50 protein-coding genes and 3 pseudogenes (1 of these 53 running past the window's edge) are annotated in these 56020 nt (G+C 70.9%); 29 read left to right on the forward strand and 24 right to left on the reverse strand.

All coding sequences use genetic code 11. From position 1 onward, the window contains the following. The first annotated feature begins 248 nt into the window (after positions 1 to 248). The 4 genes from ACH4K4_RS00100 to ACH4K4_RS00115 all read left to right on the forward strand — a co-directional run bounded on the left by ACH4K4_RS00100 (position 249) and on the right by ACH4K4_RS00115 (position 5220). Complete coding sequence (locus ACH4K4_RS00100) at positions 249 to 1016, forward strand: thioesterase II family protein (RefSeq protein WP_398163696.1); 768 nt, start codon at positions 249 to 251, stop codon at positions 1014 to 1016. A 626-nt stretch (positions 1017 to 1642) separates the two neighbouring features. Further along, on the forward strand, positions 1643 to 2101 hold the full coding sequence (locus tag ACH4K4_RS00105; RefSeq protein ID WP_398163697.1) for a hypothetical protein: 459 nt from the start codon (positions 1643 to 1645) through the stop codon (positions 2099 to 2101). A gap of 465 nt (positions 2102 to 2566) precedes the next feature. Beyond that, positions 2567 to 3802 (forward strand): hypothetical protein, encoded by a 1236-nt coding sequence (locus tag ACH4K4_RS00110; protein ID WP_398163698.1) that lies wholly within the window; start codon positions 2567 to 2569, stop codon positions 3800 to 3802. Positions 3803 to 4965: 1163 nt separating this feature from the next. After that, positions 4966 to 5220: a hypothetical protein gene (locus ACH4K4_RS00115; RefSeq protein WP_398163699.1), complete on the forward strand. Its 255-nt coding sequence runs from the start codon at positions 4966 to 4968 to the stop codon at positions 5218 to 5220. 104 nt (positions 5221 to 5324) lie between these two features. On the opposite strand, the gene ACH4K4_RS00120 is transcribed toward ACH4K4_RS00115, so the two are convergent. Next, entirely contained in the window at positions 5325 to 6038 is a 714-nt protein-coding gene (locus ACH4K4_RS00120) for a tectonin domain-containing protein (RefSeq protein WP_398163700.1), read from the reverse strand. Between the two features lie 370 nt (positions 6039 to 6408). Here ACH4K4_RS00120 and ACH4K4_RS00125 point away from each other — a divergent pair. Continuing rightward, positions 6409 to 6519 (forward strand): annotated as a pseudogene (locus tag ACH4K4_RS00125) (S8 family serine peptidase); the annotation flags it as partial. A gap of 245 nt (positions 6520 to 6764) precedes the next feature. On the opposite strand, the gene ACH4K4_RS00130 reads toward ACH4K4_RS00125, so the two are convergent. Continuing rightward, positions 6765 to 7187 (reverse strand): hypothetical protein, encoded by a 423-nt coding sequence (locus tag ACH4K4_RS00130; protein ID WP_398163701.1) that lies wholly within the window; start codon positions 7185 to 7187, stop codon positions 6765 to 6767. Between the two features lie 346 nt (positions 7188 to 7533). Between ACH4K4_RS00130 and ACH4K4_RS00135 the strand changes: the two genes are divergently transcribed. Beyond that, on the forward strand, positions 7534 to 8376 hold the full coding sequence (locus ACH4K4_RS00135; RefSeq protein WP_398163702.1) for a GNAT family N-acetyltransferase: 843 nt from the start codon (positions 7534 to 7536) through the stop codon (positions 8374 to 8376). Positions 8377 to 8641: 265 nt separating this feature from the next. On the opposite strand, the gene ACH4K4_RS00140 is transcribed toward ACH4K4_RS00135, so the two are convergent. Both ACH4K4_RS00140 and ACH4K4_RS00145 read right to left on the reverse strand, forming a co-directional pair. Continuing rightward, a complete protein-coding gene (locus tag ACH4K4_RS00140) occupies positions 8642 to 8773 on the reverse strand; it encodes a hypothetical protein (protein ID WP_398163703.1) in 132 nt (43 codons plus the stop codon). 74 nt (positions 8774 to 8847) lie between these two features. After that, positions 8848 to 10155 (reverse strand): PAS domain S-box protein, encoded by a 1308-nt coding sequence (locus ACH4K4_RS00145; protein ID WP_398163704.1) that lies wholly within the window; start codon positions 10153 to 10155, stop codon positions 8848 to 8850. Between the two features lie 402 nt (positions 10156 to 10557). On the opposite strand from ACH4K4_RS00145, the gene ACH4K4_RS00150 reads away from it, so the two are divergent. The 3 genes from ACH4K4_RS00150 to ACH4K4_RS00160 are packed head-to-tail and all read left to right on the forward strand — an operon-like array spanning position 10558 to position 15496. Further along, a complete protein-coding gene (locus ACH4K4_RS00150; RefSeq protein ID WP_398163705.1) occupies positions 10558 to 12021 on the forward strand; it encodes an acetyl-CoA carboxylase biotin carboxylase subunit family protein in 1464 nt (487 codons plus the stop codon). Beyond that, positions 12018 to 14030 carry a PEP/pyruvate-binding domain-containing protein gene (locus tag ACH4K4_RS00155; protein ID WP_398163706.1) on the forward strand — a complete coding sequence of 671 codons (2013 nt, stop codon included), beginning with the start codon at positions 12018 to 12020 and terminating at the stop codon, positions 14028 to 14030. The genes ACH4K4_RS00150 and ACH4K4_RS00155 overlap by 4 nt, the downstream gene beginning before the upstream one ends. Continuing rightward, positions 14027 to 15496 (forward strand): MFS transporter, encoded by a 1470-nt coding sequence (locus tag ACH4K4_RS00160; RefSeq protein WP_398163707.1) that lies wholly within the window; start codon positions 14027 to 14029, stop codon positions 15494 to 15496. Before ACH4K4_RS00155 ends, ACH4K4_RS00160 begins: the two co-directional genes overlap by 4 nt. Here ACH4K4_RS00160 and ACH4K4_RS00165 read toward each other — a convergent pair. From ACH4K4_RS00165 to ACH4K4_RS00195, 7 genes and pseudogenes are all read right to left on the reverse strand, one after another. After that, the gene (locus tag ACH4K4_RS00165; RefSeq protein ID WP_398163708.1) at positions 15439 to 16083 is read right to left on the reverse strand and encodes a hypothetical protein; all 645 of its coding nucleotides are present in this window, start codon (positions 16081 to 16083) and stop codon (positions 15439 to 15441) included. The genes ACH4K4_RS00160 and ACH4K4_RS00165 overlap by 58 nt on opposite strands. Before the next feature lie 235 nt (positions 16084 to 16318). After that, a pseudogene (locus ACH4K4_RS00170) lies at positions 16319 to 16411 on the reverse strand (YjbQ family protein); the annotation flags it as partial. 188 nt (positions 16412 to 16599) lie between these two features. Continuing rightward, positions 16600 to 16733: pseudogene (locus ACH4K4_RS00175) on the reverse strand (IS5/IS1182 family transposase); the annotation flags it as partial. A gap of 42 nt (positions 16734 to 16775) precedes the next feature. Further along, entirely contained in the window at positions 16776 to 16973 is a 198-nt protein-coding gene (locus ACH4K4_RS00180; RefSeq protein WP_398163709.1) for a hypothetical protein, read from the reverse strand. A 107-nt stretch (positions 16974 to 17080) separates the two neighbouring features. Then, entirely contained in the window at positions 17081 to 18157 is a 1077-nt protein-coding gene (locus tag ACH4K4_RS00185) for a hypothetical protein (protein ID WP_398163710.1), read from the reverse strand. Then, a complete protein-coding gene (locus ACH4K4_RS00190) occupies positions 18157 to 20367 on the reverse strand; it encodes a hypothetical protein (RefSeq protein ID WP_398163711.1) in 2211 nt (736 codons plus the stop codon). The genes ACH4K4_RS00185 and ACH4K4_RS00190 overlap by 1 nt, the downstream gene beginning before the upstream one ends. Positions 20368 to 20382: 15 nt before the next feature. After that, the gene (locus ACH4K4_RS00195) at positions 20383 to 20781 is read right to left on the reverse strand and encodes a hypothetical protein (protein WP_398163712.1); all 399 of its coding nucleotides are present in this window, start codon (positions 20779 to 20781) and stop codon (positions 20383 to 20385) included. A 1073-nt stretch (positions 20782 to 21854) separates the two neighbouring features. Here ACH4K4_RS00195 and ACH4K4_RS00200 point away from each other — a divergent pair. Both ACH4K4_RS00200 and ACH4K4_RS00205 read left to right on the forward strand, forming a co-directional pair. After that, positions 21855 to 22667 (forward strand): SDR family NAD(P)-dependent oxidoreductase, encoded by an 813-nt coding sequence (locus tag ACH4K4_RS00200; RefSeq protein ID WP_398163713.1) that lies wholly within the window; start codon positions 21855 to 21857, stop codon positions 22665 to 22667. Positions 22668 to 23314: 647 nt separating this feature from the next. Continuing rightward, positions 23315 to 23587, forward strand: coding sequence for a GNAT family N-acetyltransferase (locus ACH4K4_RS00205; RefSeq protein ID WP_398163714.1), 273 nt, complete (start codon positions 23315 to 23317; stop codon positions 23585 to 23587). Between the two features lie 134 nt (positions 23588 to 23721). Here the strand turns inward: ACH4K4_RS00205 and ACH4K4_RS00210 are convergent, their stop codons facing one another. From ACH4K4_RS00210 to ACH4K4_RS00230, 5 genes are all read right to left on the reverse strand, one after another. Further along, on the reverse strand, positions 23722 to 24957 hold the full coding sequence (locus tag ACH4K4_RS00210) for a serine hydrolase domain-containing protein (RefSeq protein ID WP_398163715.1): 1236 nt from the start codon (positions 24955 to 24957) through the stop codon (positions 23722 to 23724). A gap of 353 nt (positions 24958 to 25310) precedes the next feature. Further along, positions 25311 to 25700 (reverse strand): DUF1048 domain-containing protein, encoded by a 390-nt coding sequence (locus tag ACH4K4_RS00215; RefSeq protein WP_398163716.1) that lies wholly within the window; start codon positions 25698 to 25700, stop codon positions 25311 to 25313. A 2-nt stretch (positions 25701 to 25702) separates the two neighbouring features. Then, positions 25703 to 26032 carry a PadR family transcriptional regulator gene (locus ACH4K4_RS00220; RefSeq protein ID WP_398163717.1) on the reverse strand — a complete coding sequence of 110 codons (330 nt, stop codon included), beginning with the start codon at positions 26030 to 26032 and terminating at the stop codon, positions 25703 to 25705. A 473-nt stretch (positions 26033 to 26505) separates the two neighbouring features. Further along, entirely contained in the window at positions 26506 to 27282 is a 777-nt protein-coding gene (locus ACH4K4_RS00225) for a MerR family transcriptional regulator (protein ID WP_398163718.1), read from the reverse strand. 4 nt (positions 27283 to 27286) lie between these two features. Continuing rightward, positions 27287 to 27439: a hypothetical protein gene (locus ACH4K4_RS00230; RefSeq protein ID WP_398163719.1), complete on the reverse strand. Its 153-nt coding sequence runs from the start codon at positions 27437 to 27439 to the stop codon at positions 27287 to 27289. Positions 27440 to 27800: 361 nt separating this feature from the next. Here ACH4K4_RS00230 and ACH4K4_RS00235 point away from each other — a divergent pair, with 361 nt between their 5' ends. From ACH4K4_RS00235 to ACH4K4_RS00250, 4 genes are all read left to right on the forward strand, one after another. Continuing rightward, positions 27801 to 28964 carry a serine hydrolase domain-containing protein gene (locus ACH4K4_RS00235; RefSeq protein ID WP_398163720.1) on the forward strand — a complete coding sequence of 388 codons (1164 nt, stop codon included), beginning with the start codon at positions 27801 to 27803 and terminating at the stop codon, positions 28962 to 28964. A gap of 151 nt (positions 28965 to 29115) precedes the next feature. After that, entirely contained in the window at positions 29116 to 29373 is a 258-nt protein-coding gene (locus ACH4K4_RS00240) for a helix-turn-helix domain-containing protein (protein WP_398163721.1), read from the forward strand. A 312-nt stretch (positions 29374 to 29685) separates the two neighbouring features. Further along, on the forward strand, positions 29686 to 30405 hold the full coding sequence (locus ACH4K4_RS00245) for a TetR/AcrR family transcriptional regulator (RefSeq protein WP_398163722.1): 720 nt from the start codon (positions 29686 to 29688) through the stop codon (positions 30403 to 30405). A 226-nt stretch (positions 30406 to 30631) separates the two neighbouring features. Beyond that, positions 30632 to 32008, forward strand: coding sequence for an FAD-dependent oxidoreductase (locus ACH4K4_RS00250; protein WP_398163723.1), 1377 nt, complete (start codon positions 30632 to 30634; stop codon positions 32006 to 32008). Between the two features lie 67 nt (positions 32009 to 32075). Here ACH4K4_RS00250 and ACH4K4_RS00255 read toward each other — a convergent pair whose 3' ends face one another. Next, positions 32076 to 32444 (reverse strand): ArsR/SmtB family transcription factor, encoded by a 369-nt coding sequence (locus tag ACH4K4_RS00255; protein WP_398163724.1) that lies wholly within the window; start codon positions 32442 to 32444, stop codon positions 32076 to 32078. Between the two features lie 315 nt (positions 32445 to 32759). On the opposite strand from ACH4K4_RS00255, the gene ACH4K4_RS00260 reads away from it, so the two are divergent. Then, complete coding sequence (locus ACH4K4_RS00260) at positions 32760 to 33575, forward strand: hypothetical protein (protein ID WP_398163725.1); 816 nt, start codon at positions 32760 to 32762, stop codon at positions 33573 to 33575. A gap of 52 nt (positions 33576 to 33627) precedes the next feature. Here the strand turns inward: ACH4K4_RS00260 and ACH4K4_RS00265 are convergent, their stop codons facing one another. Continuing rightward, entirely contained in the window at positions 33628 to 34527 is a 900-nt protein-coding gene (locus ACH4K4_RS00265; protein ID WP_398163726.1) for an aminoglycoside phosphotransferase family protein, read from the reverse strand. A 72-nt stretch (positions 34528 to 34599) separates the two neighbouring features. On the opposite strand from ACH4K4_RS00265, the gene ACH4K4_RS00270 reads away from it, so the two are divergent. Next, on the forward strand, positions 34600 to 34932 hold the full coding sequence (locus tag ACH4K4_RS00270) for a DUF6233 domain-containing protein (protein ID WP_398163727.1): 333 nt from the start codon (positions 34600 to 34602) through the stop codon (positions 34930 to 34932). A gap of 47 nt (positions 34933 to 34979) precedes the next feature. Here ACH4K4_RS00270 and ACH4K4_RS00275 read toward each other — a convergent pair whose 3' ends face one another. Both ACH4K4_RS00275 and ACH4K4_RS00280 read right to left on the reverse strand, forming a co-directional pair. Next, a complete protein-coding gene (locus ACH4K4_RS00275) occupies positions 34980 to 36359 on the reverse strand; it encodes a cytochrome P450 (protein ID WP_398163728.1) in 1380 nt (459 codons plus the stop codon). A 42-nt stretch (positions 36360 to 36401) separates the two neighbouring features. Continuing rightward, positions 36402 to 37226, reverse strand: a complete 825-nt coding sequence (locus ACH4K4_RS00280) for an SDR family oxidoreductase (protein WP_398163729.1) — start codon at positions 37224 to 37226, stop codon at positions 36402 to 36404. Positions 37227 to 37337: 111 nt separating this feature from the next. Here ACH4K4_RS00280 and ACH4K4_RS00285 point away from each other — a divergent pair, with 111 nt between their 5' ends. From ACH4K4_RS00285 to ACH4K4_RS00310, 6 genes are all read left to right on the forward strand, one after another. Next, entirely contained in the window at positions 37338 to 37700 is a 363-nt protein-coding gene (locus ACH4K4_RS00285) for a hypothetical protein (RefSeq protein ID WP_398163730.1), read from the forward strand. Between the two features lie 70 nt (positions 37701 to 37770). Then, positions 37771 to 38058, forward strand: coding sequence for a hypothetical protein (locus ACH4K4_RS00290; RefSeq protein WP_398163731.1), 288 nt, complete (start codon positions 37771 to 37773; stop codon positions 38056 to 38058). Positions 38059 to 38239: 181 nt separating this feature from the next. Beyond that, on the forward strand, positions 38240 to 39952 hold the full coding sequence (ctaD, locus tag ACH4K4_RS00295; protein ID WP_398163732.1) for a cytochrome c oxidase subunit I: 1713 nt from the start codon (positions 38240 to 38242) through the stop codon (positions 39950 to 39952). Next, a complete protein-coding gene (locus ACH4K4_RS00300; RefSeq protein WP_398163733.1) occupies positions 39949 to 40353 on the forward strand; it encodes a cytochrome c oxidase subunit 4 in 405 nt (134 codons plus the stop codon). Before ctaD ends, ACH4K4_RS00300 begins: the two co-directional genes overlap by 4 nt. Positions 40354 to 40429: 76 nt before the next feature. Beyond that, a complete protein-coding gene (locus ACH4K4_RS00305; RefSeq protein ID WP_398163734.1) occupies positions 40430 to 40873 on the forward strand; it encodes a hypothetical protein in 444 nt (147 codons plus the stop codon). Next, a complete protein-coding gene (locus ACH4K4_RS00310; RefSeq protein WP_398163735.1) occupies positions 40870 to 41523 on the forward strand; it encodes a hypothetical protein in 654 nt (217 codons plus the stop codon). The genes ACH4K4_RS00305 and ACH4K4_RS00310 overlap by 4 nt, the downstream gene beginning before the upstream one ends. A 12-nt stretch (positions 41524 to 41535) precedes the next feature. Here ACH4K4_RS00310 and ACH4K4_RS00315 read toward each other — a convergent pair whose 3' ends face one another. The 3 genes from ACH4K4_RS00315 to ACH4K4_RS00325 form a co-directional block, all read right to left on the reverse strand. Next, complete coding sequence (locus ACH4K4_RS00315) at positions 41536 to 43149, reverse strand: cytochrome bc complex cytochrome b subunit (protein WP_398163736.1); 1614 nt, start codon at positions 43147 to 43149, stop codon at positions 41536 to 41538. A 39-nt stretch (positions 43150 to 43188) separates the two neighbouring features. Beyond that, a complete protein-coding gene (locus ACH4K4_RS00320; RefSeq protein WP_398163737.1) occupies positions 43189 to 43554 on the reverse strand; it encodes a DUF6479 family protein in 366 nt (121 codons plus the stop codon). Between the two features lie 182 nt (positions 43555 to 43736). After that, positions 43737 to 44153, reverse strand: coding sequence for a CBS domain-containing protein (locus tag ACH4K4_RS00325; protein ID WP_398163738.1), 417 nt, complete (start codon positions 44151 to 44153; stop codon positions 43737 to 43739). A gap of 149 nt (positions 44154 to 44302) precedes the next feature. Between ACH4K4_RS00325 and ACH4K4_RS00330 the strand changes: the two genes are divergently transcribed. Beyond that, a complete protein-coding gene (locus ACH4K4_RS00330) occupies positions 44303 to 46684 on the forward strand; it encodes a GMC oxidoreductase (RefSeq protein ID WP_398163739.1) in 2382 nt (793 codons plus the stop codon). Positions 46685 to 46709: 25 nt separating this feature from the next. Here the strand turns inward: ACH4K4_RS00330 and ACH4K4_RS00335 are convergent, their stop codons facing one another. Further along, on the reverse strand, positions 46710 to 47822 hold the full coding sequence (locus tag ACH4K4_RS00335; RefSeq protein WP_398163740.1) for an alpha/beta hydrolase: 1113 nt from the start codon (positions 47820 to 47822) through the stop codon (positions 46710 to 46712). Positions 47823 to 47950: 128 nt separating this feature from the next. On the opposite strand from ACH4K4_RS00335, the gene ACH4K4_RS00340 reads away from it, so the two are divergent. The 5 genes from ACH4K4_RS00340 to ACH4K4_RS00360 form a co-directional block, all read left to right on the forward strand. Then, complete coding sequence (locus tag ACH4K4_RS00340; RefSeq protein ID WP_398163741.1) at positions 47951 to 50944, forward strand: helix-turn-helix transcriptional regulator; 2994 nt, start codon at positions 47951 to 47953, stop codon at positions 50942 to 50944. A gap of 124 nt (positions 50945 to 51068) precedes the next feature. Then, positions 51069 to 53009 carry a multicopper oxidase family protein gene (locus ACH4K4_RS00345; RefSeq protein WP_398163742.1) on the forward strand — a complete coding sequence of 647 codons (1941 nt, stop codon included), beginning with the start codon at positions 51069 to 51071 and terminating at the stop codon, positions 53007 to 53009. A 56-nt stretch (positions 53010 to 53065) separates the two neighbouring features. Next, positions 53066 to 54241 (forward strand): 3-deoxy-7-phosphoheptulonate synthase, encoded by a 1176-nt coding sequence (locus ACH4K4_RS00350; protein ID WP_398163743.1) that lies wholly within the window; start codon positions 53066 to 53068, stop codon positions 54239 to 54241. A gap of 3 nt (positions 54242 to 54244) precedes the next feature. After that, a complete protein-coding gene (locus ACH4K4_RS00355) occupies positions 54245 to 55720 on the forward strand; it encodes a 3-deoxy-7-phosphoheptulonate synthase (protein WP_398163744.1) in 1476 nt (491 codons plus the stop codon). 67 nt (positions 55721 to 55787) lie between these two features. After that, positions 55788 to 56020 carry the beginning of a class I adenylate-forming enzyme family protein gene (locus ACH4K4_RS00360; protein WP_398163745.1) on the forward strand. 1105 nt of this gene lie beyond the right edge of the window, so the window shows 233 of its 1338 coding nt (coding positions 1-233); the start codon lies at positions 55788 to 55790; its stop codon lies off the right edge, out of view.

Genomic DNA, 56020 nt, shown 5'->3' on the forward strand with positions numbered 1-56020 from the left:
GCACCAGGCGGCCACGTGCCCTCCTGAAGACATCTATCATCACAGGGGCGTTCCGGTCACTGTTCAACTGCGGCCCGCTGACAGTTGAGCGCACATCGGCGGTCTGGCGAAACATAATGGCGCCGCAATGTCCATGAGTATGAGTAAACCCGGACAAGACCGTGATCCGGTGTCCTTGCAGATGTTACGGCGCTTCGCTAGGTTCGGATTTCATTCAATGAGCCGGTGTGACGACTTTCTGGAGTGGCATGTCTCAGCCTTCGCCCGGAGACGAACTGTGGTGTCGACGTTTCCACCCCGCCAAGAACCCGGCCGCTCGGCTGCTGTGCCTCCCGCACGCAGGCGGGTCGGCCTCTTTCTTCCTCCCGGTGGCTGCGGCGCTGAGCCCGGATGTCGACGTCCTGGCCATTCAGTACCCCGGTAGGCAGGACCGGCGCGCGGAACAGCCCATCGACGACCTGTCGGTACTCGCCGACCACGTTCATGGGATCGTCCGGCGCCAGCCGGAGCTGCCCCTCACGCTTCTCGGGCACAGTCTGGGAGCCGCGCTCGCCTTCGAGGTGACTCGCCGTCTCGAAGCCGAAGGGCACAGCCCCGTGCGGCTGTTCGCTTCCGGGCGCCGCGCACCCTCGACGTACCGGGAGGAGACCGCGCACCGCAGTGACGCGACGATCATGGCCGAGGTACGCCGCTTGAGCGGCACCGCGTCGGCCCTGCTCGACGACGAGGAGATGATGCGGGCCGCGCTGCCCGCGCTCCGCGCCGATTACAAGGCGGCCGAGACATACCGCAGTGAACCCGGCGCCACCGTGAACTGCCCGATCACCGTGCTGACCGGCGACAGCGACCCCAAGACGACGCTGGACGAGGCCAAGGCATGGGGCGAGGACACGACCGGTTCGCTCGATCTGCGGGTGTTCACCGGTGCGCACTTCTTCATCAGCGACCAGTGGAAAGCGGTCATACAGGTCCTGGAGCAGCACTTCCAGGCCGAGGGCGCTCACACCGCCGGCTGACGGGCGCCACCCGGACGCTCTTACGGGAAGCAGCCTCCCACGCCCACGCTCCGGACCGAACGCGTCCCGGCATCGATGGACGGCAACGTTCACCACGCCACAACGACGACGCCCGAACGTCTGCCGGACACGGCTGCGATCGTGCACACGATACGAAAGCCCCGCCCCGGCAGCCGCGATGCCAGGGGCGGGGCGATGTCACGGGTGACTGCCCAAGCCGTGTCACCAAGCAAGAGCATGGCTTCGCGGCGTCGCGTGCGGTACGGGCGGCTGACGTCGCCGCGTTGGCCGTACCCTGCGCGGCCGCCTTGTTCACGGCCTCAACGGCGGCGTTCGCAGTCTTGGTGGCCTCATCGGCATACGTGGTGGGCTTGTTCGCGTAATCGACGGCCTGGCCCGCGTACTTGGGGGCCGACTCGGCGGCCTCGGCGGACTTTCCCGCGTGGCCGGCCGCACTGTTCGGGCCTGATGTGCTCTCGGTGCCTGCCCGCACCAAGAGAGCCCTACACCAAGACCCACGCCCAGGTCGCGATGGAAGAATCGGCCTGGATGCGCCGCAACTTCCTCGCTTCCACCCAGCACAAGACCGCGCAGTTCGACTACGACTCCACACCCACATCGCCGTCATGCAAGGCTCGATCGCCGGTGCCGCAAAGATCGCACCCAAGGCGAAGGAAACCGCCGAACGTGCGCAGGAGGCAGCGGCATACGCCCGCGCCGACGCCACCAAGCCGTTGGAGTGGGCCGCGCAGGCCAAGAAGTCGGCCATCACAGCCGAGGACTACCGGAAGCAGGCAGACGCGAACGCGGACGCTGCCGAGCAGTCGGCCAAGGACACCAGGACAGCGGCAGAAGCCGCGACCCGGGCACATCAGATCACTGTGGCCAAGCGCACGGCCGAGCTGACGGAAGCGGCCAAGCAAGCGGCGGAACAGGCGCGTAAGGCCAAGGAGTCCGGGAAGAACCCCGCCGACACTCCGGAGAACGACAAGACCGACGGGCTTGATGTGACATCAAGCTGGCGCGGAGCCGGCCGACATCACCAGCGGCGCCGGCACCCTTGCCGGGCTCCTCTCTGCCGGTAGCGGGTTCCTCTCGGTGTGGCCGCCCTAACCGGCTTCGTGCCCGTCGGGAGCACCCTCCGCAACGCCCACACCGCACACCATGCACACCCGCAAAACCGCAGGTCAGGCCCCCTTAACCGCCTTCTCCAGAATCATCACGCACTCCACATGATGCGTAACGGGAAACAGATCACGGCTCCCCTCCCCTGACAGCCGCACCCCAGTCCCTCGTTTCAAAGGACGGCCTCCCAGGACGGCCCCCCACTTTTGGTGGCGTACGGGTTCACCGGGAATCGAACCGGACCGGAATCGGTCTGCGCCGAGGGGGCGGAATAGGCCCCTCCGTGATCATTTGTGGCCAGTTACAGCCTCACGCCACCACCCCTGTGGCCGCTACATTCACCCCCGACCGGACACGGACACGACCAGGGGAAACAGGCAACGATGCGTCCCATAGGACCCGCCAGCGGCATCGGCAGATCACTCATGGCGGTGACCGCTACGGCGGCCGCCTGGGCGGTCACCGCCATGGGCCTTGCCGCCTCACCGGCTGCCGCAACGCCCACCATCACGACGACGCCCCGGCCCGGCGACACCTGTACGGCAGCCGACCTCGGCACACGCCACCCGTACATCAAGAGCACCGAAGTGTCCCCGACGATCACCCACTTCAAGGGCTGGTACGTCACCGAGGGCACAACCGGCACCCAGACCGTCACCACCACCACCCAGACGACCATTACGGTCTCCGTCGGCCTCAACGGCAATGTCGAGGGCGGTTTCGCCGTCGAGACCCTCGGCGAGGTCGGCGCAAGCCTGGGCCTGAACGTAAAGGTCGACTACACCTCCACCAGCACCGAGTCGAACGCGGTCACGTGGAACTTCAACCAGCCCGGCTACTACGGTGCCTACAAGGGCACCAAGAAGGTGACCGGTACGTACGGAAGTCTCAACTGCAACCGCGTCCAACAGGACGGTGGCAGTTGGGCGTTGAAGTGGATCGAGGGGCCCGACGGCGGCAACTTCACTACCTACACCACCCTTGAGGAAGGCGCGGTGCGCTGCCAGGACCAGGTGCCCGCAGGCAGCATCATGGCCAAGGCACAGACCCTCCTCGACTGCGGCTCGGCCGCCGCGAAGGCCGAGCACCCGGCGGGCGCGGTGGCGCCGACGGCGAAGCAGCTGCGGGACCGCCTCGTGCAGCGCCCGGCTCTCACCAGCGGCACGTCCGCCGAACAGCCCAAGGCCACCGGGCGTAGCGCGCGGGCCGCTCTCGACTGCCAGGCCGGCGCCTACAAGATCGCCGTACCCGGCAAGCCCCTGTCCTGGGGCGCACCGCTCCTGGCGTCCGACGGTGTCCGCCTGCGGCCCTCGTCGATCTTCAGCGCCCACCTGGACAACTGGCGCCTGTGCAACGTGACGGAGCGCAACGGGGTCCTTGAGGCGTCCCTGTGGAACTGGGGCAACGGCGGGTGCGCGACCATCGCCTCGCAGAACGCATCCACCGAACGGGCGGTCCTGCAAACGGCCCCCTGCGCGGAGGACGACCTCCAGCGGTTCTACATCTACCGCGACGTACCCGGCAGCTCGAAGATCGGTGTACAGAACAAGTACACCGGCTCCATGATGGGCCACGACCGGTACGCGGACGGGGAGTTCATACGCCAGTACTCCAGCGGCAGGCAGGACGGTACGGGTACGTACACTCTGATCGGAGTCTGACAACCCACACCTCGTGAGCGGCCCCGCACGTGAACCCCGACCTCCCGGTTTCGTGCGGGGCCCTCCGCATCCCTACTGCGAGCCTGGCCTTCAGGACCTGAGGGTGTGGCTCGGTCGTCATGGTGTCGGGTGTTTTGGATGCGCGGCACGTTCGCGGGTGGTCCCCGCGGGTGCGGGACTGTTCCCACACCCGGAACGTTCCCCCTTTCCCGCTGTGGGCGGGAGTCCACTGCATGGCGGCTACGGTCTACATGTGTGCTTGCGCCCTGACCGGGTGGCCCGTCGAACTCTGGCCGCATCGCGTGGCGTTGAAAGGAACATGCATTACCAGACCGCCCCAAGCACCTGTGGCCCGTGTTCACAACAGGCTTGGCTCTGCTGTTTCTTACCTCTCTTGTGCGCGGTGTGTGCTGGGTGCTCGCCTCGGATCACATGCGAAGCGGGCGCCACGACAGCGATAGCAACACGCCTGGCGAAGACCGCCGATGCCGCGGCGATCGCTCCACCGCTGACCGCCTCCGCGCCACCCGGCGTCGGCTGGATTCCATACGGCGCCGAAAAGTACCCCTCGGCGGCGGAGCGAGGAGCCAGCCCGCGGCCCAGCGGAGCGCACGGGAGCGCCGCACCGTCAACGGCTGAGCTGGTCAGGCCTGCAGGTGGCGTCGGCGGCCGGTATCCAGGGCGTGCCAGCGGGTTCGGACGGCGGCTTCGCTGTCGAGCCACTGGATGACGGAGCTGGTCGAGTGTGACTGGTCGCCTATGGCGGCGGCGATGTGAACGTAGTAGCCGAAGTGCCGTTCGCGGTGGCTTCACGCAGCCGGTCGAGTCACCCGGAGTGTCGTGCTCTTCGGCAGCGGTGCGGGCGGCTTCGAAGGCGGTGATGGCGCGGTCGATACACGCCAGGGGAAAGCAGCGCCGCAGGAGGAATCCCGGGAACGGGTCCTGCGACGCTGTCGTCGTTCGCCGTCCCGCCCGCGCTGAGTGGCCGGTGCTCATGTCGCTTGCCCACCGGCCACACAACACTGGAAAGGAAGACAAGAGATGGAAGAGGCTGTACCGCCTGGCGACCTGGCTGCTGACGGCCACGGACTGGCGGTCTGACCGGCTGCCGACCGTCTGCCCCTCTGGTCCTATGATCGACGCCGGTACGTAGACTCCGGCCAATGGCCATAGGATTTGCGATCTCGTATGTGCTGATCGGTGTGCTCGTCCTGTTCGACATCGGCGGGTTCATCACCCGGCGTTGCGAGCGGGTGCAGCGCACAGCGGCGGAGCGCCACCGCGACATGATGGCCCGCCACGGTCACCTGCAGACCACCTACGTGGCGGGCCCTCTCGCCCAGCCGGCGTTCCTCCGCGCTCTGGGAGTACCGCTGATCGCTCTGGGCGGCCTGTTGTTGCTGCTGCACCTTGGCTGACCACGCCGCGCGCAACCAGTACGTCCTGAGCACGAGCAAAACCTTCCGACCTGTTCAACATCACCGCTAGCGGTCCTGGCCAGAGGCAGGAATGACGGGGGAGGTTAGCTGGGCTGGTCGCCGGTGTAGCGGTAGATCTCGCCGGCGGTGTTGAGGTGCCACGCGGTGCCGTCGGCGCCGGCGGCGATGTCGGTGGCGGTGCCGGGGATCTTGATCCACGGGTTGCCGCCGCTGGCGTCGTTGTTGGTGTACCGGTAGATGCTGCCGGCGGGGTCGACGCCCCACACGTTGGTCCGGGAGCCCACCGCGATGCGCTTGAGGCTGCCGGAGACGCCCACCCACGCGTTCGCGCTGTTCTGGTCCCCGGTGTAGCGGAAGACCTGGTTACCGCTGTTGACGCCCCACACGGTGCCGTCGGCCGCGGCACCGATGTCACTCAGGCCCCCGGGGACCTTGGTCCAGGGGCTGGTGTCATAGTTGGTGTACCGGTAGATGGCACCGGCGGAGTCCACTCCCCATACATTCGTCCGGGAGCCCGCGTCTATGCGGACCAGGCTGCCGGAGATGCCCTTCCACGGGTTCGCGCTGTCCTGGTCGCCGGTGTAGCGGAAGATGTGGTTGCCGCTGTTCACGCCCCATACGGTGCCGTCGGAGCCAGCACCGATGTCACTCAGCCCGCCGGGGACGTTTTGCCAAGGGTTGGCGTCGTAGTTGGTGTGCCGGTAGATGGCGCTCGCCGCGTTCACGCCCCACACCGTCGTCCGGGACCCCGCCGAGATCGCGGTCAGACCGCCCGCAACCTTCACCCAGTCCGCCATGCCGAACCACCCTTCGTTGAACCCACTTGGGCTGCCATCCTCGTCCGGGAAGAGAACGGGCGGAACAGGCGAATATTCGTTCTAGTGTCAAACGAGACAGCGCATCCGTGTTTCATCCGTCCCGCCTTGGCAGGGGCCGGAGGGGAGCGGCTCGGCCGCGAGCATTTCGGCTCGAAACGACGTCCTACCCGAAGGGGATCGACACGAGAGCCGTTCCGTGCCTCCTCCCCCCGGACCGTTCCGTGCCTCCCCCTGGGATGGGAGAAGGGCAAGCGCGGACAGCCGAAGCGCTACTGGCCGTGCTGTTCCGCTGCTCTCACGCCGCGTGACGGGCAGTCGAGGAAGGGGACGGCTTGACTCCTCCCGGCAGGCGCCGGGAACCTCCGATGCCACCGCCTACGTCAGCAGCGCCGCCACCCTGCTGCGCGCGAAGTACCCCGAACTGACCGCCGGGCAGATCGCCAACCGGCTGGTGAAGACGTTCCTGAGCGAACTGATCATGGCGGCCGTCGGTGGCACCCCCCCCCGGGCGGCATGGCCGTCCTGGCCCTCGTCATCGTCCTGGTCGTCCGCAAGAGCAACCGCCGCAACGGCCCGCCCCCCGGCGGCCCGGGCGCCGACACACAGCCATCCGCATCCGCAGCAGGTGTCCTCACGGCGTTGATGTCCACGGTGTAGTCGGTCTCGAAGCCGGACCATGACGGCGGGACGGAACACGCCGGGCCGTCAGTCGCCGGTGCAGCGCCGCATGCATCCGCTGTGCGAGGTGAGGCTAGTGATCTGCCAGCCCCGGGTTTTCCACTCCGCGCCCAGCCGTTCGACCTCCGCCAGGTACGCGTCACGGGAGCGGTAGGACGGGCGCCAGACATAGGTGGGCTCATCCCGCGTCTCCCCGAAGTCCTCGAAGCCGAAGTCGTCGACGCAGCGCGTGCTGCCCTTGGTCTCAGCGGCCCCCACGCTCTCGGCCTGCGTCAGCTGCTCGGCAACGTCGGTGCCCGCCCGGCGGGTCTGGGCGTCGCGTAGGTGGTACGTCGCGGCAGGGTATACGGGACCACCAGCCAGCAGAGGCAAGATGCGGCCGCCATCGGCTCCTTCCAGGACTCCGAGATGGCCGACGTCAATGGCGATGTCGAGCACAACAGCAGCCATCGGCGCCTCGCCACCGCAGTGGGGCGCTACCACTACGAGCCACTTGCGCCACTTGCACATGCGACTTCGGCTTCATTGCGGGGCTGGCGATGTTGGCCACCGGCCTGCTTCGCTGCGTTCAGGCGCGGGCCGGCGGGAGGAAGCGCCGAGGCGACGACGGGACCGTCAGTGATGTGCTGGGCAGCTTGTGCTCCGTGCTGCGAGGAGGCCTCGATGGCGCCGAAGTCCAAGGTCGAGCTGTACGCGGCGATCCGCCGGGTCTGCCGTGCCGGGATAACTCCGTTGCTTGATCCGGGAGCGATTCGGCAGCATGGCGCCCATGCAACGCCATACCCACACCGGCCCTATGACGCTGCGCGCCATGCAAGGTCTGGCCAGGCGAGTATTCCCGACGACCGGCTACCGTCACATCGGCGACCTCGCCTGGAACTGGTGCCTGGCCCTCGACCGGGCCGACCAGCACCCCACAGCGATCTGGATCCATAACAACCAGACCCTGGCCTGGGGCTGGCTCGAACTGCCCGACACCCTCATGCTCCAGGTCGACCCAAGCTGCCCCCAACTGGCCGACGAAGTACTCGACTGGGCCGAGCAGGCAGCCCACGGAGCGTTAAGCGTCGAGGTCGCTGAGACGGAACCGCATCTGGCCACTACGCTGGAGCGGCGCGGCTACACCCGCGCCCCCGACGGTCCTTTCATGGCCGCGATGCACCGAGCGCTCACCCACCTGCCGGACATGCCGCCCCTGCCGGATGGCTACCTGATCAGGGCCCAACAGGACCACAACGATGTCGCTGGACGTGCGGCAGCACACCGCGCCGCGTTCGGCTCGACCCGGATCACGACCGAGCGCCATGCCCGCATGAGGAGCACGTGGCCCTACCGCCCTGAGCTCGACCTCATCGTCGTCTCTCCCGCCGGTGACGTCGTCGCCTACTGCCAAGGCTGGTACGACGAGGCCAATAGCATCGGCGAATTCGAACCGGTCGGCACCCATCCCGGGCATCGCCGCCTGGGCCTGGCCCGCGCGGTCTGCACCGCCGTACTCCACGCCTTCGCCGACGTCGGCGGGCACCGTGCCACCGTCTACTGTCGCGGAGATGCCGCCTACCCTGTCCCAAAGCAGCTCTACGAGTCCATGGGCTTCACCCCCTTCACTCGGACCCACACCTACACCGCAAAGGCGTAAGCCGCGCCATAGGCCAGCACTTCGCGGCGTTTCCGTAAGTCACCGACATTCCCGCTTGGACAGCAGCGTCTTGGGCAGTTCCTCGCTGCGCATGGCCCGGTCGATAACCAGCAGATTAAAGAGACCTGGAACGTTAAGCGCAAGGCGAACGTAGGCGCCGTCACGGCCTGTCCAGCGTGTAACGCCGGACCGCACGGCACGGCAGGTGTACTCGGGAGGGGAATGGCGGCCCCAGGCGGCGAATGATCGGCAGTGTCAGGGCGCGTCAGGGATGGGGCTTCCCCGGCGCTCCTGCGGCGCGCTCGGTGAGGTGAAGCGTTCCCGCGTCCGGCACGTCCGGCAGCCCGCTGTTCGGCGAGGCCGTGCCGCCCACCCCTTTCTCGGAGCTGATCGCCATGTCTCCTGCCGCTCCGTCCAGTCGCCGCTGCCTCCCGGCGGCCGGGTCCCGGCCATGGGCGCGACCCGCGCATCTCAGCGTGAGCTGAGCGGGTCGCGGGTCGCGGCCGGGCGCGGCGGCCAGGCGCGGGGGACGAGGATGCCGAGGACGTAGGCACGGGCGACGAGGGCGGGCCTGGTCTCGGCGCCCAGCAGGTCCCGGAGCCGGCTGAGGTGGTAGTCGACCGCCTGCCGGGAGAGCTTCAGCGAGGTGGCGATCTCGACATTGGTGCTGCCGCCGGCGAGGAGGGACAGTATGCGGACCTGCGCGGCGGTGAGCGGCGGGTGGGCCTCGTGGGCGATGCTCTGGTCGGTGACGACGGCCCACACGTGCGCGACACGGCCGACGGGCCCGCTCACCGTGGACAGGTGGAGCTGCGCGCGGCGCTGGCGCCCCTCGGTGTCCAGGAGTACGGCGGAGGTCTCCGCCCGCCTGATGCGGCGGGTGATCAGCCCCTCCCAGGCGCGACGCAGGGGGCGGAGGTCGGGCGTGGCGGCGAGCAGGGTGTGCGCACGGCGGCCGACGAGGTCGGACAGGCGTGTCCGGAACAGTTCGGCGGCGGCCGTACCCGCCTGTTCGATACGGCCGCCGACCGAGAGCAGCGCGCAGGGCAGACCGCTGTAATCCCGCAGCGCGCGCAGTTTCTCCTCGGCCTCCTGGCGCTGGCTCGTCGCGCGGACGTGTTCGGTGATGTCGACATAGATCCCGGCCACACAGGTCCGGCCGTTCTCCTGGACCGGGAAGCGGTGGCCGGCCGCCTGCCCCGTGCTGCCGTCCGAACGGTGATAGCGCAGGTGGTGGCGGACCGGCTTGCCGCGGCTGAGGATCTCCTGGTCCAGGGCCCGGAACTGGGCGGCGTCGGAGGGGGTGTCGAGGTCCTCGATACGGCTGCCGACGACCCGCTCCGGTGTGGTGCCGTAAAGATGCGCGTAGGCGTGATTGGCCCATAAGTAGCGGCCGTCACGGTCTCGGAGGAAGGCCGCGGCCGGCGCGAAGTCGGCGAAGTCCGCGAAAGCGGCGTACGGCCGGCCGCCCGTGGGCTGCGTATCGGCCTCCATCGCGAACCCGCGCGTCCAGCCCCGGCTTCCGTCCTGAGGCCATCTCACGTTGAAGGTCCGGCCGTCGAACTGGACCAGGGGATGGCTGTCTTCGAGTGCCTCTCCCGGAGCGGACAGCTCTTGGCGCGCGTGGTCCAGGAAGCGCTGCGCGGTGGGCAGGTCGGCGAAGGCCCCGCCGCCCCGCTCCTTGACGCGCCCCTGCTCGTCGGCCTCCCACCAGGACACGGGGAGGTGCTCCAGCAGTGCTCTGAGACCGGAATCGTCCACGACGGCCTTTCCGTCCATGTTCCCACCGGGCGGCGGGAAGTGACATGGCGATGCCTATCCCGTGCGGTGTCCAGCCATGCTCGGTTATCGGCCGACTGCGATACGTGAGCGCTTCGCCGGGGCAGCTTGCCATAGGTGATCCACAACCTTCGTCCGCACTCCAACGATGTCCACGACTTTGGCATTTGCCTGATTGGCACCCGCCTCCGGTGGCACTTCCGGCACCCGCCTTCTGATTCCCTTGTGTGTGTCACCGGCTACCCGCCGTGTTCTACGCGGGTTGCGTCACCATGTCCCGATCTCGGTCGACGGGCGGCGCCAGGCCGGGCAGCGGGGCCGGGCCACGGCCCGACGCCCCGGACGGACGCCCGACGCCCCGGACGGACGAGCGAACAGACAAGTGATGGGAGACGAATTTCAGTGAGCACGGTGCTGTTGGTGCACGCCAAGGGTGGTCCGCCACTCGGCCATGTCCTGTCCCGGACAGCCGCGAGGGCGGACGTGCACCTGCTGGCGCTCAGCGCGCTTCCGCCGTCGGTCGCCGCCTCCGCGGAGCGTCTGTGCGCCTCGGTCGTGCTGCCCACCGACGCGGAGCGGTCCGACCTGGTCTCGTTGATCGTCTCGCGAGCCGAAGCCGTCGGCGCGGACGCGGTTCTCACCTTCTCCGAGTACGCGGTCGTGGCCGTCGCCGAGGCGTGTGAGGTGCTCGGTCTCGCCGGGGCGGGAGACGCCGCCGCACTTGCCCGCGACAAGCGGATGATGCGGCACACCTGGCATCGGCACGGCCTGCCGCAGCCCGCGTTCCGCCCCGTCACCACACAGGCGGACCTGCACGAGGCCGTCGCCGCCCTGACCGCTCCCCTGCTGCTGAAGGCGGCCTGGAGCGCCGGTTCCACCGCCCATCAGATCATCGGCTCCCCGCAGGAGGCCGACGCCGCCTGGCAGCGCTCGCGCGCAACCATGGACCAGTCCGCCCGGTTGGGCTTCGCCGAGCTCCATGTGGCCGATGCAGCGGGGCACTTCGTGGTCGAGGAGATCGTGACCGGCGACACCGCGGGCTGGTTCGACGAGTCCGGCTGGGGCGACTACGTCAGCGTCGAAGGCGTGGTGACCGGCGGCGTCTTCCGACCGGTCTGCGTCAGCGGCCGGATGCCGACGGTGCAGCCGTTCACCGAGCGCGCCGGCATCACCCCCGCGTCGCTTCCCGCGGATCTCCAGGACCGCGTCGTCGCCCTCGCCCGGGAGGCCGTCGATGCCCTCGGCCTGCGCGACTGCGGCACCCACACCGAGATCAAGCTCGGCGCCGACGGGCGCATGTGGCTGATCGAGACGGCCGCCCGGTTCGGCGGCGCGATGACCGTCCCGCAGATCGAGGAGGTGTTCGGGCTCGACGTCGTCGGCATGCTCGTGGACCATCTTCTGGGCCGTCCGGTCGCCTGGCCCGAGCGGGTCCTCGGCCCGGAGCAGGCACGGGGCGCCGCGGGTTCCCTCGTCGTCCTCGCGCTGGACGGCCGCGGCGCGGCCTGGCGGGACCGCAGGCTGTGGGACTTCCCCGTGGTGCAGGAGGCCGTCGCGCTGAGCGAGGGCAGCACGCTCTCGGTGGTCCCGGAGAGTTCCCTGCCCGACGGCAGCACCGTGCCGGTCTACGACCCCGCCGGCGGCGCCAACACGATGGCGGCCCTGTGCCTGCTCTCCGCCGCCGACGCGCGCACCGTGCTCCGTGACTTCACGGCTCTGGTGGACGCGCTGCCCGATGTGCTGCCGCCCGCCGCGCCGCGGTCCGGGTCTCCGGCCGCCCGGCCCCCGTCCACGGCCGCACCGTCAGCGTCCCCCGCCCGCCCGGGCGTCCGGCCGACCGTACCGTCCGAGGGAGTCGCCGTATGACCACCGCTCCGCTCCCCGTCAGCGTCGCGGATCCCGCGACCGACCGCACGGTCATCGGTGAGAACCTCTCACTGCCGCTCTTCCGTACGCTGTCCGGAGTCCTGGCAGGCCACCCGTACCTGAAGGTCGTCGTCGACCGCGCCGAAGCCACCTGGCACCTGCTCGACACGGCCGCCCACCCCTTCCACGTGAACTACATCGCCACCCGTGTCCTCGGCATGGACCTCTCCGAACTCGATGCCCGACTGGACGAATTCAACGCGTCCGTCTACATGGACCCCGAGCGCCGCTTCCTGCTCGGGGTGCTGTCCCTGCACACCGACGAGGACCGGGAGGGCCGCGAGCGCACCTTCCTCGTGCTGGAGACGACCGAGGCCGACACCATGCACGGGGAGTTGCTGGAGTTCTTCTACGCCTTCGTCCGGGAGCGCGTCGACGGCAGGCTGCCGCTCCTGCTCAAGCCCGCCAACCACGGTCAGGAGGAGGCACTGGCCTCGGTCAGTGAGCAGCGGGTGCCGCGCATCCTCGGTCACGAACTCTTCGGCTCCAGGGTCCGCATGCCGCTCAACGCCGGGGAAGCCACCGGCCGGCTGCGCTGCTTCAAGACCGTGGCGGAGTACGAGGCGGCGGCCGGCGGGCTCGGCTGGTCGGACATCGTCGCCATGCCCTGCCTGCCGGACGGCGTGCAGCGGGTGGCCGGTTTCATCAACACCGCGCCCATCACCCCGCTGTCCCACACCAACGTCCTGGCCTCCGGATGGGGCATCCCCAACGCGATCGTCCGCGACCTGGACCAGCTCGTCGAGAAGGACGACTTGGACGGGGCCTGGGTCCGCTACCGGGTCCGCGAGGACGAGATCACCCTGGAGCGGCTGGAACAGGCCCCCGAACTGCGGGCCCCGGCCTGGCACCAGCAGCGCATCCGCCTGGAACCACCGCTCCTGGAGGACGCGCCCGTACTCTCCCTGCACCGGCTGCGCAGCGCCGACCGGGACCGCTACGGCACCAAGGCGGCCAACCTCGGAGAGCTGCACCACGTGCTCGACAGCCGCACGGCCGACCTCACCGCGTTCTACGGCCGCCCCCGCCCACCCCGTAAGAACCTGTACGGGCATCTCGCGGCCCGGCTCGGCCTGGGCGCACCCTCCGCCGCCGAACTCCGTGCGGCCGCGGCCTCCTTCGTGGCCGCCACCGTCGCGGCCCCCGAGGGCGTGGCCCTGCCGTTCTCCCTCCTGGACCGCTTCCTCACCTCCTCCCCCGCGCTCCAGCAGGGCATCGGCAAGCTGAAGATGGCGCTCGAACTCGACGCCATGAGCGTCCTCGATTCGCTCTGCCTGCAGATCCAGCACCTGATCCGGCATGCCACGATGCCCGACTCCGTCACCGGGGAGATCACCCGCTCCTTCCCCGCCCCGCTCGCCGCGGGCGGCCGTCTCGTGGTGCGCTCCTCCTCCAACGCCGAGGACCTGCCGGGCTTCTCCGCGGCAGGGGTCTACGACTCGGTCACCACCGTCCGCGGCACCGGCGAACTCCTCGACGCCGTACGGCAGGTGTGGGCCTCCCTGCTCTCGCCGCGCAGTGTGCGGCTGCGCCATCAGGTGGGCATATCCCTGGACGACACCTACATGGGCGTGATCATCCAGGAGTACGTCCCCGCCGCGCTCGGCGGCGTCCTGGTGACCTGCGATCCCACCCGGCGCGAGGACTTCCGCAACGTCTACCTCAACTGTTCGCCAGGCTCGCCCGAACAGGTCGTCGAGGGAGAGGTGCTGCCGCAGCAGTACCTCTACAACACCGTCGAGGGCGGCGGGCGCACCGTCGCCCTCGGTTCCTGGAGCGAGGGCCTGCCCGCCGCCACACGGGCCCGGCTCGCCGACCTGTCTCTGACCGGCCGGCTGCTCCAGTCCCACTTCAGCGCCCCCGAGGTGGACGACCCGCTGGACATCGAGTGGCTGCTGACCGACCAGGGCGACTTCCGCCTGGTCCAGATCCGCCCCTACGCGCTGTGAGGCCCCGCCTTCCGCGCTCCGCGGCGCGGCCCGCGGCCACGCCCCTGACCGGCACCGCCCGCCGCATTATCCGCCTCAACTACGGCTTCCAGCTGCTGTTCAACCTGCTGTGGTGGATGCCGGTGTTCTACGCCTACCAGAAGGACGCCGGACTCTCCGACGGGCAGATCTTCGGTATCCAGAGCATCTACTACGTGGCCTTCTGCCTCTTCGAGATACCGACCGGGCTGATCGCCGACCGTATCGGTACCCGCAACTGCCTGCGGGCCGGCGCCGTCGTGATGACGGCCGCGAACCTCGCCCCGGTGATCAGTTCCTCGTACACCGGCTTCCTCGTACACTTCCTCGCCATCGCCGCCGGCCGCTCCCTCACCTCGGGCGCGGCCAGCGCCTACCTGTACGACGGGCTGCGCGCCGAGGGATGCGAGGAGCACTACCTCAAGGCGGAGGGGACCGCCCGGGCACTCGGACTCGCCGCGAAGATCCTGTGCTGGCCCCTGGTCGGGCCGCTGATGGTCCTCGTCCACCCGGCCCCGTATCTCCTGAGCGCCCTGAGCGCGGCGGGTTCCCTGATCTGCGTCATCGCCCTGCCCCGAACAGCAACACCCGCCAAGGCTCGCGCTACGACCTCGCCGGGCCGGACCGATAAGCCCCGAGCACCACGAGGCGGGCGCGGCACCTCGCTGGGCGAAGCGAAGGCAGCGCTGCGCTGCGTCGTCTCCTCGCCGTGGCTGGCGCTGGTCATGGTGCAGGGCGTGGCCGTGTTCACCCTGTCCAGGATCTGCCAGGTCAACCTCTTCCAGCCGATCCTGCTCGACCACGGCATCGGCGAGTCCGCGCACGGCGGGGTACTCGCCGCCATGACGGTGGCGGAGGCCGTGGGCTCGGCACGGCCCCAGTGGCTGGGCCGCCGCCTGACACCGGTGGCCTGGGTCTCCGTCCTCAGCCTCGTCCTCGCGGGCACCCTGGCGGGCATCACCCTCGGCGGGCCCTGGGCGGTCGTCGCTCTCCTCTGCGTGTTCGCCGCCGCGGCCGGCTTCGCCTATCCCATCCAGCGCAAGCTGGTCAACGACGCCGTACCTGCCGGCGCCCCACGGGCCACGCTGCTGTCGGTCGAGTCGATCGTGGACCGCGGGGTGTGCGCGCTGGCGGCCGTCGCCGTGGGCGCCTACCTCTCCGCAGGCCACCTGGACGCCCTGCTCTGGCACAGCGCCCTGGCGACCGCGGTGCTGCTCGGCGCTTTCCAACTGGTCCTGCGGAGCACGAGGACGCGGCGCGGTGCGGAGGAGACGACGGAGGGGGCTGCCACTGGGCAGCCGGCGAACCAGCCGGTCCCGGACGCGCCAGAGGATCCGGGCCCCGCGTCGACGACATCCGGGGCGCCGGGCGCAGACGCACACGCAACTGTTCAGACGCGCCCACGGGAGCCGTACGCCAGGCACTCGATCACTCGGACCGGGAGGTAGGCGGGACGGAAGGGCCGTCCGACCCGATAGGCCACGTAACCGAGCGAAGCCGCCACGTACGTCTCCTTGGCGGTCTCCCCCTCGTAGACGAGGCGACAGCCGCGCGCCGCGGCCTTGGCACGCTTCCAGAGAACGGGCGCCGGCTTACGCTCCGCCTCGGTGCGCGGAGTGAGAATCCGGTCGCCGAAATCCTCCCAGGCGAACGGGACGGGGCCCTTCCACGCGCCGTCGACCTCCTTCTTCAGGGCGGCAGCGCGCTCGGCATCCGTCTTGCCCCACGAGGACGGCACGTTGGTGATCAGCCCGACCTTGATGTGCCGCTCCCGCAACGTGCGCAGGTACGCGGCCGCACCCGGCAGGTAGCTGATGCCGGAGTCCGCGGCCGTGTGCACCAGAGTCTCGCCCAGATCGAAGTAGACGATGGCACAGCCGCGCGCCGAAGGCGTCCGCGCCCCGACCGGAACGCCGTGCGACGCGTCCGCCGGCACGGCCGCGCTCATCGTGGTACCCAGCATGACCGACGCCACCACGGCGGCCGGCAACACGAGACCGATACGGAAGAAGCCACGGAAGGAGTTTCTCTGCATGGCGTTCGGCGCCTCTCTCTTCGACGCGCCGCACAAACGCGCCCCACGTCAGGTGCGTGACAACAGACGCACGAAGCACCCCTAAGGCCCCTCGCACCCCCGGAAGAGACCCTCTCCCCCGTCATCGCTGCTTCCCGCCATACCCCTGAACAGCACACGCCACTCGCCGACACACCACCGAACACGTCGGCCGCCTCCTCACGGGGGGGGCGGCCACACTCAGAACGGTCTCGGGTCAACCCAGGAAGCTGAGCCGCACCTGGCGACTGGGGTTGCCGCCGTTCGCGTCCACCAGGCAGACGGACTGCCAAGTGCCAGCGCCAACTCTTCGCTCACGAGGAGCGGCCCAGGGGCCCCTCACGCGGTTGACACGGAGCGTACCCGCTTAGGGCCTGACGCCTCATCAGGAAACTTAGCCTCGAGTCAGCATCAGTACGGACCGGAGGTGGCCAGAGGCAATCGAACTTGCACACCCGCCCCGGCCTGCCCGTCACCCCCGCGCAGGCCGGACGATCCCCACGGTCGGCCGCGCCGCACCTCGGCGGCGCCTTCGCGGCGCAGTGCGGTCACCAACTTGCCAAAACAGCGCAGGCTCAGCTCGGTGAACGGGCTATCCAGGACGGCTCCGACGCCGTGATCACACCAACCACGACGAGATCCTCACGCGGTTTCTGCCGGCACTGGCGCGCTGATCACTTGCTGGACAGGCGGAGATCCTCCCCGGACCAGGTCTCGCACCGGACACGGCCGGAGTCGAAGGCGATCTCCAGCGCGAGTCGGCCGGTGTCCGGGCCCGCTTCTTCACGTACCGCCAGGACCGTCTCGCCGAGGTGGTCCGCGAACGGAGTCTCGCTGTGAACCGGTCCAACCCAGCCCCATGCAGCGGGCACTCGTTCAATGGTTTCGACTCCGCCCAACGACCGTACTGTCAACGAAAGCCCCAGCTCACGCGCTTATACGGGACAAGTCTTCCATGGGCATTTCTCGCAAAGAAGCGTCAGGGCAGATCGACTGGACGCGACGCGCAACCGTGTGAGCGCGCCGATCGTTTGGCGAAGTGCGCGAGCGCCGTGCGTTGGGCTGTGGGATCCGGCTTGGTGAAGGTTTCGGAGGTGCGCAGCGTCTCCGCGGTGTATAAGGCGGTGCCACCTTGCTTTGGGCAGGGCGTCGAGAGCCAGTACAGGCCGTTTGAGTTGCCTGCCGGTGCGGTAAAAGTGTCTCCGCGGACGGAGACGTCCACGCGTCCGTTCTGGACGAAGGGGCCGTAGTAGGCAGCCAGCCGATATGACGGCTCGCCCTTCTCGTCCAGGACGAAGCAGTCTTCGATGGGAGCGAGCGGATCGGTGACGCTCTCAAGCACCGGTGCGTTGATGCCCGCACACGTCCCGGTGGCTTTCCCTGCCGGAGTATACGATTCCAGTGGCGGGACGTCCGGGACTCGATCGATCTCCCGTCCAGGCGGCGCGTTGCATCCGGCCTGCTCGGCGGCCTTTACGGCCGTGTGCGTGGCGATTCGCGCGAAGCGGGCCCGTCTCTCATCGTTCGCCTCTGTGCCCGCACTCCGAGGCTGGGCCTGCAGGTTGACAACAAGGTCTTCCGCCGCCCTGCCACCGCACGACATGACGATGGTTGCCCTGGCATCTGGCGTGGAGAAGTTACCGAACACGCCTCGCCAGCCGTTGGCAATGGGCGACACGAATGCCGTGGCGGAATAGCTCTCATTGCGTCCGAGGTCGGTCAGCAATTGCTGACTTGGCCTGCCCTGCCCGAGGGTCACCCTGAGCCAGGCATGATCTTTCTTCTCATCAGGCGCGTAGATGACGCACTTCCGGTCGGTGCGGTCGTCACTCGCCCAGGCGCGGTCAGAGGTTAGCCTGCCGTCCACGCCCAGATATTCCTTCAGCTCCTCTTGCGCGACGATGCCCCCGCACGCCCGCGAGACCGCTCTCCCGTCCTGCCACCTGCCGTAAGTACCGGTGACATAGACAGCGCCGGCCGCCACAAAAAGAACAGCCAGTGACACCGCCATCACGCGAAATGCCTTTCCCCGCATCAGATTCACCGGGGCGCGCATCAGTGTTCCCCCCGGAGAACGCCAAGGGCGGAGGCCCGGGAGGTGGCGTAACTCTGCTCGGATTCCTGCTTGACCTGACGGATGGCGTTGCTCTCGGAGTCCTGGCCGCGCACGGCGGCCCACCGGTCGATGAGGTCGTATGTGCCGTCGACACCGGCGGCGTTCTTCTCCGCACCGTCGTTGGCCGCTTTCGCGTCGGCTGCGGCCTTGACGTCTTTCGACCAGTCATACGTGGTCTGGTCGAGCAGACGCTGAGCGGTGTCGCCCACGACGGGAATCGCGGTCAACGGGATCCCGGCGCCGTGGTAGACATATTTCGCGGTGTCGTCTGCCCACTGCTTCCTGCCGTCCCGGTCATCGAGTATGACATCGGAGCCGATGGCGTTATAGGCGCCGAGAACATTGCCCGCATCGCGCGCCGGAGTTTCCCAGTCCGCGTGCGCGCCGCCCGGCTGGGCAGGTGACTTGCCCATTTGTTCGGCCGCGTAGAAACGCTCGGCCTCATAAATCTGCGCGTAGTTCTTGGGGTCGTCGGACACTCCGCGCAGGACGCGCAGCACGCTGCTCTCGGGGACGCCGATGTGGTACTTGCTTTCCCCTTCCTTGTGCCAGGCGTCCGGCCGCCCTTCTGCCGTCGTCCCGTAGTACTTCTCGTGGCCTCCGGCGATGATGTTGTGGGTGTCCTCGGTGTAGTCCGACAGGGCGCGGGCCAGGGGCTGCTGCATGTTGTGGGGGATCTTGTCGCCGCCGTTGCCGCTGTCCAGGCGCTCGATGGTGTCGTGCATGATGCGGGCCTGGCCCTCGGTGTGCCCGCCGTACCTGGTCTGTTCGTGCCCGGGCTGGGCTCCGGTGGTGGCGGCTTCCAGGACGTTGCCGAGGCCGGTGCGGGAGTTGCTCGCGTCGATCTGCTTGGTGTCCAGCACGTCGCCTCGGCCGGTGGTCTCCATGACCTCCAGGTTGGGCCAGTCACGCTTGTCGAGCAGGTACTCCAGCCGGTTCTTGTCGCCATCGTGCTTCGGGTCGAGGTAGCGGGTGGCGGTGTCCGGGTCCTTGCTCATGACGCCCAGCATGTCGTCGACCGGGTCCTTGACCGCGACCGCCTCCACGTCGGCTCCGACGTTGACCTGGTCGTGCTCGTCCCAGATGCCCGGGTGCTTCCTCTCCGCCGCGATGATGTCGCCGGTCAGTCCGGTGGTCATGTGCGCGGGGTAGCCGCTGCCGTCGCCGTGCTTGAGCAGGCCGGTCAGCGCCTGGTAGCCGAGGGTGTGCCGGTTGTCGGCGGCGTCACCGATCTGCTCGGTGCCCAGGGCACGCAGGCCCTTGCGCCACCGCTCGGAGAAGTCCTGGTCCTGGTGGGCGGCGCCGATGCCGTTGGCCAGCGAGCGTTCGATGGTGGCGTACTGCTTGCGGTGGACCTGGTAGACGTCTTCGTCACCGTGGATCCGGTCCAGCTCGTCGGCGAGCTGCAAGGTCTTCTTCGGGCCGAGGCGGTTGAGCAGCATCCGGTTGAACTCGGGGTCGTGCTGGTTGTGGTCCATGACCCGTTCGAGCTCGTTGAGGTCGTGCTGCGACAGCTTCCCGCCCTGGTCGAGCTTGCCCAACAGGTCCGTAGCCCGGGCGGCCTCGTCCGCGTCGATGCTGGTCACTGCCTTGCCGTTGAAGTCCCCGTCTTCCTTGCCGACGTTGTGGCGCAGCGCGATGGCGGCGGCCCGGTCGGTCTCGGCGGCGTCGGTCAGGACTTTCTCGATGCGGGCCTTGAGGGCTTCGATCTTGCGGTTCTGTGCGGCGACGGCTTCTTGGAAGTCCGGGTCGTGCTGTGCGCCCGGGTCCTTCGAAAGATCCTGACGTGCGGTGATCTCGCCCTTGGCGCTGACGTACAGGCCCTCGCGCTTGGCGTCCTCCTCCGCGAGGCGGTGCAGATCGTCCTGGTGCTTCTTCAGCTCGGTGTAGGCGTCGTGCAGGACGCCGCGGATGCCCTTGGCCTCCTGCAGGGCGTAGCTGAACTCCTGGTCGACGGCGGCAACCCGGGCCTGGGCGATGGCCGAGGTGCCGTCGAAGCTGATCCACCCGGCCTTGGTGAAGGGTGTGACGACCTCATTGGTGCACGCCTCGTCCATCGTCGTGAGTTTGCGGATGAGGATGTCCCACTGGTCGGCGGCCCAGGAAAGGCTGGAGACGGGGACGTTGTAGAGCTGCTCGTACGTGATCACGTCAGGGTGCCTGTCTCAGCCTAAGGGGGAGCGAGCCTTGGACACGGCGGCCAGGGTCTCGGAGTTGGCCGTCTCGGTCGTCGTGTAGTTCTCGGCCGTGGTGGTGCACTGCTCGTGCAGGTCACGGCACGTGCGGACCAGGGCTGCGGTCTGCTTCGCCCAGCGTTCCTTCGCCTCGAGCATGGCCCCGCCCAGGTCCCCGCCCCACGAGTCGCCGATCAGATCCTGACCGCCGATCTGCAGGGCGCCGTCGGCCAGACCTGCCTTGGAGTTCAGTTCACCCGCCAGTTCCAGTGCTCCCGCGCCGGCCTTCTTCAGCGAGCCCGGGTCGTCGATCGAGGTCTCACCGAACAGTCCCGAACGGGTCGTCGCCCCGGGCCCCGGCCCGGTGCCCTGCGCAGCCGCAGTGGTCATGAACGGGTCCGTACTCATCACGCCTCCCCCAAGTCCGCGCCACGGCGGGCAAGGTTCGAACACCTGATTGCCGCGCATTGGCCTTCCGCACCTTACGGAGCGGAGAGGTACGTTCTGGTTGCCTCACAGGGGCTCTAACGGATCACTTACGCCACAGTTCACCTCGCCTCGTATGCGTGCGCCAGCAGGCATACAACCCTCCTGCGACCGGCACGACACCGAAGCTGAGATCCTCGCGCCATCGTGAACAGCAGACGCACAGTGACAAGAGGTAGCAAGCCAGTTCAAGGCTCTCCTCGGCCTACCTGGTCTCGACGGGGATGCGAGTTCCCACCCGCCGGATTGTTCAGGGCAGCCACATATTCCGGGGCTTCGTCCGGCAGGAGATCCCCCCGGCCGGCGCCCGCAGTGAGGTCGATGCCGAGTCCCGAAGAGGCGTTACGGTCCGGTCCGCGGCTCCTGGGGTGGCAATGTCGCGCGATGAGTCATCCACTCAACCAGTTCAGTGCAAGGTTGGTGGCCGGGCACATGCATCGCTCGCAGGAACCAGGAACTGCGTTTGGGCATCGGCCGTACGTACCAGGCCGCAGTGGCAGCCAGCATGCGCCCGGCCGATGACCAGCTGTTTAAGGGCACCTGGCACGTTGAGCACAAGGCGAGCGACGCAGGGCGCCGTCACGGCTTGTCCAGCGTGTGGTGCCGGAACGGACGGCAGGTGTACTCGGGCGGGGTAATGGTGGCACCAGGTGATGGGCGCCCGGCGGTGTCAGGGCGACGTCAGAGATGGGGCGAGGCGCTTGCCGTGAGTCGCGCGCGCCCCTTGGATGGTGTGCGTGAACAGCCATCTGCGCCATGACGACCGGCCGCCGCATACGGCGTCGCCGAGTCCTGCGCGCTGCTCACGTCCGGTGCGGTAGCCGCACCGGTACTTCCTTAGCGGCCGCTTTGGTCCGGCCGTGTCCTTCGCTTTCCCGACGCCCCTGCGGCGCTCGGCGAGGTGAAGCGTTCCTGCATCCGGCAGCCTGCTATTCGGCGAGGCCGTGCCGCCTACCCCTTTCTCGGAGTGAATCACCATGTCTCCTGCCGTTCCGGTCTGTCGGCAGACCGTGCTCGTCACCGGTGCAACCTCAGGCATCGGCTGGCAGACCGCCCGGCTGCTCGCCGGGCAGGGCGATACGGTCATCGTCCATGCTCCGGACCAGGCGTCCGGTGACGATGCCATCACCCGCCTGGTGGCCGACGGCGCCAACGCACTTCAACTGCGCCTGGAAGTAGCAGACTTCAGCCGCCTCGACGAGGTACGGGCCATGGCCGCCCGCGTCGCCGACGAGCACCCCACCCTCGACGTCCTCGTCAACAACGCCGCCGTGGCAGCACCCGAGCGGCGCACCCTGACCGCCGACGGCAACGAAATCGCTCTCCAGGTCAACTTCCTCGCGGCCTACCTCCTCACCCACGAACTCCGCGACCCGCTCAGCGCCCAACCGCACAGCCGCGTGATCAACGTGTCCTCCTCCATACACCGCACCGCCTCCATCGCGTGGAGCGATCCCCACCGAGCCAAGCGCTACTCCCGACTCGCCACCTACGCCCAGTCCCAACTCGCCCTGACCGTCTTCGCCCGGGCCGAGGCGCCCTGGACGTCCGTCAGCGTCCACCCCGGCGTATGCGATACCGCGCTGCTCCCCCTGTACGCCCACGAAGGTGATTCCGCCGCCGAAGGCGCCACACACGTGGCGCGCCTGTGCAACCCGTCCACCGAGCTCGTCCCCGGCGCCTACTACGACCGCACCACGCTCTCCCCGCCCGCGCCGGTCGCCCTGGAAGACCGCACCGTCCGCCGCCTGTGCAAGCTCGCCGACCGACTGGTCGCACCAACCCCTTGAGCCCGCGCTCTCGCACCGAAGCCCCGCCCCCTGCCAAAGAGAAAGAGAAGGAACGCACGCCCGTGTCCAAGTGCGCCCGTAAAAAGCGAACCCGGCGCAGGAAGAAGGCCGACCACGGCAGCAGGGCCTGCATCTGACAACGGCCGCTGGCGGCGACGGGTGGTGCGGCACAAGACCGTGCCGCACTACCCGCTGCCCGACTTCTCCGGAGTGATTGGTGCCGATTCCCTTCTTTCATTGCCTCATCCCGGCCGTCGGACCGGGGAAGCCGTGGTTCCCTGCCAGCCATCCGGGCCTAGAAGCCCTCCCGAAACACGCCGCCCGCACCGCAAACGGACGCTGGTGGACCGATCACCCCACCGCTCCCCGCGCCACCGCGGTCTCCTGCGCAGGCCATACAGTCCTGGCAGGCGATCCCCGCGCAACAGCCCCCGAAGAGCTTGCGGTGCTGGCTCACACGTACATCGTCGCCCCGGACCGATTCTTGCCGGTTCTCAGTGCTGCCTTCGACGAGCTGCTGCCCTGGGAACGCATGATGCGGGTCTTGCGCACCCCGGCCCCGCCGCACAGCTCTCCCCCCGAACAATCATCCGCCGTCTCACACCCGACGACGCCCCCAGGCTCCGCGCCCTCGGCCCGGACCTGGCATGGATCAGCGCCAGTCGGGGCTGCTCGCAGGCAGCCGCTATGAGGGCATCGCCGTCGTCACCGAGCCCGCCGCATGCGGACACGGCCTCGCCTCCGCCTGCGTACGCGCGTTGTGCGCGGACATCACCGCCCGGGGCCGCACCCCGAGCTGGGCCTGCTCCCGCGACAACCATCCCAGCCGCTACCTCGCCGCGAAGTCCGGCTTCCACCTGATCTTCGAATATGTGCACCACTTGGCCGGAGCACCCGTGACCACGTCCGGCGTCCCGTAAGCACTTGGGGCACTGCTGCCGGTCCACACTCGCGCCTGGCACAAGGCCGGCTGACCGTCGCTGACGGATATGCGGGGGCCGGCCACGGCCAGTCAAAGCGGCGAGGGCGGGCGTAACGGGACGCGGGCTCGGCGTCAGCCGTCGATTGCCTGGTAGAGGGTGGTCCAGAAGTCGTGGATGGCCCGCGCCGAATCCGGAGTGGACATCCCGGTCTGGGTGAGCAGAATGCCGACGAGTTGGTTGTCCGGGTCGGCGTAGGTGGTGGTGCCGACTCCGCCGTCCCAGCCGAACTGGCCGATGGGTGCGTAGTCGCCCCGGTAGGTGCGCACCGCCATCCCGAAGCCCCAGCCGCCGTGCTGTCCCTGGCCGTGTGACAAATGCACGACGTTACGTGCCCAGGCTTCTCTGGCGGCCAGCTGCTCGGGTGTGAGGCGGTTGGTGGTCATCAGCTCGACGGCGGGCCGGGACAGGATCCGTTGGGTTCCGTGCATCCCGTGGTTCAACAGCATCCGGAAGTAGGCGTGATAGTCGTCGACGGTTGAGTCGAGTCCGCCGCCGCCTGACTGGAACGCCGGAGGCTTGCTGTGGTGTCCTCCTTCGGCCTCGTCCTCCACGTTGAACTCTCCGGTCTGCGGATCGGGGGCGTACAGGGGCGGCAGCCGGTCGATCTTGTCGGCGGGCACGTGGAAACCGGTGTCCTTCATGCCCAGAGGCTCGAAGATGCGTTCGCGCAGGAACGCCTCGAACGACTGGCCGGTGACCCTGGCCACCAGTACCCCGAGCACGTCGTCGCTGACGTTGTACAGCCACCGCTCTCCGGGCTGGTACATCAGCGGAAGCGTGCCCAGGCGGCGCATCCACTCGTCCGGCTCCACTGCCGGCAGCATCCATCCGTTCTCGCCGTAGACCTTCTGCTCGAAGTACGCGCTCATCATCGGGGAGCCCATCGCCGTCGTGTCCAGCCCGAGCCCGCTGGTGGAGGTGAGCAGGTCCCGCACGGTGATCGGACGCCGCGCCGGCACGGTGTCGTCCAGCGGGCTGTCGGGCCGCTTGAGCACCCGCCGGTCGGCCAGTTCCGGCAGCCACTGGTCTACCGGGTCGTCAAGTCGCAGTCGGCACTCGTCCAGCAGGACCATCGCCGCTGCCACCGCGACCGGTTTGGTCGTCGAGGCCATTCGGAATACGGTGTCCCGGCGCATCGGCGCGCCGCCGTCATGGCGCATCGTCCCGAACGCTTCGACGCGTGTCTCCTCGCCTCGGCTGACCAAGGCGACGAGCCCGGGTATTCTCCCGGACTCGACATGCCGTGCCAGCACCTCGCGCAGTCTGCGCAACCCTGCTTCGGAGAAACCGCTGTTGCCTTTTCCCATCGTGAATCTCCTTGTGTGAGCGTGCGATACACAGTGTTCGATCTTGCGAGACCCGTCCCGGCACGGCGCTCATGGGTTTTGCATAGGCGCGCTCGGCGTGGCCCGGTTCGCAGCCCCAAGGGCGCAGTCGCTGAACCGTTCATGGCATCCGCCATCGCCGACCGCTCTGATGAGGGTTGTCACCGTCTTGGCGCCGCCGCTGACATGCGGCGAGAGGTAGCAGCCGGACATGGCCCCGTGGCCGCGTAGTGCAGGTAGTGCAGGTAGTGCAGGAAATGCAGGTAATGCAGGCAATGCAGGTAATCGCTGAAAAGCGGCGCTCGGCCCCCGGGGCACGATGCACTGTGTCGCTATCAGACCGTCTCGTCTTCTTGTCCGGTGTCCTCGCTGGTGGCGCGCTCGATGGCGTCGACCATCTGCTTCCTCGCGCGGGAGGGGGCATAGCCGCCCTCCGAGTAGTTCTGGGCGAACGCCTCGACGAACTCCACCGGGTCCTCCCCGAGGACCTCGCGGATCGGCGTTCCATCCGCCGCAGCCTGCTCGAACAAGTCGGCGAGGTCTTCGAACATTGACGCATTGCTGTCGGCGTTGGTCGGCACGAAGTGCATCAGGTACCGCTCGATCGCTTCAACCGCCATGCGATGGCTCTCGGGAAGCTCCTTGACGCGCGCCCTGTATGCCCTCCAGCGCTTCTTGGGCCCGATCACCTTCGAGATGAAGCCGCTCTTTTCGGCATCGGACATGGCTACTTGCCCCCTTCGCGGAGCTGTTCCAGTCGTTCTGCGAGGAAGCTCCACGTCCTCCAGAACTCTTCGAGGTACTCGCGTCCCTGCGCGTTGAGGGAGTGCACCTTGCGTGGCGGCCCCTTCTCGGAAGGGACCTTCTCCACGTCGACGAGACCGCGCTTCTCCATCCTGATGAGCAGCGCGTAGATGGTCCCTTCGGCGATGTCGGAGAAACCCTGCTCCCGCAGCCGTGCCGTGATCTCGTAGCCGTAGGCGGCCCGGCCGGACAGGGACGCGAGGATGATGCCCTCCAGCGTGCCCTTGAGCATCTCCGTCAGCAGCTTGGCCATGGAACACCTCCTCCCTGATCTATTCAGCGTCATTGACTACCGGTACACCGTAACGCTGACTAGCGGTACTTAGCAAGACCGAGTAGTGGAGGCGCAAGCCGGCACCGCAAGCACTCAGTCCAGCAGCGGTACCGGCGGACCCCCGCGCGAACCACTCTGCTCGTGGCGATCGATGGGTACCTGCACGTGCGCTGCGGTGAAGCCGGTGACGACGCCTGGCTGGCAGAGAGCGACGGCGAGGGACTTGGCTGCGCAGCGGGCGCAGTCCACTGCCGGCATGGACACCTCGACCTCAGCCCTGGGCCAGCCCCCTCAGACGGAGGAACGGTAAAGGACCTGGCATACGACGTCATCTGCGACGGCCGTGCAGGGCAATGACTGTCCGCGCGTCCAGTCCGCCGGGCAGGTTCCGGTCCGACGCGGCAGGGTAGGCCGGGCGTCCCGCCGCAGCACCGGGCCTGCCGGGGCGGCTGTCACTGTTGCGGGACGTCGATGCCGGCCGCACGCAGGTGCGCCTCGATCAGCGCGTTCAACCGGGCGATGGACGGCCCCAGGTCGTCCCGGTGGTGGTTGACCAGTCCGTACCGGGAGGCGGCGTCGGCCTGCTTCTCAAACCCGGCCGGCATCGCCAGCAGCGCGCGGTTGGCCAGCAGCTTGTCGGCCAGCGCGGACGCCAGCTCCTCGACCCGCGGGTCGTCCGGATCCCAGGACTTCGCATCCCAGCCCCGCTTGGTCAGCTCGACGTACTCGGGATCGCCGAGGCAGTGTTCGAGCCGGGTCAGGAAGCTGTCGAAGACAGCCGGAACCAGCGCCCGGGCCAGCACCAGTGCCTCCCGTTGACCGGCCACGTAGTCGGTGCTGAAGCCGAGGCCGGCGAGCCGGTCCAAGACCGCGCAGGCCCGGTCGGGCAGTAGGGCCCGGTCGCCATGGGAGAGCCGGTGCAGCGTGTCGCGGCGCTCGATCAGTTCCTCGATCCGTTCGGTGAGCCGGTGATGCACGTCGTCCAAGGCGGCGGCGAACCGCTCAGGTTCGGCGTCGAGCAGGTCGCCGATCTCGGCCAGCGGCACGCCGGCCCCGGCCAGGGTCCGGACCTGGATCAGCCGGAGCAGGTCGGTCGACCCGTAACGCCGGTAACCCGAACCGTCGCGTTCCGGCTCGGCGACCAGGCCGAGCCGGTGATAGTGCCGCACGGTCTTGATCGTGATGCCGACGTACGCCGCGGCCTGACCGATCGTGAGCCCGTCTGCCATCGGCTCAACGCACCTCCGCATCGTGGGCGGCCGGACCGTGGGCGGCTGCGGTCGCGCGGACCGCGTCGGCGGCAGCGCAAAAGTCCTTGTCCAGGGTCGGGCCGTGGCCGCCGGCGACCTTCGCGCTCACCTTGAGGTACGGGTTGTGGGCGATCACAGAGTGAGGGTAGCGCGCATCTGTTCCCGCTCCCACCCTGGTTGCCGAGGCCGGCGCCCGAGCGACCGCGTACCGCGCCACGACTGCCAACGGTCGAGAACCAGGCCGAGGGCGGCGCGGAGTGCGTGGAACTCAATGGCGATCTCGGCGTACTGGCCGGCGCGGACCGCGGCCAACGCCTGGTCCTGCCCGGGGACGCTTGCGGTGCCGGTCGGTCCGTGGCCGCGGAACAGGTTGACCTTGACCTCGGGTCAGGGTGCACGCTCATCGCATTGCCGCCTCGAAGAGGCCGTTGGCCGCCAGAGCCACGTTGCACTGCGAGCGGTACCAAACACCTACTGTCGCGAGTTAAGGAACGACCATGGAGAAGTCCCTCCACACCACGAAGAACCCCGCTGTCGGGCCGGATCGCCCGGAGCTGCAGAAGGCCATCGAGGAGATCGTCGATCTCGGTCTCGTCGGGGTGTCGCTGCGCGTGCATGATGAGCGGGGCGAGTGGGTCGGCAGCGCAGGGGTGGCCGAACTGGGCGAGACCGCGCCCCCGCCGACCGACGGGCGCGTCCGGATCAGCAGCAACACCAAGACCTTCACCGCGACCCTGGTACTGCAACTGGTGGCTGAGGACAAGGTCGGACTGGACGCCCCGGCGGCTGACTACCTGCCCGGGTTCGGGCTGGACCGGCGGATCACGGTGCGGATGCTGCTGCAACACACCAGCGGGGTGTTCAACCACACCGGCGAGCTTTTGCAGGACGGGACGGTGGTGCCGGGGATCCCCTCCACGATCGCGGGCAAGGAGTGGGTGGACAACCGGTTCAAGACCTACCGGCCCGAGGAGCTGGTACGCCTGGCGCTGTCCAAGCCGGCACGGTTCGAGCCGGGGACGGGCTGGAGCTACTCCAACACCAACTACGTGCTGGCCAGGCTGCTGATCGAGAAGGTCACCGGGCACTCGTGCGCCGAGGTGACTCAGGAGCGGATCGTGGGGCCGCTCGGCCTGTCGGGCACCATCGTTCCGGGCACCTCGCCGGAGATCCCCGCACCGCACGCCCACGCCTATTACCGCTACGAGGACGCCGGCCGGCAGAAGACGGTCGACGTCACCCGCCACAACCCCTCCTGGATCGCCGCCGGCGGTGACATGATCTCCACCACCCGGGATCTCCACACGTTCATCTCCGCGCTGGCGGGCGGCAAGCTCCTGCCGGCCCCGCTGCTGGCCGAGATGCGCACGCCGCACCCCCAGAGCGGCTTCGGCCTGGGGCTGCGCGTACAGGAAGCCGGCCCCGACGGCGGCATCGTCCTCTTCCACAACGGCGGCCACGGCGGCCACGCGGCGTTGATGTACAGCACGCCCGACGGCAGCAAGACCCTGACCGCCGCGCTGAACTACGTGGACGATGCCGCACTGTCTCTGGCCGCGGTGTTCCCGAAGATACAACAGCGGCTCGTCCAGGAGGTGTTCTGCGGCGGACAGGCCGGATCGGCTGACGAAGCGGCCGAGCCGACACAGCCGGCGGGCTGAGCACCTCGGGCCCGTACGCCTTGAACGAACCTACGGGTTCTACTGAGGTTGTGGGGGGGCTGATGGATGGTGACGGTCGCGGTATGCCCGAAGCGTGAGGTAGCCGCAGGGTGGTGGCCTGACTGCTGAGCGCCGGGCCTTTCGCGAGGGGTTGCGCCTGGAGGCGGCGGGGATGTTCGCGGCCGGGCGCGACAACATGGTGGTGGCCAAGCAGTTGCGGGTGAGTGTGCGCTCGGTGCAGCGCTGGCGCCGGGCCTGGGCCGGCGGCGGACCGCCGGCCTTGTGTTCCAAGAGCTCGGCCACCCGGCCCAAATTGAGCGACGTGAAGATCGACAAGCGCAAGAAACTCGTGAGCGGTCGGCAGTCACTGCCATCGGATCGCGACGGGGCGCGGCGCTTCCTCTCGTGAGCCGCTTCCATCCCCATGGTCGCTCTCACCCCCAGAGGGGCTCTCGCGGTCGACACGGAACATAATCATCCGCAACCTGACACCCCATCAGGAAACTCAGCATCGAGTCAGCATCAGTACGACCGGAGGTGGCCAGAGGCGATCGAGCTTGCACACCTGCACCGGCCTGCTCGTCACCCCCGCCCGGGTCGGACGATCCCCCGCGTCGCCCGACCCGGGCAGCTTGGCCGGAGTCTGCGCCGTGGTGGTGCGGACATCCGGAGACCTGCTGAGTATATTGGCTCCCAGCCAGTCAACGCAGGAGTTAACAGCATGTCCCCCCGCAGCCCCTCGGTCAATGAAGAGTTGCGGCGGCGTTCCCGGGAGCGCTTGTTGCAGGCGACCGTCGAGTTGGTGGACGAGCGCGGGTACGAGGCGACGACGCTTGGGGACATCGCCTGCCGCGCCGGTTCTGCGCGCGGGCTGATCTCGTACTACTTTCCGGGCAAGCGGCAGCTGCTGCAGTCCGCCGTGCATCGGCTGATGCACCACTCGCTGCAGGCGGCGCTCGAACGCGAGCCCGTGCCGGCCGGTGAGGACGCGGGCCGGGAGCGGCTGGCGCGGGCCATCGACGCGATTCTGGGGCTGGCGCAGGAACGTCCGCTGCTGATGCGTACGCATATGGCCGGGATCCTGACGGCGGAAGGTTTCATCCAGTGTCCCGAGCAGCAGCAGCTGGCGTTTTTGCTGCGTGACACGGTGGAGCGGTACGGCACCGAGGACGCGGACACGGACTACCGGCTGTTGCGGGCGTTGCTGATGGGGTCGGTGGTGGCGGTGTTGCTGCCCGGTGCGCCGATGCCGGCCGCGCGGCTGCGGGCGGAACTGTTCCAGCGGTACGGGCTGGACTGGGAGCTGGGCTTCCCGCCGAGCGAGGGGCCGGAGCCTCCGTTGGAAGGTCCGCCTCCGTTGCGTGAAGTGCCGCCCTCGTTGCACGAGGCGGAACCTCCCGAGGCGTCCACGTTGGGGGACGGGGCCGTGTTGCCGGGGTGAACGGCCTGGGGCCGGGGGCGGGAAAATATCACTCTGGTGAGTTAATGCTGCGCGACGTGCCGGGCTCACTCCTGAGGGGGGTGTTGCTGGTAGGAGCGCGGCCCGTCCTCGACTTGGCGTATGCGGACCGCGGTCTGTCCTGGCCGTGGGGCAACTTCGGTGGCGCACCTCCCACTTCCCCTACACCAGTGCGACCCTGGTAGTACTCCGCGGGAAGGGGCCCCTCGTGCTTCGTGTCGCAGTGATCGGTTCGGGACCGAGTGGTGTCTACACCGCTCAGGCGCTGGTCGGGCAGGAGGCGGTGCCGGACGTGGAGGTGTACGTCCTCGACCGGTTGCCATGCCCGTACGGACTGGTCCGCTACGGTGTCGCGCCCGACCACGAGAAGATCAAATCGCTGCAGCACAATCTCCGTTCGGTGCTGGAGCATCCGCGCGTGCACTTCCTGGGCAACGTCGACGTGGGGGCCGACGGCCTGGGGCCGCGGGAGCTGCGGAGCGTCTTCCATGCGGTCGTGTACTGCGTGGGGGCCGCCACCGACCGCCGCATGGGCATCCCGGGCGAGGATCTGCCCGGCAGCCACTCCGCCACCGACTTCGTCTCCTGGTACAGCGCGCACCCGGACGCGGCGGGCCGCTGCTTCCGGCCGGACGCGCGGTCGGCGGTGGTGATCGGGGTGGGCAACGTCGCCGTGGACGTGGCGCGCGTCCTCGCCCGGCGGGCCGACGAGCTGGCCGGTACGGACGTGCCGCAGGGGGCGCTCGGCGCACTGGCGGAGAGCCGCGTCGAGGACGTGTGGATGGTGGGGCGGCGAGGGCCGTCGCAGGCGAAGTTCACCACCAAGGAACTGCGCGAGCTGGGAGCGCTGCCGGGCGCCGACGTGGTCGTACGGCCCGAGGAGCTGGCGCTGGATCCCGCGTACGGCGATCCAGCGGGGCTGCCCGCGGTGAACCGGCGCAACGTGGAGGTGCTGCGCGGCTGGGCCGAGCGCGGTGCGGCGGCGGGGGCGGGCGGCGGCCATGAGCGGCCGCGCCGGATACACCTGCGGTTCTTCCTGCGGCCTGTCGAGCTGGTCGGGGACGCGGCGGCGGGAGTGCGCGCGGTGCGGTTCGAGCGGACGGTGCCGGACGGGCTGGGCGGGGTCACGGGCAGCGGGCAGTACGAGGAGATCGCGGCGCAGCTCGTCCTGCGGTCGGTCGGGTACAAGGGGACGCCGCAGCCGGGCCTGCCGTTCGACGCGGCGACCGGGACGGTGCCGCACTCCGAGGGGCGGGTGCTGCGGGACGGCGTCCCGTCCCCCGGCGAGTACGTGGCGGGGTGGATCAAGCGGGGACCGACCGGTGTGATCGGCACGAACCGGCCGTGCGCCAAGCAGACCGCGGCCGCCCTGCTGGCGGACGCGGGCGGGCTGGCACGCGGGCCCGTGCCGGACGATCCGCTGGTCGCGCTGCGGCGAGCGGGTCAGCGGCCCGTTCCCTGGCCGGGCTGGCTGGGTATCGAGGCGGCGGAGGCGGCGCTCGGCCGGGAGCTGGGGCGGACGGCCGCCGTGAAGATCGCGGACTGGTCCGGGCTGCTGGTGGCGGCCGCGCGCGGGCAACGCTGACCGGATGTCGGGGCCGGGGGCCGGGTGTCGGGACCGGGTGCCGGGACCGGGTGCTCGCGGGCGCCGGTCAGGCTGCGCCGCGCTCGTCCTGGAGCTGCGCCGCTTCCAGAACCCGTTCGAGCAGGCCGGGGAAGAGCTCGTCGAGGTCCGTGCGGCGCAGCGCGTTCATCTTGGCCGTACCGCGGTAGATCTGGCTGATGACGCCGTGTTCGCGCAGCACCCGGTAGTGATGGGTGCAGGTCGACTTGCTGACGGGCAGGTGGACGTCCGCGCAGGACAGTTCTCCCTGGGCCGCCGCGAGGCAGCGCACGATGCGCATCCGCATCGGGTCGGCCAGCGCGTGCAGGACGCCTTCGAGGCGGATCGCCGCGCGGTCAGGGTGGTCCAGGGCCCGGGCGCCGGGCCGGTCGGTCGCTGTCGTCGTGGTGGTCGGCATGGCAGCTCCTGGAAGTCGGCGCCGGACGGTCGGTTTCCAGCCGGGAGCTTCATTGTACGAGGAACGTCGTAATTTGACATCTCCGTTCCGCATCGAGCCGCCCGGATTCGGCCCCGGCCCGGCCCCGGCTGCTGACATGTCCTCAGCTCGTCGGGGCACCCGTGGCGAAGGAGTGAACTGGCGGTCACCTACGGGCCACAGGGGCCGGATGGGGAACGCGTGAGGTACGAGTGAGGGACGACTGACCACGAACGCCGCGGCCGCGACGCCGTCGCCGGCTCCCGTCGGAGGCTCGATGAAGAACAGGACCGGCTCATGACCGGCGCATGGTGGCCCCTTCCACGCAGGGAACGGAGGCTGCCGGGCCGCCCCCGGTGTCTGCCGGGCCCGGCCCGCGCGGCCACCGCTCCGGGACGTACGCCGGGACTGCCACTCCGTACGGGCCGGGCCCTCCTGGCGCAGTGGCACCGGGTCGCCGGTCCGACCTGGGCCTCGCTGTGCCACCGCCGCTTGGCCGCGGTGCCGCTGACGGCGGTGTCCACGGTCCTGGTCGTCGTCTGCCACGCCCTGGCCACGACGGACGCCGGCTCGCGCCTGGTGTGGGCGCTCGGCGGCGTACGGGCCGACGTACCGCTGTGGCTGGTGCTGCCGCGCCTGCCGCTGTCGCTGTTCGCTCCGGCGCCGGGGCTCCCGTGGTGGGGAGCGCTCGCCCAGGTGGTGGTGATCTTCGGGGTGGCCGAGTGCGTCCTCGGGGCGGTGCGGACGGCGGCCGTATCCCTGGTGGTCACGGCCGCGGCGACGCTGTTCGCCCGGTTCGTCCTCACCCTCGCGCCGCATCATCCGCTGGCGGTCTCGCCCGACGAAGCGCTGCTGGCCGACACCGGTCCGTCCGCCGCCGTGGTGGGGCTGCTCATCTGTCTCGGCTGGACCTGCCGTGCGCCCGTACTGCTCGTGGGTACGGTGCTGGCCTTCTCCCTGGAGACCGTCGTGACCTCGACGCTCTCCAGCCGTGCCCACCTGGGCGGCATCGCCGCCTCACTCGTGTTCGCGGCGGTGGCCTGCCGCTCCCCGGCCCGCGCCGCCGCCCCGCCCCCGGCACCGGCCCCGGCACCGGCGGGACGCGACGGCTGAGCGTCCTGGCCGATGGGAGCCGAGTGAACTTCTGAGGCTCGTCGCTCCGTGTCTACGGCAAACCTCTCAGAACACGATCGAGCGCCGCCCGGCCCGCGGGTCCCCATGCCGGCTTGCCGCCAGGAAGGCCACGGTCTCCGTTCCGGCCCATGAGCAAGAGGAACAGGCTTTTCAGAGCAGCCAGTCCGCGGGCGCGCCGGATCGTCGCCTCGTCGGCATGCGCGTACACGTCAAAGAACCGTGAGGCGGCGCCCGCGGGAAGGACCACCCATGCGGCCGCGAGGTCCCACGCCGGGTCGCCGGCGAACACGGCACCGAAGTCGATCACGCCCGCGAGCGTCCCGTCCGAGACGACGACGTTCGCCGGATGCAGGTCGCCATGCACCCAGAGCGGCGGCCCCTCCCACTCGGGCGCCGCGACGGCGTCGTCCCAGACGGCCCGGATGTCGTCGGCGAGGCCGTCTGGGGCCACGGCGTGGAAGAAGTGGTCGAAGCCGTCCGTGCACTTCTTGGGGTGGCCGCCGCGGTCCTCACTGATCGGCGCGTCAGCGGGGGCCTCCACGTGGAGCGCCCTGAGGAAGCCCGCCAGGGTGTCGGCCGCGTGGTCGCCGCGGCTGATCGAGGTGTGATCCAGCGGCTCGCCCGGAACCCACGTCATGATGGTCCAGGGCTTGGGGAAGCGCGCCGACGGCGCACCGGTCCGCACAGGGGTCGGGACCGGAAGCGGCAGGCGCGGAGCCAAGACGGGCAGCCACCGGCACTCCTTGCGCTGAAGGTCCGGGGCACTCTCTGTCCGCGGCATGCGCACGGCCAATTGGTCCCCAAGGCGCCAGACTTGGTTGTCCCAACCGCCCGCTATCTCGCGGATGGCCAGCCCTGCGAGGTCCGGATGCTGCTCCTGTAGAAGGTCGTGGACCAAGTCTGCGGTGATCTCGATCTCGGCGTCGGTCATGCGAAGCCACCGTACTGGAGCGGGCGGGGCGGGCCCGGACCGCCGGTGGAGCGAACGGCTAGAATCGAACTCGTGAGCGAATTGCCTCCGGATTTGACGCGCCTCCGCACCCTGGAGACATGGCTGCGCCTGCAGCTCGCGAACGTTCGCGCCCGGATCCAGCACCTCGAACAGCTGGAGCGCGACCGGCCCGCACCGGTCCGGCCGCCCCGGCCCGACTGGCTGCTGGAAACCGAACGTCTCGGCGGCCGCGACGGGCGCGCCGTCCGCGTACACGCCGGCGGGTGCGGACAGGTCGCCCGCGGCCGGGCCATCAGCCGCGAGCAGGCGGTCGACGCCCTCGGCCAGGGGGTGGAGGCATGCTACGGCTGCCGTCCGGACACCGAGCTGGGGATCCTCGGCTGAACGGCCGCGGCTCGCCCCGGCCCGGCCCGGCCGTAGCGGTACGGCCGCTACGGGCGCGGGCGCGCGCGCAAGGTCGCGATCAGCGGCACGGCCGGCTGGACGAGTATGCCGACCTTGTGGGCCGCTTCCTTCGGCATGTCGTCCAGGTGGAAACGCTGCGCCAGGGTGGCCAGCAGGAGAACCGCCTCCACCTGGGCGAACCGGGCGCCGAGGCAGCCGCGCGGGCCGCCGCCGAACGGGAACCAGGCGTGATCGGGGACCGCGTCCGGGGCGTCGGCGCTCCAGCGTTCGGGGCGGAAGGCCATGGGGTCGGGGAACCAACGCGGGTCCCGGTGGGTCGTCCACGGGCTGCACCACACCGTCGTACCGGCCGCGACGGCGCTCCCGCCCAGGGTGGCGCCCTCCTTGGCCACGGCGGGGATCACCCAGGCCGGCGGATACACCCGCAGGGCCTCCTTGACGATCTGCCGGGCCCAGGGCAGCCGCTCGTAGTCGTCCGCGGTGGGCGGCCGGCCGCCCAGGACCCGGTCCAGTTCGTCGTCCAGCCCGGCCCGCGCCTCCGGTGACCGCGAGAGCAGGTACCAGGTCCACGTCAGGGCGGTGGAGGTCGTCTCGTGGCCGGCCGCCCAGAGTGTCACCGCTTCGTCGCGTACCTCTGTGGCGGTGAGTAGGCGCCCCTCCTCGTCCCTGGCTTCGAGGAGGCGGGTCAGCAGGTCGTCGCCCGGCCCGCGCGTACCGCCGTCGGCGCCCTCCGGCCTCTTCCGCCGGGCGCTGATCAGCCGGTGCATCTCCGCGTCGATGGTGGCGACGGCGTCGAGCAGGCGCCGCCTGGACGGTGTGCGCACCCAGTCGGGCAGGAAGAGGGTGACGCCGCGCAGTTCGGCGGCGACCTCCCGTTCGGCGACCGCCATGGCGCCGGCGAGCGCGCGGGTACGGACGCCGAGGTCGTTGCCGAAGAGCGTGCGGAGGACGATGCGTTGGGTGATCGTCGTCATCTCGGCGTGGACGTCGATACGCTCGCCGTCGCGCCAGCGGGCGGCCGCCGCGAGCGCGCTGTCGATCATGGTGCGGGCGTGGGCGCGCACCTGGCGCGGGCGGACGGCCGGCTGGACCAGGCCGCGCTTGCGGCGCCAGTCGGCGCCCTTGCTGAGCATGACGCTCCCGCCGACGACCTGCTTGAACGCCCAGCCGATCTCCAGGAGGCCGAAAGCCTGGTCCCGGGCGCGGAGCAGTTCGGCGATGTGCTGCGGGTGGGAGAGGAACAGGCCGCGCCGCGGGCCCAGGAACCACGTCACGGCGTCCCCGTACTCGTCCCGTATCCGGGCCAGGAAGGCCAGCGGATCCCTGCCGAAGGCGGGCAGGTTTCCGAGCCACGGCAGACCGCGCGGGCCGGGCACGGGGCGGAGCGGAACGGTCGGCGCGTGCACGGTTCCTCCAGGTGTCGGTACGTCCGGTAGCGGGCGCCGGGTCTACTGCCGGAGGTCCCAGATGGCGGCCTGCTGCCGCTTCGCTCCCTCGATACGGTCCGCCGGAAGGAAGTTGCGGAAGAGGCCGGAGTCCTCCTCGGCGACCCGCACGAACAGCTCGACGATCTCCTCGGGGTCCTTCTGGCTCTCCCCGGTCATCCGGCCGTAGTCGTCGGCCAGCGTGACCTCGACGCCGAGGTCCGTGGTGAAGTGCCGCGCGGCGGCGGACTTCTCCGGATCGAGCCAGACGCGCAGCGCATCGCCCATCCGGTCGTTGAACCCGGTCTGGTACGGGCCCGGGTTGATGGTGCAGACGCTGACACCCAGCGGCTTGAGTTCGTCGTGCATGGCCTGGGCGATCGACTCGATGGCGTACTTGGACGCGCAGTACGGTCCGAGGTACGGGTTGGTCGTCAGGCCCGCGATGGACGACAGCCAGACGATGCGGCCGCTGCCGCGCCGCACCATCTGCCGGGCGAAGCCCTGGGCCAGCGCGAGGTTGCCGAAGACGTTGACCTCGAAGACCTGCCGGAACAGTGCCATCGGGATTTCGGACAGCGGGCCCATCTCGCCGATGGCGGCGTTGTTGAAGAGGACGTCCACGTCCCAGGCGTGGGCCTGGTCGCGGTGGAGCGCGTTGGTGACGTCCAGGTTCTCCACCTGCAGGCGGACACCGCGCCGGTCCGCCTCGGCGATCAGCCCGGTCATCTGGGGCCGGTTCTCGGCGGCCGCGATGACGTGGTGCCCGCGTCCGGCGAGCCGCAGGGCGGCGTCCCGGCCGAAGCCGGACCCCGCTCCGGTGATGAGGATGCGCTTGCTGCCGGCCATGACAGGGACCCTTTCCGTGGGCGGTGGCGCTCTTCGGTGACGCGTTCCGGACGGGAAACTCACCCGTTCGACGACATGCGCGCACAGTAGTCGAATCGTTACCCTTTGTGCATGAACCAAGGGGGTTGCGGGCCACGGCGGTCGATGGCGCGAGCCTGCGCCCTGGCGCTGATCGCCACCCTGGTCGCCCTGTGCGGTTCCCTGCCGGTGACCCTCGAACCCGCCAGCGGGCCCGAGAGCGCCGTATCCATGCCGGCCGAGCTCACCGCCGACGACACCTTCACCCAGGCGGCCGGGCCCCGGACCAGCCGGGCGGCCCGTACCGACCGCTCCCCCGCGGCCCGGCCCCTCACACCGTCGCCGCCGCACCACACCACTCATGCCGCCCGGCCCTTCGGCCGCCCTGCCGTTCCGCGGCCGGGTGTACGCAACGCCGCCAACTCCCGCGCGCACCACACCGTCCTGCGCTGCTGACCGGGACCGCGCCCCGCTCCGGCGAGGGCGCTCCCGGACCCACAGCAACGACCAGCAGGAGAGGTGCGTCATGCCCATCGATCCCCAACGCGCGCTGGAAGGCTATGTGCGCGCCCTGAGCTATTCCTCGCACGACCCCGGGCCGGAACACGACCCCGGGCCGAAACACGAGCCCGCCGCCAGCCCGGCCGGCACACCGCGGCCCGCTTCCGGGTCCGGCACCGCGGAGCCGGAACGCTCCGCGCCCACGCCCGTACCCGTACCGGCGCCCGCCGTCAGGAGCGGGCCCGGCATTCTGCTGCGGCTGCTGTCCCTGCGCCGCGCTCCGGCGACCGCCGAGGAGACCCGCCGGGTCTGAGCCGCGGCGGGTGTTCCCTGCGACGGCCGGACGCCCGCCGCCGCGCCGGTGCCCTCAGGTGCGGGGCACCGGTGCACCCTTCCGGGTGGCGGCGGCCCGCCCCGCCCCGTGGGCCCCGGGTTTCCGGCCGGGCTGATGCCAGGCTGAGGGCCGGTGTCACAACCCCGGCCGGGCGGAGGTCATGGTGGTCCAGGTTCAGCAGGGCACGCGTACGGAGGCCGCCGCGGCGCCCCGCGACACGGTGGGCCGCGCGGTGCGCCGCTGGCTGACGACGACGGACCACAAGGTGATCGGGAACCTCTACCTCGTCACCGCGTTCGGCTTCTTCCTGCTGGCGGGCGCGCTGGCGATGGTGATGCGCGCCGAACTGGCCAGGCCCGGCCTGCAGATCGTCAGCAACGAGCAGTACAACCAGCTCTTCACCATCCACGGCACGATCATGATGCTGCTGTTCGCGACGCCGATGTTCGCCGGCTTCGCCAACGCGGTGATGCCCTTGCAGATCGGCGCGCCCGACGTGGCCTTCCCCCGGCTCAACGCCCTGACGTACTGGCTGTTCCTCTGCGGCGGCCTGATGGTGGTGTCGGGGTTTCTCACCCCGCAGGGCGCCGCGTCCTTCGGCTGGTTCGCCTACGCCCCTCTCAACAGCGCCCTGCGCACCCCGGGCGCCGGCGGCGACCTGTGGACCATGGGGCTGGTGGTGTCCGGTCTCAGCACCACACTGGGCGCGGTGAACTTCATTTCCACGATCATGTGCCTGCGCGCCCCGGGCATGACCATGTTCCGGATGCCGATCTTCACCTGGAACGTGCTGTTCACGTCGATCCTGGCACTGCTGGCCTTCCCCGTGCTGACCGCCGCGTTCCTCGCCCTGGAGGCGGACCGGAAGTTCGGGGCGCACGTCTACGATCCCGCCAACGGCGGAGCGGTTCTGTGGCAGCACCTGTTCTGGTTCTTCGGGCATCCGGAGGTCTACATCGTCGCGCTGCCGTTCTTCGGCGTGATCACGGAAATCATCCCGGTGTTCAGCCGCAAGCCGGTGTTCGGGTACGTCGGGATGGTGGCGGCGACCATCGCCATCACCATGCTGTCGGCGACCGTGTGGGCCCATCACATGTTCGCCACGGGCGCGGTGCTGCTGCCGTTCTTCTCCCTGATGTCCTTTCTCATCGCCGCGCCGACGGGGGTGAAGTTCTTCAACTGGATCGGCACCATGTGGCGGGGCAGCCTGTCGTTCGAGACGCCGATGCTGTGGGCGGGCGGATTCCTGGTCACCTTTCTGCTCGGCGGCCTGAGCGGTGTGCTGATCGCGTCACCGCCGCTGGACTTCCACGTCACCGACTCGTACTTCATCGTGGCGCACCTGCACTACGTGCTGTTCGGGACGGTGGTCTTCGCGATGTTCGGGGGCTTCTACTTCTGGTGGCCGAAGCTGACGGGGCGGATGCTCGACGAGCGGCTGGGGAAAATCCACTTCTGGTCGCTGTTCGCCGGTTTCCAGTTGACGTTCCTGGTGCAGCACTGGCTGGGGTCGGGCGGGATGCCGCGGCGTTACGCCGACTACCTGGCCGCCGACGGATTCACGGCACTCAACACGCTCTCGTCCATCGGCGCTTTCCTGCTGGGGATTTCCACGCTGCCCTTTCTCTACAACGTGTGGCGGACGACGCGGTGGGCGCCGAAGGTGTCGGTGGACGATCCGTGGGGGTACGGCAGGTCCCTGGAGTGGGCGACCTCCTGTCCGCCGCCCCGGCACAATTTCCACACGCTGCCCCGCGTACGTTCCGACTCCCCCGCCTTCGACCTGCACCATCCGGAGGCATGGCGGCTGCCCGCCCAGGAGCGTGGCAGGACCCGGCCGACGCCCGATCCGCACGGGGAGCGTGGCGTATGAGAATCGAGGGGTTTCTCTTCGCCGGTGTGGCGGGTTTCTTTTTCGTGGCCGGCCTGGTCTACGCGGTGTGGTCGAAAGAACCGGCCGGGACGGCGGCACTGGCCGTCTCCTTTCTGATGTCCCTTCTGGTGTGCGGCTTTTGCGCGGTGAACCACCGCAAGAGAGGGGACCGGCCGGAAGACCGCAAGGACGCGGAAGTGCGGGACCGCTGCGGCGGGCTGGGCTTCTTCCCGCCCCGCAGCGGCTACCCCCCGCTGACCGGCCTGGCCGTGGCGCTGACGGCGCTGGGGGTGGTCTTCGGGCTGTGGCTGTTCGTCATCGGGGCCGGTCTGCTGGCGGCGGGTGTCGTCGGCATGGCGCTGGAGCTCCCGGACCGTGACGCTCGACACAATGCCCCGTGAAATGCCCCATGAATGCCGGGTATTTGGCGACAGGGAGCGCGTGGCATCCAGTGGATACGCATGTCACAGTCGGATCATGAAGAAGATCACGGCGCTCATGTCACCCGTCGCGGCAGCAACGATCCTCCTCGCCGGCGCCGCCGCGCCCGCGAACGCGGCACCGTATTGGAACAAGAAGGAAAGGTGCAGCGCGGTCGACCCCGACGGCCGGCAGATACCGACGCGCATCGGCAACGCCGAGTTCGGCTGGAACCACTTCACCGGCCGGCACAACATCCGCAAGTGCGATCTGCTGAACATTCCCATCGGCGGCAAGGTCGACAAGAAGGACGGGGCCAACCTCCAGTACGAAGGCGTCGCCTCGAACCGCCAGTACGGACGGGTGACCCTCATCGTCAAGGCCCGTTATGCGCGGAAGACGGACGACAAGCGTTACGACGCCGGGAAGGGGAATACGATCGGCGTGATCACCGCATACTGCAAGGGCATGCAGAAGTGCCCCAACTGGGTAAATCAGTGACGTACGAGCACGAAGAGATGGTGGAGCAGCAGGCCGACATCACGGGCCTGCTGCTCCACCACGTCTACGCACCCCTCGTCGAGGACCAGCACGTACGGGGTGTCCTCCCGGTGCCCCCCACGGCAGAGGCCGTGCGCGTCGTGCTCGGCGACAAGGACGAGTACGCCCCCGGCCGGCTCACCGCCTACGAGATCCCCCTGCGCGCGGGCGACGAACTGCGCACACCGCACGACGTCGCGGCCCTCCTGCGTACCGTCCACACGGGCACCCACATCTACCCTCGCGACAGGGTCGGCACCGTCATGGGGATGACCCTGTTCACCGTGGACCCCGCGACCGTGGTTCCGGCCCCCTTCACCAACGACGACTGGTCCCTCACGCTCCTGCGGTGTCTCGCCTTCCCCGCCACCGAGGAACACCCGCGGGCGCGTTTGTGCGGCTTCCTGTTCCTGGCCCCGGACCGGCTCCGCCTCTACCTCGGCACCGAGGAGGAGGCGCTCCCCGGGACGACAGCCGCCGACGTACGCCCCGGTGGCGCCCTCACGGCGCTGCTGGCGGCCTTGCCTTCGCTGCTCGACGAAGAGCGGCTCACCGCCACCGGCACCGACGACCCGCACTGTTCACGCGTGGTCGACCTCACCGACTGGTGACCGCGGGCCGGCTCACCCACGGGTGTCGCGGTGGTCCGGTCCCGCCGTGCGTTCGTCGATCCGGGCCCGCTGTTCGGGGGTGACCGGCAGTTCGACGCGGTCCCGGTAGTACCAGTTGCTCAGGGCCAGGCGCAGCCGCTGCCGCCGGGCCAGGCGTGCCGCGCCGGCGGGGCGGGGCAGCGGTTCGGGGATGTCGCGGACGAGCAGCCGGTGGCGGCGGTCGGCGGGGAGGGCGCGCCGTCCCTCGCCGAGGCCGCCGCACACGTCCTGGGTGACCTCGCCTGTCTCCTCCCCTTCCGTCAGGGCTTCCCGGTCCTCGCCCTGCAGCGCGAGGCAGATCCGTTTGGTGAGCATGAAGGCGAGTACCGGCCCTGCCACGAGGGCGATGCGGAAGAACCAGGTGAGGGCGTTGACGGAGACGCGGAAGCCGTAGGCGGTCACGTCGTTGCCGCCGGCGGCGAGGAGCACCGCGTAGAAGACGATTCCGGCGACGCCGAGGCCCGTACGCGTCGGGCGGTTGCGCGGCCGGTCGCACAGGTGGTGCTCGCCGCGGTCGCCGGTCACCCACTGCTCGCAGAACGGGTAGAGGTACAGGACGAGGAAGAACAGGCCGGGCAGGATCACCGCCGGGACGAGGACGCTCCACATGAGCGTGTGGCCCCACAGGTCGGTTTCCCACGGCGGCATCAGGCGCAGGGCGCCTTCCAGGAATCCGACGTACCAGTCGGGCTGGGCGTCGGTGGCGACCTGGTCCGCCCGGTACGGACCGTACTCCCACACGGGGTTGATCTGGGCCAGCGCGCCGAGGAGGGCGAGGACGCCGGAGACCGTGCAGAAAAGGCCCACGGACTTCGCGGTGAAGTGCGGGTACATGGGGCGGCCGACGACGTTGCGGTTGGTCCGGCCGCGCGCGTTCCACTGTGTGTGCTTGAGGTGGACGACGAGGATCAGATGGGCCGTGATCAGGGCGACCAGGATTCCCGGGACGAGCAGGATGTGCAGCCCGTAGAGGCGGTTGACGAGATCCGTGCCGGGGAATTCGCCGCCCCACAGGAAGAAACCCAGATAGGTGCCGACGAGGGGGACGGACAGCACGATCGTGTTCGCGGTGCGCAGGCCCGTACCGGAGAGCCCGTCGTCGGGCAGTGAGTATCCGGCGAATCCCTCCAGCATCGCCAGCATGAACAGGGTCACGCCGATGACCCAGTTGACTTCCCTGGGCCTGCGGAACGCGCCGGTGAAGAAGATCCGGAGCAGGTGGGTGCAGAGCGCGGCGATGAAGACGAGGGCCGCCCAGTGGTGGATCTGCCGGACCAGCAGGCCGCCCCGTACGTCGAAACTGATGCGCAGGGTGGAGGAGTACGCCTGGGACATGGGCAGCCCGGACAGCGGGGTGTGCCGCCCGTGGTAGACGGTCTGCGCCGTCACCGGGTCGAAGAAGAGGGTCAGGTACGTGCCGGTGAGGACGAGGACGAGAAAGGCGTAGAGCGCGAGTTCGCCGAGCAGGAAGGACCAGTGGTCGGGAAAGGCCTTGCGCAGCAGGGCCTTCGCCCCTTCGGCCGCGGGCAGGCGCCGGTCGAGCGCGTCGAAGCCGGTGAGCGCGCGTGCCGTGGTGCGGGCGGGCACCCGGGCTTTTCGGCGGCGGAGCACGACGGGCCGCCGGTCTCAGCCGTTGCCGAACGAGCCGCTCTTCCCCTCTTTCCACGGCGGGGGCTCGTCCGCGTTGCCGGGGCGGGTCCCGTACTCGCCCATGTCCCGCACACCGGGCGGCTCGTCCTCGTGGTTCTCGCGGGACACTCCGTCGGCCGCCCGTGCCGAGGTGCCGGTCCGGCCCCCTCTCTTCGCGTGCCGGGGTCCCGTGCGGGCGCGCGGCGGGCGGTCCTTGCGCGCCGCGCGGCGCCGGTATCCGTACACCACGGCCCCGATCAGCAGGAGCACGACGACGATGCCCGCGATCAGCGGGCCGACGCCGATGACCAGGTGGGAGGCGGCCGTCGGCGGTTCGACCGGCAGGGGCGCATCGAGAGACATGGGGGCTGATTACCCGTTAGGCCCGGATTGCCATCAAAAGCGCCGCCAATCGGGTGGGGCGGGCGGCCGGCGCGCCCGGGGCGGGCCGCGCCGCGCGCCGCCCGCCCGGGTGCCTCACCGCTGCCGGGCACCGGCCTCGCGCAGGACGTCGACGTCCGGCTTCGTCATGCCGGGCGGCGCTCTCAGTCGGTGGAGAGCGCTTCGAGGAGGTCGCCCGCCTTCGAGTCGGGCAGGGCGCGGGCGACGTCGGCCAGGGCGACCATGCCGACGAGGCGGTGGCCGTCGATCACCGGCAGGCGCCGGACCTTGTGCTGGGTCATGGTCGCGAGGATCTCGTCGGCGCCGTCGTCCGCGCCGATGGTCACGGCTTCGCCCTGGGCCAGTTCGCCGGCCTTGGTCTGCGCGGGGTCCTTGCCTTGGCCCAGCACCTTGACGACGATGTCGCGGTCCGTCAGGACGCCCTTGAGCCGGTCGTCCGTACCGCAGATCGGTACCGCTCCGACGCCGAGGTCGGTGAGCTTGCGGGCCGCGTCGAGGACGCTCTCCTCGGCGCCGACGCATTCGGCGCCGGGGGTCATGATGTCGCGTGCGGCAGGCATGGGGTTCCGCCTTCCTTTTCGAGAGTCGTGCAGGTGAGTGCGTGCCCGCGGAGCCGCGGTCCGTGGATACGGGTGTCCCGGCTCCGGGACCAGCATCCGCGTTCCCGTCTGCCGGGATCCCTAACGTGAAGCCGGCGGGATTGGGCCGGATGCCGGGTGCCGCGGGCGGCGAGACGCCGTTCGCGACCTACTGGGAAGGCCGGCCGCCGCACCGCGCGGCGGCCGCTGCCGAGCTGGGAGGACGGGCCGTGGGCAAGGCGTCGGTGACGAACGGGACGGGGCCGCCCGAACGGGTCGACGCGCTGGTCGTCGGTTCCGGTTTCGGCGGGTCCGTGGCGGCCTGCAGGCTCGCGGAGGCGGGACTGTCCGTCGTCGTCATGGAACGCGGCCGGGCCTACCCGCCGGGGAGCTTCCCCCGTACGCCGGCGGAGCTGGGGCGCGCCCTGTGGGATCCGGGCGAGGGGCTGTACGGGCTGTTCGACGTCTGGCGCTTCCGTGGCTGCGACTCCCTCGTCTCCAGCGGGCTGGGCGGCGGTTCGCTGATCTACGCCAACGTGCTGCTCCGCAAGGAAGCGCACTGGTTCGTGCAGCGGGAGGAACTGCCCGGCGGCGGGCACGAGTCCTGGCCGCTGACCCGGGCGGACCTCGATCCGCACTACGACGCGGTGGAGGCGGTGCTGCGCCCGGTCCCGTACCCGGTGGACGCCGAACCGTACGCCGGGACCCCGAAGACCCGGGCGCTGCGGGACGCGGCCGAGCGGGCCGGGCTGCCGTGGTCCCCGGCCCCGCTCGCCGTCAGCTTCTCGCCCGGTCCCGGCGCGCCGCCCGGCCCGGGACTGCCGCTGGCGGACGCCCCGTACGGCAATCTGCACGGCGTGCCGCGCAGCACCTGCGGGCTCACCGGCGCCTGCGACTTCGGCTGCAACAACGGCGCGAAGAACACCCTCGACCACACCTACCTGTCCGCCGCCCGCCAGCACGGCGCCGATCTGCGGACCGGGCACCAGGCCGTGACGGTGGAGCCGCTGGGCAGCGGCTACCGCGTCGGGTACGTCGTGCACGACACCGACGGCGGCGCGGTACGGACCGCCGACCTGCCCCGGCGCCACATCGACTGCGACCGCCTGGTGCTGGCGGCCGGCACGTACGGCACCGTGCACATGCTGCTGAGCAACCGGGCGCGGCTGCCGGGTCTCGGTCCGGCGCTGGGCACCCGGTTCTGCGGCAACGGCGACCTGCTGACCTTCCTGTACGGCCGCCGGGACGCGCCCGTGCCGCGGCCCGACCAGGGGCCGGTGATCACCGGTGTGGTCGGTGTGCCGGGCGCGGCGGACGGCGGTACGGGCCGGGGGCACATCGTCCAGGACGGCGGCTATCCGGGCTTTCTGAACTGGCTGGCGGAGGGCGTGCGGCTCGCCGGGGGCGCCGGCCGGCTGGCCGCGTTCGCCGCCGGCCGCGCGCTGGACCGTGCCCTCGGTTCGCCGGACGGCAACATGTCCGGCGAGATCGCCGCGCTCCTCGGGCCGGGCGGGGGCTTCCCCGGGGTGCTGCCGCTGCTGGGGGTGGGCCGGGACGTGCCCGACGGGGTGATGGGGCTGCGGGACGGCCGGCTGGACATCCGGTGGACCACGGCCACCAGCCGGGCGTACTACGAAGGGGTCCGCACCACGATGCGGCAGCTCGCCGCCGGGATGGGGGCGGGGTACCTGGACAACCCGATCTGGTGGTGGCGGCGGGTCGTCACCGTCCACCCGGTGGGCGGCGCGCCCATCGGCGACCGGCCGGAGGAGGCCGTGTGCGACCCGTACGGCGAGGTGTTCGGGCACCCGCGCCTGTACGTGGCGGACGCGGCGGCGCTGCCGGGCCCGGTCGGCGTCAACCCGTCGCTGACCATCGCGGCGCTGGCGGACCGGATGTGCACCCGGCTGCTGGAGAACCGGCCGCCCCGGCGGGCGCACCGGCCGGCCCCGGCGCCCGCGACGGCCCTGTCGTTCGCCGAGGTCATGCGCGGGGCGCTGGCCGACGGGCCGGGGCTGACCCTGCGCCTGACCATCACCGTCGACGACGTCGACGCCTTCGTCGACGCGCCGGACCACCGGGCGGCCGCGCGCGGCGAGGTGGACTGCGAGGCGCTGGGCGGCCGGCTGCCCGTGCGGCAGGGCTGGTTCAACCTGTTCGTGCCGAGCGGGCTGCCGGGGCGCCGGCGCATGCTGTACCACCTGCATCTGGACGGTCCGCGGGGACGAGAGCTGACGCTGACCGGCCGCAAGGAGGTGGGCGACGATCCGGGGCCCGATCTGTGGGCGGACACGACCACGCTGGCCGTGGAGATCCGGCGCGGGCGGTTCGGCCCCGGCGAGGAGCCCGTACAGGCGCCGCTGTGCTCCGGCGTGGTGCGCGTGGGACGCCTGGACTTCGTCCGGCAGCTCGCCTCGATGCGCGCGACGGGCCCCGCGCCCTTCGCCGCCCTGTCCCGGTTCGGCCGCTTCTTCGCCGGGGAGCTGTGGGACGTGTACGGGCCGGGGCGGTAGCGGCCGGGCAGCGGTGGCGGCCCGCTCACCCCGCGTGTTCCGCCAGGAAGTCCGCCAGGTGGGGAAAGACGTCCCGCGCGCTGTCCTTGCCCATGAAGACGTCCTGGTGGCCGTACCCGGGAAAGAGGCGCAGCCGGGACAGGCCGGGGGCGCGGGCCGCCAGTTCGCGCTGGCAGGCGGGGTTGGAGGCGGCCATGACGCGGTTGCGGTCGCCGGTGGTCAGCAGCAGCGGAGTGGTGATGCCGGACGCCGCCTCCAGGTAGTCGTCCGGGAGGTCGCGGTACGCCGGGTCGCCGGGCCGGTACTTGACGGCACGGCCGGCCCGTACCATCGCCCGGATGTGCCGGTAGTAGTGCACGCCGGTCGCGCCGAACAGGTCCGGGATGCGGTCGTGCGTCACCGGCGACATCCGCGCGTGGTCGTACAGGGCGGGCCGCCCGGAGCCCCACATGGCGCTCACCATGTGGCAGGACGGGGCGCGGCATTCGGGGTGGAACAGCGAGACCAGGCGGGCGATCATGCGGCCGCGGGTGAACGGGGCGTCCTGCGGCCAGGCGGGGTTGAGGTAGGGCAGGCCGAGCACGTACTCGGTCAGGCCGGGGACGACCCGGAGCTTGCACCGGGACCACAGGGGCGGCCGCAGGACCAGCGCGGAGCTGTTGACCACCGCGCTGGTGACGTCCGTGACGAGGCCGGCGGCCAGGCTCATCGCGAAGGTCACCCCGCCCAGGCAGTGCGCGATCACATGCAGCCGGGGTGCCGTGCCGAGGTGCGCCCGGACCTCGGCGAACGCGGCCGGGAAGTCGTACAGGGCGACGTCGTCGAGGGTGAAGCGGTGGCAGGCCAGGTCGTACGGGAAGCGGTTGCTCATGCGGTGGTCGAGGGCCCAGACGTCGGTGAAGCCGTGGTCGAGCAGGTAGCCGGTGAGGTTGTCGTGCTCGGGCATGACGAACATGTCGCTCGACGTGGTGAGGCCGTGCACGAGCAGCACCGCGTCCGTGGGCGCCGCGCCGCCGGCCGGTGCGCGGCGGTAGCGGGTCAGGGTCAGGCCCAGCCCGTCGCCGGTCGCGAACGGGTGCACGGTGACCTCGGCGTCGTGGACGCCTTCGCTGGTGAACAGGGGGATGCGGCGCTGCATCGGCTCCAGCCTCCTCGGTCCCCACCGTTCGAAGAATTGCCCGGATAGTCCGTATCGACCAAAATATTCTATTGGAGCGCCCTCCGCCGTTCACCCGCCCGCCCCCTCAACGGAAACCGGCCCGCCCGATGCCCGACAGCTCCGCACCGCCCCACGGCAACCGCGCGCTCGTCGGCCGGGCGGAGGTCGTACGGCTCCTCGGCACGGAGGCCGGGCGGGCCGCCAAGGGCGAATTCCGGCTCGTGGAACTGACCGGGGACCCGGGCGCCGGCAAGACCAGGCTGCTCGGCGAGACGGCCGCCGCCGCGCTCGCGCACGGGCTGACCGTGCTGCGCGGCCGGGGCACGGAGTACGAGAACGACGTGCCCCTCTCCCTCGCCGTCGACGCCCTGGACGACGAGGTCGAGAGCCGGTCGGAGCAGGTGCGGGAGGCGCTGGACCCGGAAAGCGCACGGCTGCTCGCCGACGTCTTCCCGGCGCTGTCGGCGGCCCGTCCGGTGCCGGACCCGGCGGCGGCCCCCAGCACCGGCCTCAACCGCTACCGCGTGCACCGTGCCGTACGCCTCCTCCTGGAAACGCTGGCCGAGCCCGGCGGCCTGGCGGTCCTCCTGGACGACGTCCACTGGGCGGACGAGGGCTCGGTGGAGCTGCTCTCCCACCTCGCGCGGCACGCGCCGCGCGGGCCTCTCCTGCTCGCCGTCACCTACCGCACCCGGCAGGCGGGCCCCCGGCTCACCGCGGCCCTCGCCGACGCCGCGCCGGGCCTGCGGACCCGTATCCAGGTGGCGCCGCTCACCCTCCAGGAGGCCGGGGAGTTCCTCGGGCCGTCCGTCGGCGCCCGGCGCCGCCGCGCCCTGTACGAGGCCAGCGGCGGCAACCCGCTCTATCTGGAGGCGCTGGCCCGCTCCGCGCCGGCCGCCCTCACGTCCCCCGTGGAGGCCGCCGCGCCGGCCGACGGGGACGGCACCCTGCTGCCGGGCGCGGTGCGCGAGGCCCTGGCCGCCGAGCTGGCCGCGCTCCCGGAGGGCGCGCGGCTGGCCGCCCAGGCCGCCGCCACGCTCGGGGACGAGTTCGAGCCCGGCATGGTGGCGGTGGCCGCCCTGACGACCGAGGCCGAAGCGCTGGCGGCCCTCGACGAGCTGGTGGTGCGCGACGTGGTGCGGTGCGCCCCGGCACCGGGGCGGTTCCGCTTCCGCCACCCGGTCGTCCGGCACCTCGCGTACGCGTCCTCCGGCGCGGGCTGGCGGGTCGCCGCGCACGCGCGGGTGGCCGCCGCCCTGGACGAGCGCGACGCGCCCACCGTCACCCGCGCCCGCCACATCGCCCGCTCCGCCCGGTTCGGCGACCGGCTGGCCGTCGGCGTGCTCGTCGAGGCCGCCCGCGCGACCGCGTACCAGTCCCCCGCCACCGCCGCGCAGTGGCTGCGTACGGCACTGGACCTGCTCCCCGAAAAGCCCGGCGCGACCGCGGGCGGGCCCGCCGCCGACCGGCTGTCCCTGCTCGTGGAACTCGCCCGCCTCCAGGGAGTGGGCGGCCGGCTCGTGCAAGGCCGGGACACCGCACTGGAAGTGCTGCGGCTGCTCCCGCCGGACGCCTGGGCGCAGCGGGCCCGCGCCGCCCGGTTCTGCGCGATCCTGGAGCGGCTGCTGAACCGGCAGGAGGAGGGCCGGGCCCTGCTCCGCGCGGAGCTGGGCCGGGTGCCGCCGGAGCACGCGGCGGACGCGGTACCGCTGCACCTCCAGCTGATCGGCGACAGCCTCATCCGCGCCGACTTCCGCGCCGCGGCCGGACAGCTGGACCGGCTGACCGCCGTCCTGTCCGGGGCGGGCGGCGGCGCCGGGGCGGCCGGTGGCGCGCCCGACGACTGGGTGCCGCTCGTGACGCTCCGGCTCGGCTGCGCGTACGGCGCCGGCGAGCTGGCAGCCGCGTACGACCTGGCGGCCCGGGCCGAACGGCTGACCGAGGAGGCCACCGACGCCGAACTGGCCCCGTGGCTGGAGTCGCTGTCCTTCCTGTGCTGGATCGACGCGATGATGGGCCGGCTGCCGCAGGCCGCCCGCATGGTCGAGCGGAGTCTGGCCATCGCCAACGCCACCGGCCAGAGCTATCTGTCGCCCTGGATCCTGACCGCGCAGGCGTTCACGTACGGCCGCACGGGCCGGCTCGCGGACGCCGTGGACCGGGCCGAGGACGCGGTGGACGCCGCGCGGCTGCTCGGCTCGGACGAGTGCGTGGCCCTGGCGCTCGCCGTGAAGTCCCTGATGGTCCGCTGGACGGGCGAGAACGGTGCGGCGCTGGCCCTGGCCGACGAGGCGATCCGGCACGCGGACGGCCGCCGGGAGTGGTGGGCGCGGCTGGGCGTCGTCGGCCGCGGGCTGGCCCTGGCCGGGCTGGGGGAGGTGGACGCGGGCGGCACGGAGGTGCTGGCCGCGTGCGACGCGTTCGTCTCCCCGCTGCTGGAGCGCAGCTGCCTGCTGGTGTGCTGCGACGCCATGGCCGACGCGGAGGCCGAGCGCGGGCGGCCGGAGGCGGCGGCGCGCTGGGCGGACCGGGCCGAAGCGGTCCCGGGCGGCGGTGCGGACTCGGGGCACGGGGCGCTGGCGCGTGCCCACGCGGAGCAGGAGGGCGACCCGGCCGCGGCGGCGCGCGGCGCCGTCCGGGCGGCGGAGCTGTTCGAGGCGGCGGGCGAGCGGCTGTTCGCCGCGCAGGCGTGGCTGCGGGCCGGCACCGCGCACGCCCGCTGCGGGCAGAAGCCGGCGGCGCGTACGGAGCTGGCGCGGGCGGCGGAGGTGTTCGGCTCGTGCGGGGCACTGGGGCTGCACGCGCGGACCGTGCGGGAACAGCGGCGGCTGGGCGTGCGGACCAGACGGCCGGCGGCGCGGTCGGACGGAGGGCTGTCGCGGCGCGAGGCGGAGGTCGCCGAGCTGGTCCGGCAGGGGTTCAGCAACCAGGCGATCGCGGAGCGGCTGTTCCTGAGCCCGCGGACGGTCGAGACGCATGTGGCGCACGTCTTCGCGAAGCTGGGGGTGTCGTCGCGGGCGGCGGTGGCGGGGCGGCTGGCGGACGCCGGGGGCCGGGGGCCTGAGCCGGCCGGGGCCGGTGGGCCGCCCGGGGCTCAGTAGCGGGGGCCGCCGGGTCCGTACCGGTTCAGTACTGGGGCAGGTGTTTTCCCCGATGTGGCGGGGGTTCGCCGAGGCGCACGGTGAAGGAGTCAATCCAAGCACCGCCCGGAAAAGAGCCCCCGAAATGCCCGAGCTCATCGAAACCGTCACCGAACCGGCCACCGCACCGGCCGAGCCGGTTCTCCCGACCGCATCCGCTCCCGCTCCCCCGGCCGCCGCCCCGGCGGTCACCGCCCCGCAGCCCCCGGCGGCCCCGGCCCTGGAGCCGTTCCTGGACCCGTTGCGCATCCCGCCGGTCCTGCGGCCCGAGACCGACCCGGAGACCGGCCGCGCCGAGCTGACCGTACGGACGCAGCCCGTCCGCGTCTCCTTGCACTCGCAACTCCCCCCATCGCTGATGTGGGCGTACGAGGGCCAGGTCCCCGGCCCCACCATCGAGGTGCGGCGCGGCACCCGGCTGCGGGTGTCCTGGGCCAACGGGCTGAGCGGCCCGTACCCCCTGGTCAAGGTCGAGACGCGGGTGCCGGCGAACATCATGCGCCCCGGCTACGACCCGGAGGCCGACACCTTCGACCGCCGGGTGCCGGGGCTGCCGCCCTGGACGGTGGTGCACCTGCACGGCGCGCGGACCGGCGGAGTCAACGACGGCTGGACCGACAACGCCGTCCCGCCCGGCGAGACCCAGCTGTCCGAGTACCTCAACGACCAGGCGTCCTGCACCCTCTGGTACCACGACCACGCCATGAACATCACCGCGCTGAACGTGATGACCGGGCTGGCCGGCATGTACTGGATACGGGACGGCGAGGAGAAGGCGCTCGGGCTGCCGGACGACACCCGCGAGATCCCCCTCGTACTGTGCGACCGCAACGTGGACACCGACTGGAAGGGACGACCGACCGGTGTGCTGATGCACAAGGTCCTGCGGGACGACGAGGACGTGCCCCGGCCGTTCTTCGGCCCGTACAACGTCGTCAACGGCGTCGTCCAGCCGCACCTGGAGGTGGCCGCGCGCTGGTACCGCTTCCGGATGGTCAACGGCTCCAACGCCCGCTTCTTCACCCTGCGGCTGTGCCACGAGGACGGCACGCCGGTGGACCGGGAGCTGGTCGACCGGGCCTTCCACCAGATCGGCACGGACAGCGGCCTGCTGCCCGAGCCGCAGGCGCTGCCGGAGCAGGGCCTGACCCTGGCGCCCGGCGAACGCGCCGACGTCCTGGCCGACTTCTCCGTCCTCAAAGGCCTGCGCGTCCACTGGGCCGACGCCGCCACCAACCCGCCGGGCCCCGCGCCCTCGCCCGAGGTGCTGCAGTTCCGCGTCGCGGACGAGGCGGCGGACGACCCGTTCACGCTGCCCGGCCGCCTCAGCCCGTCCTACGTACGGCTGAGCCACGCCACCGCCCCCGACCACGAGCACCGCTGGGTCGTGCTGACCCCGCCCGCCGCGACCGGGATGCCGATGATGTGGGAGATGGAGACCGTCGAGGACGCCTCGTCGGTGCAGGTCCCCAGCGACGGCATCGTGCAGGTGCAGCGCCCGGGGCGGCCCCTGCTGACCCTGCGCCGGGTCGCCGAGACGTTCAACGACACCACGACGTTCATGGCCCGCGAAGGCGGCTGGGAGCAGTGGAACGTGCTGAACCTGGGCGGGCCCGTGCACCCCTTCCACATCCACCTGATCCGCTTCCAGGAGACCCGTCGGCAGAACTACGACGCCCGCGGTTTCCAGCGGCTGCTGCGCGCCGACGGCACGGTACGCGGCCACGGCACCGTCACCCCCGTCACCTTCACGGAGGACCTGCCCGTCACGGGCGCCGACCTCGGCTGGAAGGACACCGTACGGGTCGGCGACACCCGGCCCGCGCCCGCCGGGTCCGGCCAACTGGTCTCCGTACTGGGGCAGTTCGACGGCGGATCCGGCCGCTACATGTACCACTGCCACATCCTCGAACACGAGGACGAGGCGATGATGCGCCCGTTCACGGTCATGCCCGGCGTGGTGATGGACATGCACCCCGGCATGCACGGCGGCGGCCACGGCACCGGCCACGGAGGTCACCGATGACGCCCTCCCCCGCCCACCGGTCCGGCCCGCGCCCCACCCCGAAGGAGCGAACCACCATGAACACACCGACCGACACCCCGCGCATCCGCCACCGCGACGGACGCCGGATACGCGCCACCGGCGGCCAGACCCGCGTCCTGCCCGCGGAGAGCCCGGCCGAACTGGCCGAGCGGCTGCCCCTCACCTACCACGCGGCCCACACCGTGATGACCGCCCGGCACGACATCGTGCGGGTCCTGGACGGCCGGGACGACCGGCTGCTGGCCATCGTCGGGCCGTGCTCCGTACACGACAGGGCGGCCGCCCTCGACTACGCGTCCCGGCTGCGGGAAGCGGCGGCCGGGCTGGCCGACGACCTGCTCGTGGTGATGCGCGTCTACGTGGAGAAGCCGCGCTCCTGCCTCGGCTGGCCCGGCCTGGTCGGCGACCCCGGCCTGGACGGCGGCGCGGACGTCGGGCGCGGCCTGGCCGAGGCCAGGTCCCTGATGCTCGACATCTCCGAGTCCGGCCTCCCGGTGGGCTGCGAATGGGTCAACCCGGTCACCACGGCTTACCTGTCGGACACCGTCGCCTGGGGCTCCATCGGGGCCCGCACGGCGGCGAGCCAGGTGCACCGGGACCTGGCCAGCGGCCTGCCGATGCCCGTCGGCGTCAAGAACGGCACCGACGGTTCGGTCCAGGTCGCCGTCGACGCGGTACGGGCCGCCGCCGCACCGCACAGCTTCCTCGGCGCTTCCGGCGCCGGACCGGTGGCACTGCTGCGCACCAGCGGCAACCCGCACTGCCACGTCGTCCTGCGCGGCGGCGCCGAAGGCCCCAACTACGGCGCGGCGCACGTCCGCCGGGCCGCGCGGCTGCTCGCCGGCGCCGGACTGCCGGCCAGGGTCGTCGTGGACGCCAGCCACGGCAACAGCGGCAAGCAGCACGAACGGCAGCACGCGGTGGCCGAAGACCTCGCGGTCCGGGTCGCCGACGGCGACACCACGGTGCGCGGCGTGCTCCTGGAGAGCTTCCTCGCACCGGGGCGGCAGGAACCCGGCGGCCGCCCGCTGGTCTTCGGGCAGAGCGTCACCGACGCGTGCATCGGCTGGGGCGAAACCGCCCAGCTGCTGCGGGAGCTGGCGGGGGCGGCACGCGCCCGCCGCCGCGCCTCCTGCCCCGGCCCCCGCCGGAAGGCGGCGGAACCGGATTCCGCCGCCCACGGCGCCACCCCCTTCACGGAGAGGTCCTGAACCGTGTTCACCCCCCTGCGGTATCCGAGTACCGACCGCCATATGCCGGACGGCTGGGCGGCCACCGGCGACCGGTCCCCCGACCGGCCCGCGCCACGCCCCTTCGACCTCGGTGACGTCGCCCGGTTCGCCAGCCCGCTGACCCGCATGCTGCTCGCCAGCGACGGCCTGACCACCACCCTGTTGGAGTCCGCGCTGTCCACGCCCCTGCGGCTGCGCGTCCTCCACCAGGGCACGGCACCCGCCGCCGAGCAGGACGCGCTGACCCGCCGCTGCCTGAGCCTCGGCCGGGACGAAAGCGTCCTGGTGCGCCGCTCCGCGCTGGCCGACGACGCGCTGACCCCCGTCTCGCTCAACACCGTCGTCGGGCTGGTCCCGGACGACCCGGCGCTGGCCGCGTGCGTCACCAGCCCGCGCACCCCGATCGGTTACGGCCTGCGGGCCGCCGGCGCCATGCGGACCCGGCGGCTGGTGGAGGTGGGCGTGGCCGGGTGGGAACACGAGGGCCGGGTGCGTCCCGCGGTGTTCAAGTCCTATGTGGTGCTCGACGGCGAGCAGCCCTGGCTTTTCATCCGGGAGCTCTTCAACCCGCGGCTGGTCCCCGCGGAACAGGCCGGTCCCGAAGACGGCACGCACGACGGCGGGGGCCGGGTGCCGGAGGCGGTCCCGCCGCGGCCGGTCGTCGTCCCCGCGCCGCCGAAGCAGCGCCTGCTGGGCCGTCCGCGTCCGCTCACGGAGGAGATCGGTACGGCCGGCCACGCCGGCTCCGCGGTACCGGACCCGCACGCGGCGCCGGCGCCGACGGTGGGCGGAGAAACGTTCCTCCTACACCTCGGCCGGCACGCCACGGGAGCGCTGACGACGGTGGCCGCCGGACTGGTCCACTACGCGGCCGGCACGCCCGTCACCGTCGTCACCGGCGGGCACCCTCCGCCGGCCGTCCTGCCGCGCGAAGCCCGGTGGGTCGCCGAGGAGTACCGGGCCGCGGCCCGCTCCCCCGCCTGGCTGGACGACTTCCCGCAGCTGATGACGTTCCTCGACGCCTGCCCGCCCGCCATCGCGGGCCAGGTCCACTGGACGGCGGAAGGCGACCGCGTACCGCGGCCCGGCGCCGTGCTGGGGTTCTGCCCCCGGCCCGGCCGCCACCCCCGCGAGGTCGCCGCCCGGTGTGCGGCACTCAACCCCGCGCGGGTGCCGGGCCGGCTCGTACTGGCCGTGCGGCTCGCCCCCGACCGGATCCTGGCCGAACTGCCCGCCCTGATCGAGGCGGTCGCCTCCACCGGAACCCCTGTGACGTGGGTGTGCGCGCCCCGGCCCGGCGGGAGCACGGCGGTGGCCGAGGTCGAGACGTTCTTCGACACCCACTACTCGGTGGGCAGCCGGCCGGGCGGCCTGCTGCTCGACGAGACCGGCCGCACCCCCGCCGAGGTACTGCGGACGGTGCACGCCGCCGCGACCGCCTGGCGTCCGGCGCCCTGACCGGCCCGTACACCACCACGACCACCCCCGCACGACCACCCCCGCCCGCACAGAAAGCGAGCCTCTCATGTACCGCACGCGCCACACCGGCATCGCCCTGATCGACGAGCAGGGCCCCCTCACCCACCGCGAACTGCGCGCCGCGACCGCCGCCCGCGCCGCCCGGCTGGCCGCCGCGGGACTGCGCCCCGGCGACCGGGCCGTGCTCTGCCGCCCGAACGGCCGCCACTGGGTCGTCGACTACCTCGCACTGGCGGAGCTGGGCGCCGTGAGCGTCCCGCTGAACGCCGCCTCGGCGCC

This window comes from Streptomyces sp. NPDC017529 (genome assembly GCF_044329785.1).
GTDB lineage: Bacteria > Actinomycetota > Actinomycetes > Streptomycetales > Streptomycetaceae > Streptomyces.

Coding starts and splice junctions, on each gene's coding strand:
- ACH4K4_RS00100 (WP_398163696.1), top strand. CDS start 249: ATGTCTCAGCCTTCGCCCGGAGACGAACTGTGGTGTCGACGTTTCCAC.
- ACH4K4_RS00105 (WP_398163697.1), top strand. CDS start 1,643: ATGCAAGGCTCGATCGCCGGTGCCGCAAAGATCGCACCCAAGGCGAAG.
- ACH4K4_RS00110 (WP_398163698.1), top strand. CDS start 2,567: ATGGCGGTGACCGCTACGGCGGCCGCCTGGGCGGTCACCGCCATGGGC.
- ACH4K4_RS00115 (WP_398163699.1), top strand. CDS start 4,966: ATGGCCATAGGATTTGCGATCTCGTATGTGCTGATCGGTGTGCTCGTC.
- ACH4K4_RS00120 (WP_398163700.1), bottom strand. CDS start 6,038: ATGGCGGACTGGGTGAAGGTTGCGGGCGGTCTGACCGCGATCTCGGCG.
- ACH4K4_RS00130 (WP_398163701.1), bottom strand. CDS start 7,187: ATGGCTGCTGTTGTGCTCGACATCGCCATTGACGTCGGCCATCTCGGA.
- ACH4K4_RS00135 (WP_398163702.1), top strand. CDS start 7,534: ATGACGCTGCGCGCCATGCAAGGTCTGGCCAGGCGAGTATTCCCGACG.
- ACH4K4_RS00140 (WP_398163703.1), bottom strand. CDS start 8,773: ATGGCGATCAGCTCCGAGAAAGGGGTGGGCGGCACGGCCTCGCCGAAC.
- ACH4K4_RS00145 (WP_398163704.1), bottom strand. CDS start 10,155: ATGGACGGAAAGGCCGTCGTGGACGATTCCGGTCTCAGAGCACTGCTG.
- ACH4K4_RS00155 (WP_398163706.1), top strand. CDS start 12,018: ATGACCACCGCTCCGCTCCCCGTCAGCGTCGCGGATCCCGCGACCGAC.
- ACH4K4_RS00165 (WP_398163708.1), bottom strand. CDS start 16,083: ATGCAGAGAAACTCCTTCCGTGGCTTCTTCCGTATCGGTCTCGTGTTG.
- ACH4K4_RS00185 (WP_398163710.1), bottom strand. CDS start 18,157: ATGCGCGCCCCGGTGAATCTGATGCGGGGAAAGGCATTTCGCGTGATG.
- ACH4K4_RS00195 (WP_398163712.1), bottom strand. CDS start 20,781: ATGACCACTGCGGCTGCGCAGGGCACCGGGCCGGGGCCCGGGGCGACG.
- ACH4K4_RS00200 (WP_398163713.1), top strand. CDS start 21,855: ATGTCTCCTGCCGTTCCGGTCTGTCGGCAGACCGTGCTCGTCACCGGT.
- ACH4K4_RS00205 (WP_398163714.1), top strand. CDS start 23,315: ATGGATCAGCGCCAGTCGGGGCTGCTCGCAGGCAGCCGCTATGAGGGC.
- ACH4K4_RS00210 (WP_398163715.1), bottom strand. CDS start 24,957: ATGGGAAAAGGCAACAGCGGTTTCTCCGAAGCAGGGTTGCGCAGACTG.
- ACH4K4_RS00215 (WP_398163716.1), bottom strand. CDS start 25,700: ATGTCCGATGCCGAAAAGAGCGGCTTCATCTCGAAGGTGATCGGGCCC.
- ACH4K4_RS00220 (WP_398163717.1), bottom strand. CDS start 26,032: ATGGCCAAGCTGCTGACGGAGATGCTCAAGGGCACGCTGGAGGGCATC.
- ACH4K4_RS00225 (WP_398163718.1), bottom strand. CDS start 27,282: ATGGCAGACGGGCTCACGATCGGTCAGGCCGCGGCGTACGTCGGCATC.
- ACH4K4_RS00235 (WP_398163720.1), top strand. CDS start 27,801: ATGGAGAAGTCCCTCCACACCACGAAGAACCCCGCTGTCGGGCCGGAT.
- ACH4K4_RS00245 (WP_398163722.1), top strand. CDS start 29,686: ATGTCCCCCCGCAGCCCCTCGGTCAATGAAGAGTTGCGGCGGCGTTCC.
- ACH4K4_RS00255 (WP_398163724.1), bottom strand. CDS start 32,444: ATGCCGACCACCACGACGACAGCGACCGACCGGCCCGGCGCCCGGGCC.
- ACH4K4_RS00260 (WP_398163725.1), top strand. CDS start 32,760: ATGACCGGCGCATGGTGGCCCCTTCCACGCAGGGAACGGAGGCTGCCG.
- ACH4K4_RS00265 (WP_398163726.1), bottom strand. CDS start 34,527: ATGACCGACGCCGAGATCGAGATCACCGCAGACTTGGTCCACGACCTT.
- ACH4K4_RS00280 (WP_398163729.1), bottom strand. CDS start 37,226: ATGGCCGGCAGCAAGCGCATCCTCATCACCGGAGCGGGGTCCGGCTTC.
- ACH4K4_RS00285 (WP_398163730.1), top strand. CDS start 37,338: ATGAACCAAGGGGGTTGCGGGCCACGGCGGTCGATGGCGCGAGCCTGC.
- ACH4K4_RS00290 (WP_398163731.1), top strand. CDS start 37,771: ATGCCCATCGATCCCCAACGCGCGCTGGAAGGCTATGTGCGCGCCCTG.
- ctaD (WP_398163732.1), top strand. CDS start 38,240: ATGGTGGTCCAGGTTCAGCAGGGCACGCGTACGGAGGCCGCCGCGGCG.
- ACH4K4_RS00300 (WP_398163733.1), top strand. CDS start 39,949: ATGAGAATCGAGGGGTTTCTCTTCGCCGGTGTGGCGGGTTTCTTTTTC.
- ACH4K4_RS00305 (WP_398163734.1), top strand. CDS start 40,430: ATGAAGAAGATCACGGCGCTCATGTCACCCGTCGCGGCAGCAACGATC.
- ACH4K4_RS00320 (WP_398163737.1), bottom strand. CDS start 43,554: ATGTCTCTCGATGCGCCCCTGCCGGTCGAACCGCCGACGGCCGCCTCC.
- ACH4K4_RS00325 (WP_398163738.1), bottom strand. CDS start 44,153: ATGCCTGCCGCACGCGACATCATGACCCCCGGCGCCGAATGCGTCGGC.
- ACH4K4_RS00330 (WP_398163739.1), top strand. CDS start 44,303: ATGCCGGGTGCCGCGGGCGGCGAGACGCCGTTCGCGACCTACTGGGAA.
- ACH4K4_RS00335 (WP_398163740.1), bottom strand. CDS start 47,822: ATGCAGCGCCGCATCCCCCTGTTCACCAGCGAAGGCGTCCACGACGCC.
- ACH4K4_RS00340 (WP_398163741.1), top strand. CDS start 47,951: ATGCCCGACAGCTCCGCACCGCCCCACGGCAACCGCGCGCTCGTCGGC.
- ACH4K4_RS00345 (WP_398163742.1), top strand. CDS start 51,069: ATGCCCGAGCTCATCGAAACCGTCACCGAACCGGCCACCGCACCGGCC.
- ACH4K4_RS00350 (WP_398163743.1), top strand. CDS start 53,066: ATGAACACACCGACCGACACCCCGCGCATCCGCCACCGCGACGGACGC.